Origin of the sequence: Carboxylicivirga caseinilyticus, from assembly GCF_050589785.1 — a bacterium.
In the GTDB taxonomy this organism is placed as follows: Bacteria; Bacteroidota; Bacteroidia; order Bacteroidales; family Marinilabiliaceae; genus Carboxylicivirga; species Carboxylicivirga caseinilyticus.
Window position 1 is genome coordinate 1 of sequence record NZ_JBNGOX010000039.1, and the last position, 57,252, is coordinate 57,252.

Here is a 57,252-nt window from a genome sequence, read left to right on the forward strand (position 1 = left end):
CAATTCAAATCGTCACGCTATTAAAAATCGCTACAAGTACGACTAACAAAGAATTTCAAAGATCGTTTTTTAATCTTAATCGCCCACTAGTGATTGGATATAATTATTAAGATTTTAGATAATAGAGCCATAACGTTAATAGATCGCTTATAGGAAGGATATCCTACATATTGAAAAACATTGACCAAATAAGCTTTTAGAAGATTGTATAGATATTGAAGACTAAAAGCAGAAGGTCAATCACATACAAAATGAACACGGAGTTATATGAAAAGAGTGTGGTTATCCACCATATTATTGATTCAAAACAAAAATTCTTTTGAGTATCCGTAAGCCTATCACATTTGAAATGATAAAGTGGTTTGTATAAATTATAATTTATACACTAACAACTATTTATAAATAAGTATATACATTTATATGCAACAAAGAGTTATTTGTATAAAAAATACATCGAAGTATAACAGTGTTTTATAAAATGAGAACTGTGATAAGAAAAAGGGGGATAGTAAAAATAAGATAGACAAAATTTACGAATTAATAAGACTTAATAATTAAAAAACATAAAGTATTCCAACACTTAACACCATAATTTAGATGAGTCATTTTATTTAATCACAAAATTATTAACTATTTATAATTTCATTAAAACATGTTTCATTCAGACTTTTTGCATTTTTTTACAAGTATCTTGAGCAAAAACTGATTCTGCAAAATAATGATAAACACTTAAGTCTTCCTTATTGATTTAACATTATAATTACTATATAAAGCATCCATTAGGATACTTATCTTAGCTCAAATTCCTATTTTTTTTCTGTGAAATACAGGACTGGTTGAATCCCGATTAAGTCCCGAGCTGAAATCCGGTATTGAATTTCAATAAGCATTCACAAACAAAATTTGATAATAAAACTATTTGAAACTTATCTTAAAAACAACAGCAATATTATAGGGACAATTCTCTGGTTTTCGAATAACGAGAGAATCATTCGCTTGACTCCATGAGAGTTTTTCATCGATGCCCAACATCTCAATCTTTTTTATTTTCTGTTTTACATTTTCCTTGGCTAATGAAGTAATGACTATATCTTCAGTAGGTATTCCAAGAATTGTTGCATACAGAATTTTTCCTTTCTGATTAAACCTTATATCTTTTGCAGAAAATTTAATTTTTCCTTCATTAAATCCCTGGGCATTAATTGGATTATCCTGATCGGCTACTGGTCCTTCTCCAAATTTTTTCCATGGACGTGTATCGTAAATGCTTTCTTTGTTGATATCCATCCAGTCAGCAATACCTTCAAGTATTTCAACTTCTTTTTCGTCAATGGTACCATCGCCACGAACAGGAATATTTAAAAGCAAATTTCCGTTTTTACTGACAATATCAACTAACATGTGAATAACTGTTTTTGCTGATTTGTACCAGTTATGATCGTATGTTGACCTGTTATAATGCCAATCACCAATACAGGTACATGTTTGCCAGGCATCAGCCTGTATCTTATCGGGTGCACCCCTTTCCACATCCCATATCATACATTTCTTCTGGTCATCGGTCAGTACTTTTCCAAACAAAACGGCTTCAAGATTCCCATCGTGAGTAGCCATATTGTGATTGTAATAGTGGGCCGCAATTTGAAGTCCTGCATCACTGATCGGATAAAGAGGAAGTGCTGTATCATCGAAGTATAACAAATCAGGGTTATACTGATTAATCAGGTCCATAGTACGGTTATAAAATTTGTCACAATAATCCTGAGAAGGAATAGAAGCCTCATTTCTCCATGCCCATTGACTATGAATACGACCTACGTCTTCACTGCCTTCACTTAAAGGATGATTTTGAGAATACAATTCCTGAGGATCCAATCCTTCCCACCAGGTTCCTTTCCCATCTTCTTTTGTAAGCTTACCATCATAAGATATGCCTTCCCACTTTCCTTTTTTATCCGAACGCTGAGATGTTTCCATCCACGTCCAGGCATGTGCAGCATGAACACTTAATCCCAGAGGAAGATCATATTTTTTAGCTGCTTTGGCCCATTCACTAATAATATCCTGTTTGGGACCAACACGCGTTGTATTCCATTCCTGATATTTACTATTCCACATATCCAGATTATCGTGGTGATTAGCCATTGCAAAGAAATATTGAGCACCTGCGCGTTTGTAAAGAGCCACTAATTTTTCAGGGTCCCAATTTTCGGCTTTCCAGTCGTGAATAACCTCTTTAAATCCAACTTTTGAGGGATGCCCATAGTTCTCTAAATGCCAATTATATTGTCTACTACCTTCATCATACATAAATCGGGCATACCAGTCGCCTTGCTCCGGTTGACATTGTGGTCCCCAATGTGCCCATATACCAAATTTGGCATTTCGAAACCATTCAGGCACCTCGTATTGCTGTAACGACTCCCAAGTTGGCTCAAATTTACCAGTCTTAATCGGCTCATTACCTGTATTTACAAGCACCTGATTATCCGACTGTGCCATTAGATTCAAATTAAGTAGAACAGCTATAATTATTAACCCTATATTTTTCATATTTATGACTTTAACTTTAGTTCAATAAAAGAACCTGATAACTAACAAAAAAGAAATGAGTATTTTATTGACTTATACATTTGATATTTAAATACATAAACTCAGTTCTAATGGAAGGTAAAATTATTGATATTTACTATTTAGTTGATAAATTTTGTAAAAAAATTCAACAATCCCCCAAAAGACATATTCTAATCTAAAGCTCTTCAATAAAAAGAAGAAATTAAAAGTTTAATATTAAACTAACAATGATAATTAATATCAAATTTGACCTTAAACTATAGTACTTTATAAACGCCAATTACAACATAAGGCTCTTCGTTTGGCTCTATTTGCGGGATTTCGAGCGTTCCTATAAAGACAGCATGGTTTAAATTGTCGTAAATACTTTCAGAAGGAGCTTCAATGTCAACCACAGATTTCACATAAAAACCACCTTCATCATCTTTGGCTGGCTTATGCATTAAGGCTTTGTTTGCAATGCGAATAATTATACCATCTTCAGTTTGAAGCAAATATCGCGCATTAAGTTCTGTATCACCATCAGGACGTACTAGCTGCCAGTCTTCACCATATGGTAAAACTTCGCCGTTAATATTTGGCCCTCTAAATGTACCACCGATAATGGGAATCATATGCCTTGAACCTCGTTTACTCTCTCCAACATTAATCGTTTTTCCGATCTTGACCTTAGCCTTCCACATCAGTTCCATTTTAAAATCGAGATAAATGCTATCTCCTTTTTCCGTTTCAGGACTTTGGGCAAAAGTATTCCTGGAAATGAATAAGAATAGCAGAATTACAGCTACTACTATACTATTTAGTTTAGAGGTCGAGTTCATATTATTAATCTGAATGTATTAAAATGAAAGACATTAGCCTTCGTAAATACCTAAAACATTGTAATTTCAATCAACCTGAAACATGTTCAGGTTGATTAAAATACAGCAGAAAGTCATTATTTTTTAGTTTTATCTTATTACAATTTGACGACAACTTCTTCACCTGAATAATGAACTACTTTATTCAATGTGCCAACATTTTTGTCTTTAGATGCAAGTACAATGTTGAATGTTCTTTCAGTGAGCATGCCAGGGAATTCACCCTTACGTTCACCAATGGTTAGTGTTTTCTCAGCATCATTCCACTCAAAAGGAATAGTTGAATATACACCTTTTTCGTAGTTATAATTATCGTTTTCGTCTTCATAAAAAGTAAATTCACCATCGGCATCTGCGTAAATGCGGATTTCTAAATTATCCCAATTCGTCTCGGTTGCGTATTGAACTTTCGGACCAATAGGGAGAATACTTCCGGCTTTTACATACAACGGTATTGTATTTATGGTGGTTTCTTTTGAAATTTCCTGACCTCCATCAAACTTTTCATTTGTCCAGAAATCATACCAGGTTGTTCCTTTCGGTAGATAAACAGTGGAGGATTTCGTTTTTGTAAAATCAACTACCGGATAACCCTCTTTAGTTCTTGCACCTCCTTTGTTCCAACCTGTTACTTCATCAATCTTCACCATTTTCTCAGGAGTATAATGGGCTGACAGCACCGGTGCTACAAGAAGCGACTGGCCAAACATATACTCGTTGTTCATGTCCCATACTTTCTTATCTGACGGAAAATCCATTACTAAAGCACGCATAAAACTGTTATTGGCATTGGTAACATTCCACGAAGTAGTATAAATATATGGCAACAATAAATAACGCAGGTTGATGGCACTTGCAATGGCATCGTATATTGGCTCGCCTTGTTTACCAAAATAGTAGATCTCCCGTTTCATTTCGGTTCCGTGCGAACGCATCATTGGGGTAAATACCCCATATTGCATCCAGCGTACATACAACTCCTGGAATAGTGGATTTTTCGAAGCTGTTCCGTCATTCCACGATTTATTGTAAGCACCTGCAAAAAAACCACCGATATCGGTATTGAAATTCGGATTTCCGGTCAGGGTAAAATTCAGTCCGGCCGGAACTTGATTCCGCAAGGCATCCCATGAGGAGCCAAGGTCTCCAGACCAAACATTACAACCATAGCGTTGTTGACCTGCAAAACCAGAACGTGTTAAAATAAATACCCTTTTATCAGAAGAGGCTTTGCGCTGATGATCGTAAACACCTCCAACAGTTGCAAGTGGGAATGCATTGCGCACTTTGCGGAAAGAGCCCAGATAGGTTTTATTATCATAATCTTCTGGTTTAATATCCATGTGGTCTGGTTCTGTCGAATCCATCCACCAACCATCAACTCCCAACGAGAAAAGCCCTTCACTCAAATATTTCCAATAAATATCTCGGGCCTCGGGATTATAAGGATCGTAGACCTGCACTCCGGATGGATAATTCATATCCGGAGGCCAACCTTCTTTCCCTGATTGTGGCCATGTTTGAAAATCCATTAACATGTCCTTATCTTTCAAAATTTTATATTGTGGGGTTTTGGGACCAAAAGATGACCAGATTGAAATAATCATGTGTGCATTCAAATTATGAACATCATCGACAAATTTTTGAGGATCTGGAAACCCCGGATTTTTAAAAGACATGCCATTCCAGTGGTAATTATCACCCCAATACTGCCAGTCCTGAATAATACCGTCTAACGGAACACCTAACTCACGGTATTTTTTAACTACTCCAACAGTTTCTTCCTGAGTTTTGTAACGCTCGCGACTTTGCCAAAAACCATAAGTCCAAAGAGGAAACATAGGTACTTTTCCGGTCAGGTTGCGCATTTCAGCAACCACTCCATCAGCATTTCCGCCATACATAAAATAATAATCAATACAATCGCCAACTTCTGAAGCGAATTCGGTACCCGATTCATCGTCTGTAAAATCAGTTGGTGAATAGTTATCCCAAAATAGACCGTACCCTTTTACCGATTGAAAAAATGTAGAAAAATCCCAGGTGTTATTCTGAACCATGTGTACTTGTTGGTTGCGTTGAGACATCATCCCATTTTGAAGGATTCCAAGCCCGTAGATTGCCTCGTCTGGGGCCAGGATAAACGATTGCTTAACGGAATATGTTTCATTGCCAGCATCGTTAAATGGCGTGAAAGTTGCACTTGCAGCTTTTTCCAGAAAAAGAGTATCACCATTTGATCCCAGATAGGATGTGCCCCCTGTTTGGGTATCGATCTGTACCATTAATCGTTCGCTTTCCAACAAAATATGTATACCTGATTCTTTTACCTTAAAAGTCACATTTTCTGGCTCTTTAACTACTGAAAGACTTTTCTTTTCAAAAGATTCCCCTGACAGAGATTTGGTGACCCGAACAATGTCAGCTGTATAAAAGTTTACTTCAACTACTATCGAATCAATAGTTGTCTTTATACCAGTTTCTGTCTTGATATACGATTGTGAAGTACAACCTATACCAATCAGAAGAACCAGAATCAGCATTGAGTTAATTACTTTCATATTGTATGAATTAGTATTTTTATTGTAAAGTTAAATTCTATTTTTTAATTCTCCTCTTATGTATACAAAACAATACTTACCACCCACCTTGGTATCAAATCCAATCGTTTTTTCATTGTACTTTAAAGAGCATCTATTACCAATTTTAGAAAAAACTTCCACTTCTGTAAGCTTACCATTCTTCCACTTCATTGAAATTTCAAAACCACCTCTGGCACAAAGTCCGGACACCTGACCGTCAGACCATACATCGGGTAAAGCTGGTAATAAAAGTATCTGTTCTTCATTTGATTGTAATAACATTTCTATCACACCAGCAGCACCACCAAAATTACCATCTATCTGAAAAGGTGGATGAGCATCCAATAAATTGGGATAAGTGCCACCGCCGCCACCATAGTTCACGTTTTCGGCACCATGGGGAGGCACATATGTCAGCAATTCACGGTAAAGCTTATAGGCTCTATTACCATCCCAAAGTCTGGCCCAAAGGTTAATTCGCCAGCCTTTTGACCATCCGGTAGTCTCATCTCCCTTTATTTCGAGGGATTTTCGACAAGCTTTGGCTAATTCAGGTTCAATTAGAGGAGTTATATGATTACCCGGATACAATCCAAACAAGTGGGTCTGGTGGCGGTGCTGAGGTTCAGCATCCTCCCAATCATGATACCATTCCTGCAGATTACCTTTTTTTCCAACCTGATATGGGTATAATTTGGTCAGGACATTATTCATACTATCCCTCAGGGAAGCATCCAGTTTAAGAACTTCAGAAGCTCGGATTGCCTGTTTCAAGCACTCACGAATCATAGCCAAATCACAAGTAGCCCCATAAAGTGTTGCACCTCTGAAACCATCAGGGGTAATATAAGTATTCTCAGGTGATGTGGATGGTGAAGTAATAAGGTATCCATTTTTATCTTCAACCAACCAATCAAGACAGAATTCAGCTGCTCCCTTCATTAGCGGATAGGCATAACTACTTAGAAATTTTTTATCACCCGTATATAAATAATGATCCCAAAGGTGAGTAACTACCCAAGTTCCACTCATATTCCAGCAAGCCCACATGGGATCTCCATAACCAAAGTCTCCAACCGGATTACTCATTGCCCAAATATCAGAATTATGACATGCAGCCCAACCCTTATCAACCCCGTAAAATGTTTTAGCCGTAACTTTACCTGTTTCGGCAAGATTTCCAATAAATTGCAAAAATGGCTGATGCATTTCAGAAAGATTGGCAGCTTCCGCTAACCAATAGTTTTCTTCTACATTAATATTCATTGTATAGTTACTACTCCAGGGCGGACGAATATACGGATTCCAGATACCTTGCAGGTTAGCTGGAACCTGATCAGTACGAGAGCTGGAAATAAGCAAGTACCGTCCATACTGAAAATACAATATTTCCAAACCTTTATCTTCATCTCCCTCAGTATACTTAATTAAGCGCTGATCTGTTGGCAAATCAGGACTATTATAATCACCAAGTTGAAGTTTAACTCTGTTAAAAAACGACTGATAATCCTTTATATGATCTGTCTTTATGGTTTCATACTTTCTTATTGCAGACTGCCTAAGCAATTGCCTAGCAATAGACTGGTTATCTAATCCATGACTAGCTGGATTCTTATCAAAACCATTAAAGCTTGTAGCAGTACAAATGTACAAGATAACCTCATTGGCCTCATTTACCCGAATACCACTATCACTTACAATAACCTCACCACCTTCATTCAAAACGTTGAAATGAGCAGAAAATCTTGTACCACGTTTTTCATCAAAACGAACCGGATTATCGCTGCCCCAATAACTTGGTACAGTATGATACGGAGCATATCCTGATATTTCTAATCCGTTTTGGTTGGCTACAGTCTTATATTTTAACTGGCTATCAAATTTCAGATTGAAATTTAGTGCATTTTTCTTATCTGCTGATAGTTTGATCACCATTACCTTATCGGGATTAGATACCAGATATTCGCGATAATAAGTCACCCCGTCGCACTTATAATTTACTTTAGCAACAGCATTGCTAATATCAAGTTCCCGATAATAGTCTTCAATATCTTTTGGCTTATTAAATTCGAGATACATTGTGCCAAGCGGAGCGTATGATTGTGAAAACTTACCCTGTATTTTTTTATTAAGCTGCTCTGCTAACTTATAATCTTCATTTTCCAAGGCTTTTCTGACAGCAGGAATGTTTTTATAAGCTTCAGGGTTCATATATCTATCCACGGGCTCCCCACTCCACAAAGTAGCATCGTTAAGATGAATCTTATCAGTATGAACCCCACCAAATACTGTTGCTCCTGTTTTGCCATTACCTATAACTAAAGCCTCTTCGAAGTGAACAGCTGGCTTATCGTACCATAGTTTTAAATCGTTATCAATGTTTGAACTATTGCAACCAATCAATAGTATAGTGACTAAGATATTGAGTAAGATCCTTTTCATACATTATATTTTTTGAAGCCATTGAATTCCAATCAAATAATTCAGAGCACCCAGTTAAAACTGTCGCTCTGAATTATACGTTCATTCAATCGTTACTTGATGAAAACTACAATTAAAAATATGACTTGAGGTACTTCATAGCTTTATTAATTAATTTAAGGGGATAATCCTGGCAGCAAAACCACCCCTTCGAAGCATATTTACATTAAGAACCGAATTACTGTCAATTACTAGATGCTTTATAGAAAAAGCTTGATCGTGCTCTCCATCTGAGATTAGTGTTAGTTTGTATGTTTTACCAATTGTTAGGAAATCAAATTGAACAGTTTGATTTTTTTCCTTCGAATCAGAATTAATACTCCCCACATACCAATCATTACCTTTGCGGCGTGCTAAAACGGAAAATTGTCCCGGATAGCCATCCTGCAATTTAGTATCGTCCCAACTACAAGGTACAGTTCTCAGAAAATTTTTAACAGCATAAGGTAATCGGTAATACCCTTCAGGACGATCAGCCAAGTGCTGAATACTGGATTCAAATATCACACTTAAAGCTAATTCATGTCCATAAGAAGTGATATGAGGATATTGTGAATTGGTGAAAGTTACCGGAGTATAATCCATTGAACCGACAACATTTCGCGTAAATGGCAAAGTAGTATTATGTTCAGGTGCTGTTGTAGTAAACTCCGGACCATTATTATACCATTCGGCACCGCGAACTCCCTCATAAGTCATCAGGTGTGGATAAGTTCGCTGCCATCCACGTGGCACAAGACATCCATGAAAATACACCATTATTTCAAAACGGGCTGCATCTTCGAGTATATCCAGGTAATAGTTAATCATATTTTGCTTTTCACTTTCAAAAAAATCAACTTTTACACCTGCAATTCCCATCTCTTTCAGTTTCCTAAACTCAGCCATTCGGTTCTCGTGAGTAAGCATCCTATCCTTAGGAGTTGCACCAACCCATGTATGATCGCCACCAGAATTATACCAAATCAGAGGTTTCAAACCAAGAGAGTGAATATAAGTCAATGCATCATTCAGATCACCTCCATTACTCATTGCATCCCATTCCCAATCGAGTAATGTATAAGGCCATCCCATATCAGCAGCCAAATCAGCAAATTTACATATAACCTGATAGTCTTTGGTGCCATGATTATCCGACCAATAATTCCAGGAAGACAAACCCGGTTTAATCCAGCTTGTATCCTTTATGACTGAAGGAGATGATATGTCATCAATCAGGGTTGATTCAACAATATCGGCCAAACTACCAACAATAATACTTCTCCAGGGGGATTTCCAGGGTAACGTTATTGACGGAGATATGTGGCCTGTACCTCTGCCATTCCAATCATCAGGAAAAGTGAGTTTATAAACATTTCCATCTCCAAAATTTGTTAATTTGGTTCCGCAGTAGTTTCGATCAAGATCTGCTTCATGAATCAGAAACCAACAATCGCTGTCCTGACACTGAAAAAGTGCCGGATAGCACCAATCCTGTTGTATACTGCCATCCATCTGGCAGGAATAAAGCCCTTCGTTTGCCGGATTAAATTTCTCTAACCACCTTTTGGTACTATCTGAAACAGAATAAGCTGTTAATTCATCATTTATAATATAGCTACCTTCTTTATCCGGAAATTCATACCGAAAAGCAACCCCATCATTATAAACTCTTAAAAACAGATTCATTTTCGATTTTTGTGGAGTTACAAAAGTCACAAGTACCTCATTACCTTCATTTGTTCTATTAGAACGCTTTCCGTGCATCGAATGATAGTCTTCATACAAGGTATGTATCTTACTCGTTTTAACCAGTTTTAATTCTTTTGCAAATACCTGATCATTTCGAACCAAACCCAAATCAATGCGGGGAATTATTTCACTATAATTCTCTCCAACAAGATATCCAACTTTTAAATACCATTTACAACAGTCACTTTTTCGGTCATTTATTAATTGAACTTGAATTTTTTTGTCGGGAGAATTAATAACAAATGCACTAGCAGAAGTATTAACAACACCCAGAAGTAGGAAAATAATCAAGGTATTTAAAAGTCTCATCCCTTTACTTAAAAACAGTTAAGTTAATCTGATAACTTATAAAACGGAAATTCTAATTTTCTTTAGATCTTCCTCTTTTGAACTATTTCCATAATAAACTTCGTACTCACCTTTGGTAACTGTCATTTTTCTCTGTGACCAATCGTAGAACTCAAATGATGATGGAGGTAATACTATTTTAGCCTTGATCGTTTGGCCTTTTGCCAGTTCAACCCGTTCATAAGCTCTCAGGCTTTTAAGGGGTCCATCCATATCGTTAACTTTGCGTATATAAACCTGTAAAATCTCAGTTCCACTGCGTTGCCCCACATTGGATACAGGAATTGACAGTTCAACCAATTCATTGGGCTGAATAATGTTTTTGTCGGCTTTAGCCTCTCCAATATTGAATTGAGTATAACTTAAACCAAACCCAAACGGAAACAGAGCTTCAGTTGTATAACGATAGGTTTTTCCTTTCATTGAATAATCCTCGAAATCACCCAGCTTTTCAGAGTCTTCATAGAAAGTTACAGGTAACTTTCCTGAAGGGTTATAATCGCCAAACAACACGTCAGCAACCGCCAGACCACCCGATTCGCCCGGATACCAGGCCTGTAAAATGGCATCGCAACTCTCTGTTTCAGGAGCCAATGCAATAGCCGATCCTGAGCAATTCACGAAAATCACTTTTTTGCCTGCTTCTTTCAAAGCCTTCAGACAATTACGCTGTACTGATGGTAGTTCGATATTTGTTCGGTCTCCACCTTTAAAACCTGGATAATTAACCGGCATTTCTTCTCCTTCAAGGTTACCGGATAATCCTCCAACAAAAATCACATCATCAACTCCTTTTAACTTATTGATCAGGTTTGTATAATCAACATCTATTTCTTTACCAAAGTCAAATTCAATATTAGCCTGCCAGTTATTTGACTGATTATAGAGAATTTGAATTTTATATTTCTGTCCGGCCTCAACCTTAAAAGGTATTCGTGATGCCAACGTTCTCCAGTTGTTATACTTTTTGATTGTTTCTCCATTAACCAATAATTCAAAATAACCTGTTGCGCCACCCTTAAAAACAATTTCTTCACTGACCTTTGGAACGAAATCGGTTTCGTAAATGGCCGAAAAGCCCTCCAACTTTACACCGGATGCAAATTCGTGCTGACCCGCAGTGGTCATTTTAATCGGATTTACAATTTGCTGGGTTGTTACAATATCACCTTCCCGGTTTGGATTATTCCAATAAATTGCTTTAAATCCGGGTTTACCATCAACCGAACACTGACCAAAGTAACTAACGGTTACCTTGTCTTCAACCAGGTCACAAGCTTTATCATATAATATTTTGTCTGCTGCAATTTTTGTTTGTATTCCATCGAGAATAGAAATGGTACGCACAGGAGTACCATTATAATTTCCCCATAACATAGGTTTGTCATTCGCATTAGGACCAATAACAGCTATCTTTTTATGTTTCTTTGACAGAGGTAAAACATTGTTTTTATTCTGCAGAAGAGTCATGCTTTGCCTTGCCATGTCAAGGGCTAGCTGACGATGTTTCTCATTGTTAAGAACTGATGCAGGAATTTGCGCCCAAGGTACAATCGAATCATTATCGAAATCACCAAGATCAAAACGACCAACCAAAACACGCATCAGACTTTTGTCAATATCTTCCTCTTTTATCAAATCACGTTCAACAGCTTCGGGAAGGTTCTTAAATGGGTAATTCTCCCATACGCATTCAACATCGGTACCCGAGAGAACTGCTTTAGAAGCAGCATGAACAGCATCGGAAGATACATTATGAGTCGTAAAGAAGTCGGTTATTGCACCACAATCTGATACAACCAAATATTTGAATCCCCATTCATCACGCAGTATTCTTTGCAACAAACGCGTATTTCCACAGCAAGGTTCATCATCTATTCGTTGATAGGCACACATCACCTGTCTGACATCAGCCTCCTGAACCAAAGCTTTAAAAGCGGGCATATATGTTTCATACAACTCGCGCGGATTAACATTATTCAAATTCAACTCATGACGACTCCATTCGGGACCTGAATGGACAGCATAATGTTTTGCACAAGCCAGCAATTTGCGATATTTTGCATCTTCAGGTCCCTGTAATCCTTTTATTACTGCAACCCCCATGCGTGAAGTAAGGTATGGGTCTTCCCCATAAGTTTCTTGTCCACGCCCCCAGCGAGGGTCACGAAAAATATTAACATTAGGCGTCCAAACCGATAGACTTAAGAAACGTTTATTTTCATTACCGGCTCGTATCCATTGATGATACTTTGCCCTCGCTTCATCCGAAACTGCATCATATATATGGTACAATAATTTATCGTTGAAAGAGGCTGCCATTCCAATGGGCTCCGGAAAAACCGTAACACTATCATTATTCGCATAACCATGCAGAGCTTCGCTCCACCAGTTGAACCGTTTTACTCCGAATTCAGGAATCGGATCTGACTGGTCGCACATCAGGGTTGCCTTTTCTTCAAGTGTCAGTCTGGAAATCAAATCTTTTGCCCGTTCTTCAGAACTCAGGTTGGGATTTTGATATGGAAACTGGGCTTTCACTGACAAAGCAGAGAAAACCATAGCCGCCACTAAAATTCGCCTAATGTAATTCATTGATAATTATTTAAGTACACCTTTCTTTCTCAAACAAACATTAATCAACAATGGCATCATTAGCCGATGTTGCATACAAGCCTAACAAACAACCGGTAAACCCACCGGCTACATCTGTTGATAGAATATCTCCCGATACAACTCCACCTAAGTTTGTTAAATCACTATCGTTGGTTGAATACGAAAAATCATAATTATCACCCTTTGCCGAAACTTGTAAACCGATCGGTTTTGATATGTCAATTTTTGTTGAAGCAAGTACTTCAGAATTTACTTCTTTTGCAAAACGTTGTTTACTATTTCTTTGCAAAAGCAGATAGTAATCATTGCCTTTCTTTGTGACACCAAAAACATAATTGGAATGTTCGTTTTGCAAACAAACAATACCAGCCAAATCCTTTTCATTATTAGGCTTATAACTCATGGTAACACTATATGAAAAATTCTTATGCATTTGACGATAGAACAATGTGGAAGTAGGTTTCACTTCTTTAATGTTGTTTTCAAATGGTTTAATTCGAATTCCACTAGCTGCCTTTTCTAAGAAATTCTCGCGAGGTCCTCTTAATCCAATCCACCTGTAATCTAATTGTTCGCCTGAGAAATCCTCTTTATAAGTAAAGTTACCATTTGGGAAGAATTCACCTTGTCCGGTTTTATTCTCAACTCCCTCTGGTAGTTGTAATTTAGGCTCCATTGGAATCAATCCGTTTTCAAAAACAGGCCATTCACCCGACCAGTCAACGGGTAAGATAAAGGTTTCACGACCAGTATTTACACGCTGCTTTTCATTAGGGCGGATTGCTAAAAACACCCCATAATGCTTTCCATCCGGACCTTCAATAATATCGGCATGACCAGCCCAATCCACTTTATTTGCACGAACTCTATTAAAATACCTTTGTGTAAGAATTGGATTATTAGGAGCCGGGATGTAGGGACCTTTGGGATTATCTGCTTTGAATATAACTTCGCTATGCCAACCTCCGGTTCCACCTTCGGCACACATCAAATAATATTTGCCATCTTTTTTATAAATATGCGGTGCTTCAATCCAAATTGGTTTTTTAGCCAAATCAACACCTCCATCTACAATAATCTTATCAGTTCCTTCAATTATTTGATCATTTTCGATATCGTACTCCCAAATTTTGATCACACGATGACCAACATATAATTCTTTACCCTGGTCAGGGGCATCATTGTGCACAACATAAGCCTTACCGTCATCATCAAAGAAGATCGATGGGTCAATACCATCAAATTTTAATTTGATAGGATCACTCCAATTCTTTTTCAAAGGATCCTTGGTTTTTACAATAAAGTTACCCAAACCACCGGTAAATCCGGTGGTAATCATGTAAAAAGTATCATTATAGCTGTTGTAGGTAATACCAGGGGCATATATTCCGGCACTAATACCACAGTCGGATACATCAAGTTGTGATTCACGGTTTAACACTCCACCAAGGTCTGTCCAGTTGACCAGATCTTTAGAATGAAAAATCGGAACCCCCGGAAACATGGCAAATGATGAACAAACCATAAAATAATCGTCACCTTTTTTAGCTATGGCCGGGTCGGGGTAACAGCCTTGCAGGATTGGATTATAAAACTCATTCTCTTTTAAGGGGTTGTTACTATACACTTCGTCTGTACCCTCATAAGTAAAGGCTGAAAAGACTGGGGCATTCGTCACTTTATCTTTCTTCACCGGTTGTTTCGCATATACATTCAAAGTTATTAGTAATGCAATTAGTGTCCATATTGTCTGCCGGGTATTCTTCATTGTCTACAATATTTTTTTATTACAAATTATTATTCAGAAAGCCACATTTGCCGAAGCTATTAATGGAAGTATTGAATATCTATCTTACCAAATACACAAACCTCATTTGGAGTAAAACTAATTGATAGAAAGAGGTTACTATTTAAATCCTAGATATTCCATCTATAATTTCGGATATTTCGTTTGAAGTTCGCTTTAAAACATTGACCACGTACAATTATTGCTAAAGAATCATTAAGGAGAATATATATCAGAAAGAGTATAATAAAGTTATGATGCCAATTAAACCTTATGATAAAAAAACCTTCTAATCCACGACCATTAAAGTCGCTTAGATTAGAAGGTTTCTGCTTTACTCCTTTATTAATTTCATTGCATAGATAAAACTAGATCATTCCATTGATAGTTTCAATCTGACCACCTTTGTCGTACTGCAGTTCAATTACTTTTAAGCTTCGTAACCAGGTTTTGCCACCAGATGGAACACAATCGTGATAAAACAAGTACCATTTCTCTTTAAACTCAACAATACAATGATGTGTGGTCCAACCAACTACTGGCGTTAAAATAACCCCTTGATAGGTAAATGGCCCATACGGATTATCACCGATGGCATAGCACAGTTTGTGAGTATCTCCGGTTGAGTAGGAGAAATAGTACTTACCCTGGTACTTGTGCATCCACGATGCCTCAAAAAAACGGCGATCGTGGTCACCTGCAGAAATTACATCACCTTTTTCATCCAGAATAATCACTTCCTTGGGTTCTTCGCCAAACTCGAGCATATCATCACTCAACTTCACAACCCTCGATGGCAATGCCGGTTCATCATCATTAGGCTCATGTCCGCATTCAATGGCTTTATTGTTTCTGTATCGCTGCAATTGTCCACCCCACAAACCACCAAAATACATGTAATGCACACCATCTTCATCTTCGAATACACAAGGGTCAATTGAATAACTTCCTTTCATTGGGGCTTCCTGGGCAATAAAAGGACCTTCAGGTTTATCACTAACTGCCACTCCAATGCGGAAAATGTCGGTTTTATCCTTTACCGGAAAATATAGATAATATCTTCCGTTTTTATAGGCTGCATCACAATCCCACAACTGGCGGCCTGCCCATGGAATGTCTTTTACATCCAGACCAACCCCATGATCAGTCACTACTCCTTCAATATCATCCATCGAAAAGATATGATAATCGCGCATATCAAAGTGATCACCATTATCGTTTTCGGGTATGCCCGACTCAACGTCGTGTGAAGGATAAATATATAACTTGCCATTAAACACATGTACAGCCGGATCGGCAGTGTATAAATGAGGTACAAGGTATCTTGGTTCTTTCATTCTGAATAATTTTAAATTTTTTCTTATACTTACTTCGTCTGCTTAGCCAAATCAATCAGTTTTCCTACTATGGATTTTGGTTGATTTTCCCGGTCAAATAACAAAGGATAATCTGTACGTCCTCTAACTGGAAAATTGTTTTTCCACGATATTCTGTCATTGACACCCCAAAGCGTTACCCTTGTTATATCATCAGAATGTTTTAAAAACAGATTAAAAAATTCAACCATGCGCGAATCCCACTCATTTTGCTTTTCCAGTGGAACTATTCCATCTTCATATGGATTTATTTCTTTGCGATATTCGAAATTTGTGGATATATCAGCACCTAAATCGCCAAAACTCGGATTGGGTAGAATAGACATATCCAATTCTGTCACCATTACTTTCATGCCCTCATTGGCATAGGCCATTATGGCTTCTTCATATTCCTCGATAGATGGACCACTCATTCCAATGTGTCCCTGCATGCCTATTCCGTCAATACGTATTCCATCAGCCTTAAACTTTTTAATCATTGCCACTATTGCATCGCGCCTTCCCGGGTACCATTCGTTGTAATCGTTGTAATACAACTCTGCATCAGGGTCGGCTTCGTGGGCAAACTGAAAGGCCAACTTGATGAAATCCTCTCCGACAATCTGATAAAATTTGCTTTTACGAAATGAGCCATCTTCAACAATCGCCTCATTTACTACATCCCAACCTTTAATTCTACCTTTATAACGCCCCACTACTGTTTCAATATGTGTTTTCATGCGGCCGATTAAAACCTCACGTGAAACATCATTTCCCAAACTATCGGTAAAAAACCATTTAGGAGCCTGCGAATGCCATATCAAGCAATGACCGGTGATGAACATGTTGTGTTGCTCACCAAAATCAACAAACTTATCGGCCAGTGAAAAATCAAATACTCCTTCTTCCGGTTGTATTTCTCCACTTTTCATACAATTCTCGGCAACGATGGCATTAAAATGTTCTTTTGTCACATTTAAGGAAGCGGTATCACGACCCGTAATTTGCCATTCATTAAGAGCTGTACCAATATAGAATTTACCAGTAAAGGCATCTTTCAGCATTTCCTTATTTGCTTGCTGTGGTCCGTTACAGGCAATCAATTGCAACACTGCAAGAACAAGTAATAACGGTTTATATTTCACTTTTTTCATTTTGTCTGTGTTTTATTGAATTACTGTTATTTTATTGTTTTTATTCTTCATTTCGCCTTGCCATCAAATCTTTTTCGAGCTGCACTTCCAATTTTTTATTAATTGCATAGAAAAAAAGCAAACCAGTGGCCACTAAGAAAGGAATAGATGGAAAAACACTAACCAGCATCTTTGCTCCAACACTAACCGATTCAGGCTGTATAATTTCCTGTCCTGCATCCAACAATTCTTTATGCACATATCCATACAAACCAAGAATCCAGGCAACCAATGCACCACCAATTGCCAGTCCGGCTTTTAAACCAACCATCATGGCAGAAAATATAATAGCTGTAGCACGGCGGTTATTTCTCCATTCGGAATAATCAGCTACATCGGCAATCATTGCCCAAAGAATTGGAATGGTAATACCGTAAAAGAAACCGTGAAAAATCTGAGATGTAAACATTAGTACCACACTTTGTGCGGGGAAAACATAGAAAGCAAGGATAAACAAGGTTGAAACTAACAGTCCACTCATATACACATCCCTTTTACCATATTTGTCAGCCAGTTTTTTCGAAAAAGATATACCAACAATCATAAAGATAATACCACCCGCATTAAATAGACCGAAACCCGCAGAAGTTGGATCAGAGCCAAAGAAGTTGAGTCCGATAGCAGATAAAGCCTTCAGGATGGGCTGAATGAATTTTTCTAACGCAATGGCATCAACGTAGTTGTTAAAATAATAAACATACGCTCCTCCCTTCATTGCCAGGGTGATAAAAATAAGAATGGTCACCGTGAGCATAATGATCCAAGGTCTGTTTTTTATAAGATCTGAGATATCTTCTTTTAGAGTTGATTTTTGTTCAGCTTTGGGAACAATGCGTTCCTTGGTTGTTAAAAAAGTAATAATCAACATAATGGTTCCGGTAATAGCCAACCAGGTCATTACTACCTCCATTCCTGCTGCTTTATCGCCACCACCTGCATATTCGATAATTGGCAACATAAAAACCTGCACGAAAAACTGAGCAAACATCACCGCCACAAAACGAGAGGAAGAGATACTGTTACGCTCACCCATATCACCTGTAATTACACCACTCAAAGCTGAATAGGGTAAATTGCTCCCCGCATACAACAACAATAATAAAGTATAGGTTGCTGCAGCATAAATCAGTTTACCCTGGTATGAGAAGTCGGGCGTTGTAAAGGCTAATAATGCCACTACTCCCATTGGAACCGATGTATATAAAATCCATGGTCGAAACTTTCCCCATCTAGAATTTGTTCGGTCAGCTAATGCACCAATGATCGGGTTAAACATAAAGGCTGCAACCAAACCAACAACAAGCATTATTACTGAGGCATCGTTGTTTTCAAGACCGTAAATATCGGTATAGAAATAAGCTAAATAGGTAATCAAGGTTTGAAAAACCAGATTGGCTGCCAGATCACCGAGACTATACCCGATTTTTTCGACAACAGAGAGCTTATGAGAACTTGTATTCATCATTTAATTGATTAATTGTTTTTAATTTCAGTTGAAAAAGGTGAAGCCGGGAGCTCTTCCTTATTTTTAAGGTTTGCACCTGCAGGATTATCCTCCCAGGCATATCGTACTATTTTTGGATCAGAAATTTTTGGACTCCATACCTTTACAGTATTTCGGTTCATCACCACTGCATTAGCCCATACGAAGCGACCATCTTCTCCGGCAATCTGAAATCCTTCTAAGAGGTTATTGGCATATAGGCCCTGCCCGACTGATTTGAATGTAAGAATGATGCTTCCGTCTTCGGTTTTCATTGATTCATACAAAGGCCCGGAACTAATAATCGAACTATTGTTATAAGCAACACGCTGAGCCTCGAGAAACAAACGTAGTGCTACTTCTTTTTTGTTTAATGGATGAATGTCGTTCCACTCTCCAATATCGAAAGTAACAGCCATACCGGTATTTGACAGTTCTAATGTGCGACGCTGTGCATCACGAACTTCAGCCCAACCACTATTAACTGTTTGTTTTTGAGGAACACCCAGATTGGCCAACTGAGCATACAAGAATGGTAGTTCAGGATGATCGAATTGTGACCGCCAATCCTGAATCATACTTTTAAACAATTGTTCGTATTCATTTCCACGTCCGGTGTTCGATTCTCCCTGAAACCATATCACTCCTTTGATTTTGTAATTATGTGCAGGACTGATTAAACTATTGAATAAACCACCAGGCATGAAGGATAGTCCCGGAGGACCAAACGGGGGATTTAGTTTTGCACCAATATGATATTTCCAGTCACCTGTAAGGTCAATAACCTGCGAGCCAACTCGAACTTCGTAAGGTTTCTCTTCTACAAAACCGCCACGTCCACCTTGACAAAATACGCGTACCATCAACTTGTTTCTTCCAGGTTTAAGCACACCTTTGGGCAAGTTGTAAATACGCGGTGGATAACGGTATGTTATGTTTCCAACAAAAATGCCGTTTACAAATGTAGAGTCGCTGTCGATAATGCATCCCAAACGCAAAATAGCTTCTTTTACAGCCAAGGAATCTGCCACATTGAATTCCTTGCAGAACCAAATAGATCCGTTTCTCAATTCAACTCCTTTGTCTGTCCAGAATCCGGGCAAGGAAATTTGGTTCCAATCCGTAACATCAACATCATCCTTTGACCATCTACCGGTACCGGGATCATTTTTATTCACTTCGACACTCCAGTTATAAGCCAGTTTTTCAGGCTCTTCTTCCTTCATCTTTGCCCGAACAGAATCGCTGTGCGCTTTCTTTTCAGTCCAGTCATTAAGGTACTTCTCAACTTTATTTTTACTTAACCACGATTCGGCTGGTGAACCACCGATTGCGGTACTAATAATACCGATTGGAACCTGGTATTTTTGATGCAGGTTATTGGCATAAAACCAAGAAACAGCAGAGAAGTCACCAATATTTTTTGGTGTTGCAGGCAACCATGATCCATCCGGATAGTCAGTTTGTGCCGTTATTTCATCTTTTCGGGTTGAAGACCGAAACAATCGGATATTGGTATTATTTACCTTATTGATTTCTTGGGCATACAAATCCATTACCCTTCGAACAGGCAATTCCATATTTGATTGTCCTGATGATAACCACACATCACCAACCAAAATATCGCTTAATTCGATTTCGTTTATTTCCATTGTATACGGTCCACCTGCTAAAGCCGGAGCCAACTCCAATTGCCAATTGCCGGCTTTATCAGCTTTAGTTTTATAAATTTTATCCAAAAACTTAACGGTAACTTTCTCCGAGGGATCGGCCCATCCCCATATTTTTAAAGGTTCATCCCGCTGGAGAATCATGCCATTACTCACGAGGCGCGGTAATTTTACTGCCGCCAGCGAAGGAAGTGAAACTAACGCAAGCAAAAGCATATATACTAATCGTAACCCCATTTTATATCGATTCATTTTTTATTTTTTTTTGTTTGCTCTGAGGTGCACCCAAATAAGCAGGCTTTAAACCTCCGGTATCAATCATTATTTTCTGGAATACAATACCTGGTTCCAGAACCCGTATGCGAAGCAGATGCACACCGGCATCGCTTATTGACTGTTGTACGGTCGATTTAATCATCCTCTCTGCCTGCCATTTTCCAAGTTCACCCCGATATGCACCATTAAAATTGACCACTTTCTCTTTACCGCCATCAACCGAAACTGCATAACGCAATCCTTTATTTGCATTGAAATTCAATGTTGGTGAAACCCAAATATGTATATCAAATGTTCCGGTCGATTTAAAATCAATGGCATATTCCAGGTAAACCGAATCTCCTTTGGATGGATAAAAATTCTGCGGGAACGTTGTAATGCCTGAATCAGTTTTGCCCAATTCGGGAATAACCTTCCATCGAATTTTATTGGTTCCATTTGCATGTTGATAATTAGCTGCTTCAATTGAAACATATCCATCAGCTTCAACAAAAACGAGTTCTGAGTTAGATTTCAAAGGCACTTCAATCCGAACAACTTCCGGCATTGTACTTTGGCGGGGCTCTGCCCATGTTTTATAACCAATACGTATCTGATCCATTTGATGAATCCATTTGCCATTGGCTATTTGCTTGTTGTAATGTACAGTAAACAGCGAATCGCGCTCAAAACACTCTTCTACAACATCAGCCCAATCATTGGCAGACGGATCATTTTCGGCAGCCAGATTATGGTTCATTGCCACAGCAAAGTACATTTCGTAAAGGTTGCAACTGGCATTGGTTGGAAAAAGAACCAACTGATCAAAAGCATCCTTGTACTCGTTAGGTAAAAAATTATAAATGCGCAATGCATCCAGTGTTAAATCACGATAATCATTACGTACCCGTTCGAACTCATTGTAGTTTTTGAGACTAAATGTTTTATGATCGAGCAATTCGGGCGTAACCCGATGGTTATATTTGGTATACAAATTAAGAATACGTGCTGCGTCTTCAGCATATTTATCACCGAACTGCTCCGTACACCAATTAACAGTATAACGGTATAGGTTATCAGCATTAAAGACAGTTGGATCCCATGCCATATCAAGGAAAAAACTTATCGGAAACTCCATTGGTTTTAAATCGCCAACATTTAACACCCAAATACGATCCACGCCATGACTATAGGTCAGGCTCATTTGCTCCCAAATCCGATGAATCTGGCTCACATTAATCCATCTGTAACTTCTCGGCCCTCCAACATAATCTACATGATAGTACATTCCATAGCCGCCTTTACGAACCGGAGCATTCACATCGGGTAATTTTCTAACATTTCCCCAATTATCGTCGCAAAGTAGCAGAGTAATATCATCAGGAACACGCATGCCTTTATCGTAGTAATCCTGCACCTCCTTATACAAAGCCCATACCTGAGGTGTTTCTTCCGCTTTTTTACCGGTCACTTTGCTGATGGTTTTGCGCTGATCTTTCACAATTTTTTCTAACAACGAAATGTTAGTACCCTCTTCCATGGCCTCATCACCATCGCCACGCATACCAACTGTTACAATGGTTTCCCAGTTCTTATTGCGTTCCATTCCTTTTTTCCAGAAATCAGAAAGAACTTCTTTATTTTTATTGTAATCCCATGAACCGGAACCATAACGATGCCACTCCTCCTGTGCACGCCCCATTGGTTCGTGATGCGAGGTGCTCATTACAATTCCAAGCTTATCGGCCAGAACACCATTTTCCGGATCATCATCAAAAAATGCTTTTCCCCACATAGCGGGCCACAGGAAGTTACCACGCAAACGCAAGGTTAATTCAAAAACATGACTGTAAAACTGTGCATTAAATCCACCAAAGGTTGCACGTACCCAACCACCCAAAGCCGGTTCTTCATCATTCAGAAAAATTCCGCGATATTTCACTTTCGGACTTTCAGTAACATAACGGCCTGCCTTTACATAAACCGCTTCGTGTTTATCAACCGGCACATCAGCCCACCAGTACCATGGTGAAACTCCCATTGCCCGTGACAAGTTAAGCATAGCGTAAATTGTTCCGCGTTTGTCGCTTCCTGCCAGGATCAATGCCTGTTCTATGCCCGGAAACGGATTTTCAACAACCTGGGTAAGACTTCGCTCCCACTGGCCTTTTATTTCCGAAACATCAATTTTACCTTCTTTTATTAATTGATCAATCCACTGGTTTTTACCAATGGTTCCGACTAAAACCATTTGTTTAGACTGAGGTAATTCCGATTGATGAATTTCTGCCACCTGTCCTGAGACCATTTTCAGGTCATTCGCAAACCAACCGACAACAGTAGTTATTCCCGGATAATCGGTTTCATCGACTACTATTGAGGTTTGCTGTTTATCGGCAGCAAGCGTAAAGCTACCTGTCTGTTTTGTAAATCCGACATAAGCCTCCGGACTCCCGGCCCAAACAGGTTGCGAAAGCTGTAATAGCAACAGCAAAGTGCAACACCAAATTAGTTTTGTATTGTTCGATTCTAGTCTCATTGTTCAGTTCTCTTTCTATTGTATATTATGTATTCATGGTTTCGACTGTATTGCTATACTTGCAGACTGAATGTTATCGGACTCTGCTTTTAGTACTATTGTTCCAGACTTACCTTCAACTCCCTTTACAATCACCAGACACAAGCCGCTAAAAGCATTTCGTTCTGTTGAAGGGAAAGCAACCATATTGGTTGGGTCACCGTTGTCGGTTGCAACAATTTCGCCAGGACCTTCAATGCTAAAACGAATTAAATTCGAAGCATCCGGTACAGTCAATCCGTCTTTATCAGCAACTTTCACCGTGATAAACGAAAGATCGGTACCATCAGCTTTTATTTCGTTGCGATCGGCTTCGGCCTTTAATTGAGCTATTTCCCCAGTTGTTTGAACCAGTTCTTCAGCCCACTTTTGTCCGTTTTTATACGCGACAGCTTTTAGTTCGCCCGGTTTGTAAAGTACATCATCCCAACGCAGGCGATATTCGAATTCGCCCTTTTGTTTTTTACCCAATGATTTTCCATTCAGGAACAATTCCACTTCATCGCCCGAAGTAAATACATGTACCGGGGTAACTTCTCCAACACGATCAGGCCAGTTCCAGTGCGGTAGAATATGCACCATCGGGTAATCGGGACACCAACGTGACTGATAAAGGTAAAAACGGTCCTTTTTGAAGCCGGCCAAATCGATAATACCGGTATACGAACTTCGAGCCTGGTAATACGGGGTTGGCTCTCCCAGGTAATCCCAGCCGGTCCACACAAATTCGCCGGCAACAAACGGATGGGCATCCTGAGCAGCAAAAACTTTGTCGGCGCTTGATCCAAAATCAACTGCATAGAGCTCGTACGAACTCACTTGTCCAGCTTTAGAATCGCCGCCCATACCATCGCGAACCGGAGAACTAACAGCATTAGAGACAGGGAAATAATAGACACCACGACTACTAAAAGCTGATGCTGTTTCGGTACTGATGATAACTTTCTGCGGAAATTTTTCGTGAAATGCATCGTATTGCGGTGCTGTACGAATACGGTCGGTTCCTTCGAATATTGCTTCCTGACGGATTCCTTCGCCCTGATAGTTTAAACCAATAATATCGGGAACTTTAGGAAGTTCCATGAATGGTTTGGCAAAATTCATAGCTGTAATGGTAGGCCGGGTCGGATCTTCTTCCTTCACGAAATTAGATAATCGTTGTCCAACTGCGGCACCTTCTACACCGGTATATTGTTCTCCTACTTCGTTACCAAAACTCCATGCAATGACCGATGGATGGTTACGATCGCGACGGATAAAAGCCCGAGTATCGGCTTCTGACCAATCCGGAAAAATAAGATGAAAATCGTAAGGTGTTTTTTTCTGTTCCCACGAATCAAAAATTTCGTCCATTACCAAGAAGCCCATTTTATCGGTGAGTTCAAGTAATTCGGGGGCAGGAAGATTATGAGCCATACGAATGGCATTACAGCCCATATCGCGTAACATTTCCAACTGGCGTTCGGCTGCACGGGTATTAAATGCAGCACCCAAAGCGCCCAAATCATGATGTTGGTTGACTCCCTGAAGTCTGATTTTTTCGCCATTAACGATAATTCCCTCATTCGGGTCGAATTTCACATCGCGAACACCAAATCGTGTTTCGTATTGATCGATTAATTTTTCATTTTCGTAAAGTTCAGTGACGGCAACATATCTGTTCGGTTGTTGTGTTGGAAGAGGTCCCCAAAGTTTTGGATTTTTCAGCACTGTGCCCGTTTCAACTTTAACTTGACTTCCTGCAGCCACACTCAATTCCTGAGTGGCGAATTTTCCAACAACAGCTTCTTTTCGATATCCGTTTTCGTCCAGTTCAAAAATCTTCGTAATCAGTTTCACTTCAATGTATTTTTCGGAACTGTTTTCAATTTTCACTTCCAAATCAAGTCGGGCAGATTCGGTGCTAACAGCGCTGGTTTTTACAAATGTGCCCCAATGAGCCACATGAACCGGATTTGTTTTAACAAGCCACACATTACGGTAAATTCCACCTCCGGGATACCATCGGGCCGAATAGTTTGGATTATCCAAACGAATAGCCAATTGGTTCGCACTGCCGGGAACCAGGTAAGGAGTTAAATCGAGTCGGAACGATGCATAACCGTATGGCCATCCTCCAACCAACTGTCCGTTGCACCAAACCATGGCATACGACATGGCTCCGTCTATATCAAGAAAAATTGACTTTCCGGCATCAGAAGCCGGTATGTCCAGTTTTTTGCGGTACCAGGCCACACCATTGCTGGGCAGGCGTCCCATTCCTCCGCCAACTTCCGAATCCCAGCCTTCCTGAAAAGGGCCTTTTATTGCCCAGTCGTGCGGCAAATTAATGCATTCCCAGTCAGCATCGTTAAATTCAGCCTGAACAAAGGGAAAATCTCCTCCAGGATTACCTTCCGGACAGCTATGTCTTTGAGTTGAATCGCTGATAAAAGGATTAGCTGTTGGTAAAATCCACGCTTTTAAAACGTTTTCTACCGATTTTATATCAACGGCTTGGGTTGGTTTCGAATCGGCATCTTTCACCACATTGCCTTCTTCTGTCTGGGGACGAATATCGTAAATCAACCTATCTGCAATAGAGTCCAATTCGTATTTAAAGAAATGCCAATCTTGATTAATGGATATTCGTTGGCGTACATCTTGTTGTTGGGTAGATTCGTTACTACAGGAATAAATACCAAGAATAAATATTACAGTAAAAATACTCATACAATTCACTGAAAATAAAAATCTGTGATTTGGTGTTGTTTGATTTTTCATTGGCTTTAGTTTTCAAATTTGTGCCTAGAATCAATTCATATTAGATTACGGCACTAATAATTACTCAAAAATAAATACGAGACTTCAATTCAACCTTTAATTATGAATATATGATTTATAATATCGCACATTCCATCCCCTCAACTCCACACACAAACAACCTCACTTACAGTTCTATAATAAGCTTATGGTTTTATACTCTAATTTATAACCAGCAATTCTATTCCAATGCAACACAAACTCATTAAAAAATGAGGGGATGTCTGGTTAAGACACCCCCTCATCTAATTCTATGAAAAAAACTATTCTAATTACCCGATAAACCATCTGCAAAAGCAGCATATGAGTGTTTGCGTGAATAATTTAATGTCCATAACCCAATTGGTTCTCCACCTCTCCAAGAAGATTCTGCCGGACTGTCCGTAGGACTCCAAACTGTTATTCCATATTGTTGTGATACTGGAATCAATTCCTTGTACTTGTTCACTACATATGCATACATTTCAGCTTGAGCCTGATAATCTTCTTCTGTTGCTTCCGATGTTTTTTTATTAATGCCAATATCCAACTCCGAAACTTTAATTAGCTTTCCAGTTGCTGCTAAAAGTTCAAACATTTGAGCAATCTTATCTTTATCCGAATCAACATTAATATGCATTTGCGTTCCAATTCCATCAACTCTGGCACCATGAGTCTCAATGTACTCAACATAGGCAATCAAACCTTTACATTTATCTAAATTATACTCTAAATTATAATCATTAATAAAATGAATATCACTTTCATTACCATATTGACGAGCCAGTTTAAAAGCCATTACTGCATAATCTTTACCCAGATAATCCTGCCAGTAAAATTCATCACTTGCGAAATCTGCAGGAGCTTTATTTAAGCCTGATTTTAATTCATACGGATTTCCATCATCCATTGGTTCATTAACAACATCCCATGCTTTAACATAGTCCTTTGAAACCTCTAACATTCCTGAAATCCATCTTTCTAATTCATAAGAAATAGTATCTCTTTTTTCTTCATCTGTTAGAGGTATTGTATTTCCTGATTCCTCAATCTCCCATACAATATCATCGAAATAATACGTATTGGCTTCTTTTAGAATAGCAAGATTAAACGCGATGGTGTTCATTCCTGCTTGACTGGCTGAAATTACTCCTGAATTAGAATATTCCTGCCATTCAGTAGTAACTGCAGGACTACCAACCATTGACCAATGTAAATAGCCTCCAGGATTATTATGTGCTTGAGATGCTATAGTTGCAGGCTTATCTGCTTTAACCTTCATACTAAAGCGATAGGCTTGACCTTCTTCCAATTGCATAGGTCCTTTCACAAAGAACTGTGTATCCCAGTCATTACTTGGATTATCTCCCGACTTAACAACAATTGCTCTACCCACTCCATCTGCTCCTGTTCCATCAGCACCAATTGTAGCAGCATCTGGACCAACGGTTATCTCAGTTGCAAAGAAGCTTGAAACATCATCAGTTTCGACATTACTGTTATTTACCAGGTTAGTCCACCAAGTAGCAGGTCCTGCTGCAGTACCTTCAATTGAAAAGGTGTATGAATGCCAACTAGGTTTTCCCCATTGACTTAGATCATCTTCATCGAAGGTTCCATTTCCTATTAAATTATCTTCCGAACCACTTGCGGTAAGCACCATATCATCAAAAAACAGATCACCTCCAAATGTTCCGAAACAAAACTGTAATCTGGTAGCATTCATAGTCGGTGTAAATGTTACAGTAACATCGCCCCATGTTTCACCCAAAGCAATGTCCGGACCATAATTGGTTGTTGCCCCATCTGTTCTCCAAAATCCAACCGTATAGACACTTGAAGCTTTTGCACGCATTGTTAATGTATATTCCACACCCTCAGTTAATGGAGTAGGCATTGTGTATTCAAGCTGCCAATCCCAGATATTAGCCTTCGCCTCTGGAGTTGTAATTTGTAAAGCATTGTTGGCATCATTCGGATCAATTTCAATTTCACGATCAGCAATCGTAGTATTCAGGTAAGACGCTTTTTGATTAGCATGCCAACATAAAGTATGACCATAAATGGTAATTCCAGCTTCCTTTGCTGTTTCAATAAATCTTTCCACTCCGGTAAAAGACATGCTTCCATTATCACCAACAATGGCCCCATGCTTCATAGCATAACCGGCAGTCATTTCATCAAAATTGGACGAAATGAAACTATTTCTGTAATCTTTTTGAATGTAATCATTTAACGAAACGCCTGCTCCAAGAATGAAATCAGGGTTTTCGGTGCGATTAACATACGCCTTTAATACATCATAGTCTTTCAGGTATTCATACATTTGAACACTTTCAGGTTTCTTGACATCAAAGTCAAGTAAACTATTTTCGGCGCAGGAAACCATTGACAAAACAGAAATGACTCCTAACCCTATTTTATTTAAATACTTCATTATAATATGAATTTAAATACTACTTAACTATATACTCCGGAGAAAAATATTCAGGTTTAATACCCCTATCTCTAACCACAAGAGTATCTTTAGTTGAATATGTTTTACCATCCACATTGATTGTATAATCCAGATACAAGGCATTGCGATCTTTATTGCCCCAGCTTTTCTTTTCTCCATCAATGACAAATTTACCTGAACCAGTCACTGCAAAACCATTATCATTTGAAGACACATTGCAATTATCCTCCTGATCAAAAGTAAGTAGTAAAGTACATGTCACATTCTCATCATTTGCATTAACAACATTAATTGGCAATTCAACTGAGCTTAATGAAGTTGTTGAACAATAACTTAACTCATCATATTCAACACTCGCTTCTCTTCGGATCACTGTTTCAACTATATTGCCAGTTTTAATCACATCCGTTCCTCTTCTTAAGTAAATTGCATGCCATTTGTTAATATACTTAACACAATACAATACATAATCCTTTGGTGTCACATCCCAATCTGCGAGATTAGTTCTGATTGGACTATCATTCTTAGCCAATCCACCCAAAATTGAATCAGCATTAGCTACATCAGTCATTACTAAAGGTATTACATAAGTGTTTTTAATGGCATTTGCATCTGCAAAGAATGCATCCGTCAATTGCACCTCTATTCCACCCTGCAATTGCTTGTTCAAGAACATCTTATCAGAGGCCAAAGAATAATATTCTGAAGGCATTGCCAAAACTTCTTCACCATTCGAATAATAAAGATTATTACATAGCTCGTTGCTTACTTCCACATCAATTTCTATATTCTTGTCATTTTGATATACACCTCCCATGGTTGCATATATCTTACATTTATGCTCATTATCCAAGGTATTATCATAAATGTCATCGCCCAAAACAATTGTCCTTACAGGATATTGATTGGCAAAATACACAGTAGTATAATCAAAGTCAGGAAAAATCACTTCATTATTCTCGCAAGATGTAATCCAGAAACTAATGAATATAATACTCAGCCTCCAAATTCCTTTATATTGTTTCATCTTATTCATAGCTTATCACTTTTATCATTATTTTACCAACCTGCATTTTGAACTAATGCACTCCACTTTTGTAATTCTCTGTAAGGAATAGGGCCATGATACATATAAGGTTTAAAGTTTCTTAATTCAACCTCAATTGAAGTATAAACCTTGGTTCCATCAATATCACCTATTTGCATTCCAAGTGCCGTTTCATTCAAATCAGATACTTTCCATCTTCTTAAATCCCAAAAACGGTGGTTTTCAAAACACAATTCCAGACGTCTCTCATTTCTAATCAATTCTCTCATCAGGTCTTTATTACCTTTAATTGACTCCAGGTAAAGATCTTGTTCATCGATACCAGCTCTTTGACGGATAGCTTTAATTACGTCATAGGCTGAATAAGTATTTCCACCAGTTCCGGTTGGTCCCCATGCCTCATTGGCTGCCTCTGCATAAATCAGGAATAATTCAGTATACCTGATTCGCGCAACATAGTGTTTTTGTTTGGTATCATATGTAGGATCTGGATTACAATCTGATCTTAACAATTTTCTCAGGTAATATCCGGTTCTTGTTGACCATCCGTTATCCTTATTGATACCATCATTATTGTCGCTATAAGTACCGGTAACAATCTCTGAATTATTAGGCCCTTGAACACTCTCATTAACTACAACATACTTCTCCAATCGAGGATCTCTGTTTTGATACGGAAACTCAGGATCATAACTAGTATGTGTAATAGGATAACCGTTACTCATTGGAAAAGCATCCACTAAATTTTGTGTAGGATTGATTCGTCCGTTTCCGTAAACAGAAGGTGGAAAATTATCCTTCTCAAGGTTATTGTTACTTTCAATTGGACTACGCCAAATGACCTCTGCCGGAACAACTCCTGCTCCTAAATCATCAATCTCCGAGGTATTTGCATACCAGGTTCCACCATCCATATCCATTCCAGCTATTCCGTTTATGCGATTTAGAACCTGAGCTGCAAACTTTGCAGCATCTTCATATGTTACATCATTACCTGAAGTATAAGCAGGACTAGCTGCCAAGAGTGCCACTTGAGCTTTTACGGCTTCAATAATTCGACCGTTAATTCGACCTTTAATATGATTTCCATTTGCTCTGTTGTAATCTCCTGCATTGGTAACACCCAAGTCCTTATATTTCTGAGGAATCTGCGCATCACTAATATCTCCATAATCCAATGGTAAAAGTTCTAATGCCTGGTCAATATCATCAAATATTTGATCAAGACATTCCTGAAAAGTATTACGAGGCTGATTAAAATCAGATTCTACGGTTTCAGGTTCTGTACGAATAGTTACTCCCAATAGTTGTCCATCAGCAGACCAACCTCCGTGAGCCATTAAAAGATAATACATATGTAAGGCTCTCAATGCATAGCTTTCTCCTTTTAGTCTGTCATTAAACATTGTATTGATAGCTTCATTCTTACTATACAATACTTCATCAGTATTGGCTAAAAAGAGATTAATGTATTGAATAGCATTTTGTCTGCTTTCCCATTGTGAGGTAGGATTATTATCCGAACTCCAGGAGCCGGTAGCCATCGACAGAAAATTGTCTGAAATTTCATTGGTTACTGCATTATCGGTAGCAACCTCACTGGTTGGATTCGATGAATACGGAAGCAGTATGTATGCATTTGCAAGAAGACCTTGCGCATAAACGGGTTCTTTATACATTACATCCAAATCACGTATGTTTTCCAATGCAGGTTCAAACATATCGTCACACGATGTAATTACAAGTAGAAGAACCAAAAATCTAAATATATTTTTCATAACTTTTCTTTTTGATTTACTGACCTTTAGAAAACGGCTTTGATACCAAAGTTATAGAAACGCGTTTGAGGAGCACTTCCAACACTCATCTCCAGAATTTCACGTTCTTTTGAAATGGTCAACAAATTTGATCCACTTACATACATTGAAATATCTTGGAAAACAAAGTTTTGCAAAATGTTTTTAGGTATGTCATAAGTAATCTGAACTTTAGCCAGGTTGAACCGATCTGTTTTATATAACCAAAAGTCAGAATTACGGAAATTATTATCACCCGATTCCGTAGTTAATCTTGGATAAGTAGCGTTATTTTTGGTAGCCTCTGTCCATCTGGCGCGTACTACTTCGGAGTATTTTCCATTACCAGATACCCAAAAATATGAACTATTTTTCATCGCATAGGCTCCAAAATTACCTGTACCTAAAGCAAAAAAGGTTAAATTCTTCCATTTTGCCACTAGATTAATTCCAGCAGTAAATGGTGCGCCTGACCATCCCCCTTTTCCCAGATATACATTATCCTGTTCATCAATTATATTGTCACCATTCTGATCAATATACTTGATATCACCAGGCTTTATTGTACCTGAAAATCGTTGCTCAGGAGAATTATTGATTTCATCCTGACTATTGAAGAAACCATCACTTTGTAATCCCCAAATACCATCTAAAGGCTGTCCCTGACGATTTTGATAATCCCATTCATTCGCTTCATCCCGTTTTGCTGCATTAGTTGTATAGTAAACACCATTTAATCCAAGTGTTAAATCAAACTCACCAACACTTTTATTGAAATTAATACTAAAATCGAATCCTTTTCTTTCATCCACATTATAATTGTAGTATGGACGGAAAGTAGATTCAGGATAATATGTTGATAAATAACTTGGAAATATAGTGGAAGGAATAATAATCCCTCCATCCATTGTATTGGTAAAAACAGAAGTATTTATCTCTAGCAATCTATTCCACAATGAAGCATAAATAGACGCAGATATTTCTTTACGTTTAATGAAATCCAATTCTTCATTGGCTCCTCTTTTAACATTGGTTGATCTTTCTGGGCGACCATCTGACCATCCCCAATACGCACCGTTAGCATGTTCGTAACTTCCACCATACATATAGTAGTTTTCAATATCAATGTCTGAATTCAAAATACTGGAAGAGGCACTTAATCTAAGATCATCAATTACAGTTGAACCCGATAAGAAATTCTCGTTACTTAATCTCCATGCTAAAGTGGCAGAAGGCGAAACCGCTGTTCGGTTACCTTCAGCTAATCGCGCTGAATGAGTAGCTGTTGCACTTAAACTGACATAATACTTATACTTCAAATTATAATCAAATTGCCAGCCTAAGTTCGCATTACTTATTGCATGATATTCAGTTGACTGCTTTTGTTGCCAACCTGATGCTATAAGCATGGTATTAATATTATGAGCTTCATTCACACTAGTTTCGTATACTAATCTTCCTGAAGCCAGAATAGTTTGCCTACTACTACTGTTCGATATATTTTGGTTCCCCGATTTTTCATCGTTTCCAATCATTGAGGGTATTTGAACATATCCAACACCATTATAATCTCTCCAAACCGGATTAAAAACTGCATATGAATTATTAAATGAAGTACTATAAGTAGTGGAGTAATCAACTGCAAATTGTGTATGAAATGACAAGCCCTTTAACAAGCTTTGTAAGTCAAAATCTATACCCGTATCAAATTGAAACTGACGGCTTGTCCACTTATTATTTCCTGCAGCATAATAGTCTGCAAAAATATTAGTTGGCTCACTTTGTGTTCCGGCTAAAAAGTACTTACCTCCAATAATGTTACTACCACTATTAATATAATTCCAGGATTGTTGGTCCATTGGATCCAAAAAGCTTATTGGAACCAAAGGAGATAAACGATTAGGTCTCATGGTTGCTGCATTGCTCCAATAGTTGCTTTCACCACTTGCATTTGCAGTCCGTGCATTATAAAATGTTGCATTTGCATTGATATATGCACTAACATTGTTATTAATATTAAGATCTACATTACCTCTGATATTTAGTCTATTGGTATTGTTTTCTTCAGCTTCACCAAAGTTAATCATATCCCCTTCAGTATAATACCCTATATTCGAGTAGAATTTAGCTCTTTTATTCCCTCCGGTAATTTCAGTAATAACATCCGTACGATTATAGGTCTTTTTGATATAATCAGAAGAATAGAAATCAACATTTGGATAACGATAAGGATTGATACCGGAACTATGATTATAAATTGTTTCTTCGCTGAAAACAATGTCTTTTCCATCATTGATCGAAGCCTCGTTAAATAGAGTCATATATTCAGCCGAACCCAAATACTTTGGAAAGCTTTTGGCAACATGCCAACCTGTATTAACCCTTACATTAACGCTAAGGTCACTATCATCACCTCTTTTCGTTGAAATATAGATAACACCTTTTGCAGCCCTGCTACCATAGATAGCAATGGCTGAAGCTCCTTTTAAAAATGTAATCTGCTCAATTTCGGTTGGTAATACATTATTTGCATCTCTGGGTATACCGTCTACTAAAACCAGGTAATCACCCATTCCCCATAGTGAATTGCCCGTATACCCTCCAATATAACCTTGCATATTGTCAAGGCTATATGTATTATAGTTCATTTTTGTTAATTCGGCCAAATCAACAACTGAAACACCCCCTAAAAGCTCACTTTTCGCGACCTTTTTATAAGCAACCTGCACTAGTGGGTCTTTTGTCAATTTTAACGTATCAGCTTCATTTTGTACATTATATTGGGCCTTTATATGTAATAACGGAACCATTATAAATAATGCCATGCAAATGAATCTTAATTGTATATGTTTCATTGCTTAATCATTTATTGTTACAAGTATGTTTTAGTTAGGTTGTATTACCAACCCGGATTCTGATTAAACTCAGGATAAAGTGAGACATCAGAAACCTTTAGAGGTAGCCAATAATGCTTGGTACCAAAATCACGTGTTAAAATAATTTCCTCTCTAAAATTAGCCACTTGGGCATCTTTACAATCGTTTTCTTTAAACCATTCTAAAGTTTCAACCCGATCAAATTCATGAGAAGTTTTAACATTATATGGATACTCTGTTAACAATAACCATCTTTGCAAATCGTTAAACCGAAATCCCTCGAATGACAGTTCAACCGCTCTTTCTCTTCTGATTTCATTCATGAATTTATCATTATCTGCAACATAACTTGCATCAACAAACCCCGCACCTACTCTTTCACGTATTCTGTTCATAGCTTGCTCCGCAGTTAAGCCATAGGTAGCAGATGTATATTGTGCACCACCAATAGCGGCACATGCTTCGGCATACATTAGGTAAACATCCCCCAATCTCATATAAGGAAGGTAAGTCTGAATACCATTACCCCAATCATAGGCCTGATCATATTTATTACATTCATGAGGAGCAAACTTTTGCATAAAATAACCTGTGCGGCTTCCATTCTGAGGATTTCTCATTGTACCACCTGTATGTAACCCGGTATACCTTAGGTGTTCATCTTCCTCAAGCATGGCTGAGTTTACATATTTAAAGCCATCAACAATTATATCATGGTAGAAACGTGGATCACGATCCTTAAAAGGATAGTTTGGATCAAATCCGGAATTAGGATCATCTAATGGCAAACCATTTGCCATACCATAAAAATTAACATAATTTGCTGTTGGATGATGGATAACATTATCATGTTCTACCAATCCATTTACCTTTGGCCCCCATGTTTTCAAAAAGTTCCAAGCCGATCCATTGGCATCATACACTCTTCCACGAAAGATAGCTTCATCAGCACCAGGCATTAAAAAGCCTTGGCCTCTTGTATAAAAAATTTCAGAAAAAGACTTTTCACTTCCCGATTTGATATGATTGTAAATATCGTCATATGCGAAACTTGCTAATACATATTGAGTTTCACCGCCTTCTACCAGCTGTAATAACTCACCGAATGCATCTGCGCCCTTTTGACAATAAGTTTTATCATAATCATAGGTCTTTGATCCTCCAACCTGAGCACCATTTTTCATTAAAGGACTTCCAGCCCATAGGTAATTTTTCCCAAGATAACCTAATGCAGCTATTTTATTAATTCGCAATTGGTTCTTTCCGCTATTTTTCTTACCTGTAGCTGTTTCATCCCAATCAATCGGCAACAAATCAGCCGCTTTCTTAAAATCAGCACCCGCTTTATCGGCACACTCCTGATAACTTAGACGAGGTAAATTCAAACTTTCAGATGGTGATAAAACTCTATCGATATATTGTAATCCTCCGAAAAACTGCATTAATTCAAAGTGCCACCATCCACGGAAAAAATACAATTGACCTTCTATTAGTCTTTTCTCTTCGTCAGTTGCTGCCACCATTCTATCCAGATTTTCGATGCCCATATTGGCCTTCCGGATACAATACCAGGCGTGAGACCATAATCTGTGATTAAACTTATCACCTGAGGTCGGATCTGCTCTTCCGGCATCTAACCAACTTTGATCGTTGTTTTGCCATGCCCAGAAATTACCAATATCCATCTGATGCCCCATCAAAAAGTTAGCAGGTACATTAAATATCTCATCATCGCCCCAGTTATACGATGTAACCCAATAATATTTTTGTTTATCCGGTATACAGTTATAAATCTCATCGATATATCCCTGAAAATTAATATAATTATTAAAGGCTGTTTCTTCCGAGACTATCGATTCCGGATCCCGATCTAAATAATCTTCACAGCTACTTAGTCCAATCGAAAAAGGTATTAGACTGTATAGAATTATTTTATATATATTTTTCATAGTTCTAAATGTTAAAGTGTAAATCTCACTCCTAAAACATAGCGCTTCATTGTTGGGTATGCACCTGATCCTCCTGAACCTGCAAAATTAGATTCCCTATCGTCAGGCATTTTTGATTTTACCCAAAGGTTATTACCGTTGACGTATATTTTCATACTTGATAATCCTATACGTTCTAACCTCATCGCACTGATGGTATAGGCCAACTCAACATTTTTAAGTCGTATGTATGAACCATCGTATAAAAACTGTGTACCCTGGTTATATGCAGAATTTGGTGTAGATAAGTAGCGTGGTACACTAATGTCGGCATTCAGATCGTCTTTTGACCACCAAGTTCCCATGTCATAAACAGTGTTTAAAGTTGATGGAAAGCTGTTCAATGGTACCAGTCGCGATACATTGTTTACTCCATACAATTGTGCAAAAGCACTAAAACCTTTCCATTCAAAACCAAAAGTAGCGTTGTATGTATTCTGCGGCACACTGGAATAACCATAAGGTATTTGGTCCTTAGCATCAATAATACCGTCCCCATTAAAATCCAGGATGTAATAATCTCCGGGAAGCCTTTCACCATTTGTAGCATCATAATTAGGGCTACCATAAAGCTGATCATAATTATTAATGTAGCCGGCATCAACATATGTTCTTGACTGACCGATACTATATCCTTGTTGCTTACGATAATCTTCAAATAAGGCTGGATCATCCCTTTTGATGATTTCGTTTTCAGCATGAGTCATATTTAAATCAGCCCATAAACGTAATCCATTGCTTAAAACTTTATTTAACCTTACTTCTACTTCATAACCTTTGGTATGAACTTCACCAAGGTTAGCGGTTGGTGCTTTACCACCAAAATACTCAGGCATAGCTCTATCTGTACCTTTCACAAGAATATCTACCCTTCTATCCTGAAAATACTCAAAATTACCTGCAACCAATCCTCCAAAAAATGCAAAATCAAGACCTGCATTTAATTTTTTAACGGTTTCCCATCTTACTTCAGGATTTCCTATGATACTCTCACGAAACCATGTATAGGGACTATCACTTCTATCCAAGCCCATTGGAGTAGTACCTCCATAAGCCCATTGAGTCATGAATAAGAAACGATCTCCATAATCATCTCCAATCTCACCATATGAAACCCTTAGCTTAAGCATATCCAGGAATGATAATCCTTTCATAAATGATTCTTCTGAAATCATCCAACCTGCTGCACCTGAGTTAAAGAATCCAAATCGATACTCTTTACTAAACTTTTCAGATCCGTTGTAAGCTCCATTATACTCAAGAAAATATTTTGAAGCAAAACTATATGTTGACCTAAAAGCCCAATCTTCGCGATAAGTAGGAATGATACTACCAATTGCTCTTTCTTTACGACTAAATAGACCCATGGCTGTAATATTGTGTTTACCAAAGGTCCTGTGCCAGTCTATTTGCAACTGATAATCAAGATTTCTTAACGTTTGATCATTACGAACCTCTCCACCTTCAGTCTTCCACATTACGGATTGGGCAAAATCAAATCCATTGTTGGAGTTAAATGCCTGTTCGTAAGTAACAACACCTGTTAGTGGATCTATGTATTTCTCCTGTGGTGAATTATATAAATCTTCTATTCCTCGTCTGTATTCAACAAAGTTATTATCCCATGAAACAGTCCCTCGGAATCCAAGTCCTTTAGTGATAAAGTCCAGTTTTTGCTCGAGTACAAAATCAGTATTTATTCTGGTGGTAGTTGTTAACATTGCACCTGATATCCCTATTATCATGGCTGAGTTACTAACATTCGAAATATCAGGATACATCCCCCATGAACCATCAGCATACTGAGGTAAGAACACATCAGGTGCTATATTATATACACCAGCCCATTGTTGTTGTACAGCCCAATCATTAGAAGCAGTTTGATCCCAAGGCGTTTTCTTATAACCTGAAGAACCGGCTAAATTCATTTTAAAAACAGTTGTTTTACTCAACTGAAAATCAAGATTACTCCTAACATTCAACCTATTAAATCCATATCCTCCATCATATCCTCTACCGTTTTCATATATTTGAAATAAATCACCTTCATGAGTAAAATCAGCAGAAGCAAAATACTTAACAAATTTTGTACCTCCTGATACATTTAAATTTGCGTTATATGCCATCGCATAATCCTTAAAAATAGCATCCTGCCAATTAACATTAGGATATCTTTCCTTTTGCTCTTGGGTTGTTTGATTACGATACATATCAATAAATGATTGTGGTCTGATATACTTCCATGAATCGGGACTTATTCCTAATTCATGCTCTACTGCCACATTTCTTGCCCTTAATGCATCGTACGAGTCCAATTTATTAGGAAGCTTAGAAGGACTCTTTAGGGTTGAGTTAACAGATACCGCAATTTTTGCGCTACCTTCCTTACCTCTCTTGGTAGTGATCAGAATAACACCATTTGCTCCCTGCACACCATAAACTGCTGTTGCTGATGCATCTTTTAAAACAGAAATTGATTCAACAGATGCCACATCAACAGAATTTAATGGACGTTGTATCCCATCGACCAACACAAGAGGTTCGCTATTATTCCATGAACTAGCTGATCGAATGATAATTTGCGGATCCTCCTCACCAGGCATACCTGAACTGGTCATAGTCGTAACACCAGGTAAATTTCCTGTAAGAGCTCCGCCCACATTAGTAATACCTGCCGCACGTTCTAAAACCGCTCCGGTAGTTTGTGTAATAGCACCTACTACACTTTCTTTCTTTTGTTGTCCATAACCAACAACAATTGTTTCGCCCAGTGTAGTTGTTGACTCCTCCAATGTTACTCTAATCGAAGTCTCCTCAATAACTTTTATTTTCTGGGTCTCCATTCCAATAAACGAAATAACCAAAGTTTGTTCTCCTGTTGGTATTTCTAAAAAAAACACACCATCAACATTGGTAATGTTTCCAATACCACTCGATCCTTCTACTATAACTGTTGCACCTATAACAGGCAGTCCTTCGCTATCTATGACCGTTCCCTGAATTTGCCTTGTGCTTTGAGCAAATACTGAAACAGAAAAAACAAGAGCTAAAAGAAGCATCGTTTTTCGTAGTATCATCAACCTTAATCTTTCAAAGAAGGTTTGCTTCTTGCAAAATAATATATTTGGATTTTTCATTTTATTCTCAAATTTTTAATGACTTAAGAGTTTTTAATTCATTCTGAATCAAATATTTCACCTAGGAAACTTTGAACTTGCCATCACTTATTTTCTCGAGAATAAGAATGAAAATTCCGCAAGACTGTAGAATTTCATTCATACATTTCTTAATCATAGATTCTTTTTTTTAGATTAATAATTTACTTTTCTGATTTTATCCCACCTTAAGAAGATGGTTACTAACTATTTAAATTCTATTTACTAGTGGCATATAACCCAATTGTGGTACCTGTAAATCCAAATGATTGTGAGGTTGATAAGTAGTATGCATCAATATCTGTAATTAACGTTTGCCACTTTGAATCACCCAAAGCATATTGAAAACTAAAATGAGTACCATCTGAAATAACCTTCAAATCAAAGCATTGATCGTTACTTCCTAATTCTCTCGATCCCAACACATCAATACCATCCCGGGTAACTTTCCTTAACTGGATATGTTTTCGATCTTTCACTTTTGTTACCACAAATTGATATTGATGCTCTTCATCTTTATACATTAATATCCCGGCTGTTTCATTGTCCGATTGTGGCTGAAAGTACATTCGCGTAGAACATTCGAATTCATGATGCTGCAAGCGTCGACATACAAAAGCAGGTTCCTTCAACTCATTGGAAGCCACATCAACTGTCTGAAGCGTTAAAAAACCCTGATTTTCTGTTAATGAATAAAGTTCTTTAGCCGGACCTCGTAATGTCATCCATTCCATTCCCAGTTGTGTCTCCTCAAATAGATCTATCTTTTCAAAGTTTCCGAAAGTCACATTTGTATCCCTAACAACTCCTTCCATTTGAATGATTCGCGGAATAACTTCATCATCCTTGGTTATATACGGAAAACCATCTTCACTCCATCTAACCGGTAATAAAAATGTTTCACGTCCAAGATTTTCGAATTTATTATTGATGGGGCTACAGGCTAGAAAAACAGACCACCATTGACCATTATCTTTCCTGACTAAGTCAGCATGACCAGCACAAGTAATTGGAGTAGGCCTATCTGAATCCAGATGCAGTTGGGTTAGAATCGGATTTCTGTCCCAAGGAATAAACTCGCCCATTGGAGAATCGGCCCTGAAAATAACTTCGCGATGATTAATCGAAGTTCCACCTTCAGCACACATCAAATAGTATTTTCTGTTTATTTTATAGATATGTGGCCCCTCAATCCAAATGGGTTTCTCGTTAAGATTTACCCCTCCATTTACAAGCATTACACTTGGACCATAGGTTTCATCTTTCTCCGTATCAAAACGAATGATTCTGATTGACCGATGACCTTCATATGTCGAACCTCCATCCGGCACATCATTATTTACGATGTAAGCATTTCCATCATCGTCAAAAAAGAAAGATGGATCAATACCTTGTACATTCGGTAACCATATTGGATCAGACCAGGAACCAAAGGGATCTTTTGTTTTTACAAAGAAATTTCCCTTTTTAATATTGGTGGTTATCATATACCACGTCTGGTTATGTGGATTATAACTGATGGCAGGTGCAAAAATACCCTCACTGGTTTTTTGTCCGCTCAAGGGTAATTGTTCTGGCCTGTCGAGTACATGACCAATCTGTTTCCAGTTTACTAAATCTGTACTATGGAATATTGGAACTCCCGGAAAAAAGGAGAAGGTTGATGTAACCATAAAAAAATCAGATCCATTTGTGCAAATACTCGGATCGGAATACCAACCAGGTAAAATGGGATTATAATAATAATCGTTTCCAGGCAGCTTATTTTCATTATAAAACCGATCATTTCCTTTATAAGTAAAATAATCAAAGTGTGCTACCTTATCGTTCGCAGTAAAATGGGGAATCTTTTCTTTCGTAAATGATTTACATGAGGTAAAAAAAGCAGTTGCACTAAAGACAACTATTAAAATATAAAAAGTAAGATTCTTCTTCATAATAATATTTGATAACCGGACTTAATTTTCACATTAAAGGATACACTGCCCCTCAAATGAGTTCATCTTTTCATTATCAAATATAGATTGTGGTTATCGTTAAGACTTGTAAAAATGGATATTTGAGTTTTAATTATAGACAATATATAAAAAACAACTATTATATATTGTTTTTCAATGCTTTACAAAATACAATTTGTATATATTAAAATATAAAAGAGTTAATTTTTATCTAATTTCAACAACACAAGTAACCATTTCAAAACATTTTTTAACAATAAAAAAGTCGATCAGGATAAAAATTGATCGACTTTTATTAAATAAACTCTTAGATTTCTAAATTACCTGTGTTGGTGATTTACCATAATGCTTTCTGAACACTGTACTAAAGTAGCCAACACTTGAGAATCCGCACATCTCGCTGACCTCAGTTATAGTATATCTTTGTGTTTTTATTAACTCTAAAGAATGATCTAAACGAATTGTTTTTATAAAATCTGTTGGAGACTGATTGGTTAAAGACTTGATTTTCTTATATAACAATGAAGAACTAACATTCATCTTCGCCGCAAACTCATCTTTTGAGAAGTTTGAATTACCAATATTTTCCCTAACAGTTTCAACCATCTTTCTTAAGAACTGATCATTCAATTCATTCTTAAACAATGATTCATTTGAATCATCCAACTTAATTATTTTTAACGCCTTATCTCTTATTAACTCTCGGTTATGGATTATGGAATCGATTCTTTGCTTTAAAATCTGTATATCAAAAGGTTTAGTTAAATAATCATCAGCTCCTAAACCTAACCCTTTCAACTCCTGTTCTTGCCCCGCCAATGCTGTAAGTAAAATAACTGCTATGTGTGAAGTTTCATAATTTGATTTTATTCTTTTACACAATTCAAATCCATCAATACCCGGCATCATTATATCAGACACTACCAAGTCGGGAGAATTTTTCAAGATCATTGCCCAGCCTGTCTCCCCATCTTCAGCACAGTAAACTTTGTAATATTCACTCAGCACCGACTCCAGAAACTGCCTTAAGTAATCGTTATCCTCCACAATTACAACTTTCATTTCAAGTACATTCTCATCTTTCGATTCTTGTACCTCCAACTTAACATCACTTACCAACATCAGATCGGGATTATTACCCCGCTCTAACCCCTTATCTAACTGCCTATATTTCATGTCTTTAATTGGAACACTCACCAGAAACAAAGAGCCTTTATTAGGTTCACTTTCACATGTAATTTTACCACCATGCAGCAATACATAGTTCTTCACCATTAAGAGTCCGATTCCAGATCCTACAATTTTAGAGTTAATGGCATTTTCACCACGATAATATTCCTTAAATAGTTGTTTTTGTGCTTTTTTACTAATACCTATTCCTTTATCCTTCACTTCAAGTGTCCATTTAGTTGGAGTACAATTAAGTGAAACATCAATTTGAGTGTTTTCAAAGGAATATTTAATTGCGTTGGATAAAAGATTATCAACAATCTTTTCAACAACAATCTGATCAATATAAACTATACACTCTTTTGAGTTTGTAAGATAATTAATGTTTAAGTTTCTTCTTTTAGCAGATGCTTCAAACATCATAACTCTTGATTCGATAAAATCAACTATATCAACCTTCGATAAAATAAGCTTTTCTTTACCTACATCAACCTTTTGAAAATCCATTAAACGGGTAACAACATCAGATAACCTGCGTGTTTGTTCCTTTACAAGCTTAAGGTATTTTTCTGCTTTACTACTTAAACCAACTTCTTCGGACAATTCAGAAATAGGACCACTAATTAAAGTAAGAGTAGTTCTGATATCATGAGCCGTATTGGCGAAAAACCGAATTTTTTCTTCTGAGTGCCTTTTCTTTAACCTATCAATATAGTAAAGAAAGAAGACTGTGCCTAAACCCACCACAAACAAGATGATCGATAATTTAAACCACCATCTTTCCCAATAGGGCGGAATAATATTAATGATTATCTCTCTTTGGCTGATAATTTCGGATATTGAATTATCGTACATTCTGATTCTAAGTGTATATTCACCACTCGGAATATTAGAATATGAAAGTACATTATTACTACCAGGTATACTCCAATCAATATCTAAGCCTTCCAGCATCCAAGAATATTTCACACCTGAGGTAGTCCCTCCAACTGGTAAAAGTTCAATTCCGATTGTATTACTCATATATGATAATCTCAAATATTTCAGACTATCTATAGGAATATTAGGTTTTAATTTCTCAATCTGTCTTATGGATCTTCCCGACACAGCAATTTCCTGAAGAAACAATCTACCTTGCTGATTAATGGGTTCTATTTGACTTGGATTAAACAATAAAACTCCATTATTAGTGCCAAACATCAGGTTGCCATTTTTCATTTTAAAATGAGCATTTTGATTAAAAGACACATTTTTTAAATTTAAATTTGATCTGAATGTTTGTACAACAAGATCTTCTTCATTTATTCTACACAGTCCTTGCTCTGTGCCAGCCCAATAGTATCCATTTGCATACCAGATACTGTTAATAAAATTTGAGGGTAAACCATTTTCTGTATTAATTAGCTTGGTATTCTTTTTAGTGAGATCATATGTAACAATACCATCTCCATTAGTAGCTAACCAAACATTATCTTTATTTACATAAATATCGTAAACAATAAATCCATCAACCAATACTTCTGATTCTCCAGATACTTTATCAAATAACAATAATCCATATGTTGTACCAATTAATAATTTTGATTCGGTCAATTCATACAGAACATTGACAGTAACGTCCTTAAAAGCAACAAATTTTTTTTCTGCCTGTTTAAAACAAATTAAATCTCCTCTTACTCCACCAATCCATATATCGCCATTAGAATCTTTTATAACATCGAAGATAAAATCAGACGCAAAATGTTCTCCATCTTTTTCTTTACAATAATGGCCTATTTCATTACCCGTTTCTGCATCAATTAAGTAAACACCTGAAGAATATGAACCCGCCCAGATTCTTCCTTGGTTGTCTTCGCATATTGATAAAAACACCTGTCCGGCCTCTTCGGTATCATGATAAAATGATTGCCACTTATTTTTGCCAGGACTATACTTACTAATCCCATTGTTTGTAGCAAACCATAAATTGCCTTTGGAATCTTCAATTAAAGAATTAACATCATTATTTATTAACGAATTTTCTTCATTTATGACGTGTACAATTTTTCTTATATCCGATTTTTCAATACTAAAATAAGATGCCCCTCCACTATAGGTACAAACCCAAACATAATTATTCGGAGCACGATATATGTCATATACACCATTTCCCTTTAATGAATTAGGATTATCCAAATTCTCTTTGAACTTATTGATAATTGATTCATCATTTTTATTTATACTCCAAACACCCTGTCCATCAACTCCAATCAATATAATTGAGTCTTTTATTGTTTCTAAGGCAAGTATCGGTTGATTCGGAACAGATAAAATACGATTTAGAACGTTTGTCGAATCAATATTATTCAGACGATAGAGTCCATTACCTAAGGTTCCTAACCATAAATCAGATGACTCATTATTATAATACATACTTGAAACAAAAGGAGTTATTTCTGTAGGGAAATGACAATACTCATTTTTGATATTGCTTTCCAGATTAAAAGTATATACAATTCCTTTTTCACAATATAAAAAAGTTGTATCATCCTTCCAATCTATATATTCTATATCAGTGTCTGATATTATACTTTTCAAGCCTTCTGCTTCATCATAAGACAATAATCCACTGGAACTGGCCACCCATAATGTATTTTCTTGATCAATTAACATTTTATAGATGATAAGATACGGATTATTAAGAATACGCGAGATGTTAACGACTATCTCAAATCGATCCATAATGGAATTATACCTGAATATCTGACCGTTATTACTATATGCATATAACTCGCCATCACTAAAACTAAGGTAAACAGTTATTATATCACCTGTTTCATAGGGCAAAGAATACATTCGAATATCATCTTGGGAATACCTTAAAATACCCATTTTTGAAGAAATCCAAATAAAGCCATTCTCATCAGAGCATACCTGGTAAGTTTCCCTAATAGAAATATTATACTCCTTATTTAAGTTAACAAACTCAATATTTGATAAAATATTGGCAAAAGAAGCATACCCCAAAAGAAGGAAAACTATTGAAATAAGTCCTTTTCTATTTATAATTACGTCAATAATAGACAGGTGTATCATTTAATTTGAATTAATTCAATTGTCATTTATTAAGTAATAAATATCAACTTTAATTTATTAAAAGAAAATAAAAATTTGTATCACTTTAAAATAACTTTCTGCCATCAACAGGCATTTCATACCTTTAACTACTAATGATCAAAAACAATATCAATAATTTATTATTATCAATATGAATTTAGTTTTATTCTCAAATAACAATTCTTGAAACAGATTTAAATATTTTCTTGACTTTATTTATTTTAGAATGTTACATTTAGTTGTGTCCACTAACAGTTCTATCAATCCTTTTAATAACAGCTACACTTCATAATCTTTTCACCTCCAACAATATAAACCCCCAAAGGCAAACCAATAATTGCATCTCTTCTACGGATTGATTTACGCAATAATACTCCTGTAATTGAGTATACATCTACGATCTCATTCTCGTCATATTGCAACAAAACATTCTCTTCAATGCCCGTTTCTACATAATCATCAGAATTGGTTACATATACTTTTTCAATTTCGATGGAACAACTGCCATACGACCAAAAACCAATAATATAAAGGTGAGAAGGATCAACCTTAACGCCATTAGCATTACTCATATTAGCAAGATCTACAACTTGCATTGTAGTGCCTGCTAATTCGTAAGTAGCTGGGGAACTCCAATAATTATTTGTATCGAATAGGCGGAAAGAAGCACCACAAGTACCAGCACTAGCCAGTTTAACCACCAGATATTTATAATCCGAAAGGTCAACCCCGGCACTATATTCCCAACCACCAAAACCATATTGACCGGTAACTAATGTTTGTGTTATTTCATTAAAAGTACCCGTCTCCCATATCGAAGGATTAAATAAACTTTCAGTTAAAGGGAAAGTACTTGAGCTAACAGTGAACTGGGTTGACAATCGATCTCCCAATTCGCCTTCATAGCTTACTGTAATAACAGCTTCTCCATTAGCATAAGCGATTATTTTTCCATTGACAATTTCTACAGCATTCGGATTGGAGTTTTCATAAATAGCTGACAATGTAACGTCTTCTGTTCGGCCACTCTGATATAAGGCTGTTACCGAAAATGATGAAATAGCTCCGGTTAGCAGATCAATATCGCCATTATCAACGATTAGGTCCGACAGGGTTAACTCATCTTCTGAATAACCTACAAAAGAATCATCAAAAAAGGCATCTTCGGTAAACAATTCTTCGGTGGTAAACCAATCAATATCCACGTATCCGCCGATAGCTTCTGTTGCATAATTGAACAAACAAAATTTATTGCCTGTAAACATTGACATATTGTACTGCATATCTAAATCACTACCAAACTGAGTATAGGTTTCGTTATCAACACTATAATAGAAACTTGCTTTACTGGAAGAATAGTTGGCAATTACTCTTAAATAAACATCACTTACATTTATAGCTTCGCCAATAGTTTCTGTTCCATTATTATGGTGCACCAATATTTTTTGACCGTTTTTAACTTTAACGCCAATATAAGCATATGGATCCTGAAAAATAGCTAAACCGGCCACATCACCTTCCTTCATATTATCAATATTCACTTTAATGGTTCCATAAGATGGAATTGGAGCGTGATGGTAACTAAAAATACGTTGTGTAAGAGAATTTTTGGCAGAAGTCAAATCATCCACCACACTAACGGTTTTCAATCGTAGATAATCAGGATTTTCAGTTAAAGACCATTTTGAGTCATCAGGGTTATGATTCCATCCCCATTGCATTCCTAATTTATAATTTCTAAAATTATCATTGGTAGGTAAAATGGTCTCAGGATACTCACTCCCCACATTGGGTTTCGTATATGTAGTAACGCCTTTTCCTTCTATACCAATTTCAGGCCAACCATCAACCCAAGTCACAGGTTGAAGGTTAGGCATTCTTCCGAATGCACCCCTGTCATAAAACAAGATTGTCCACCACTCACCCGTTTGTGTTTCAATTAAAGCTCCTTGATGGATATTATTATCATCTAAAAGCAGTTTCTCTTCGTACGGTCCATAAATATCATCTGATCGCAAAGCTACTTGATAAGCCGGCCATCCACCATATGTAGCATAAATATAGTATTTGCCGTTAATTTTGTATAAATGACTGCCCTCCAGCCCCTCTTTTATCGTATAAGTGAATACTTCTTTAACAGTCCCAGCAATGGTCTCAAAATTTTCGTCCAGCTCTGCTATATTCAGTGTATTTATTCCATATACCACATAAACTTTGCCATTTTCATCAAAAAATAGTCCAGGATCATAATAAGATCCTGATAGCTTTCTCTTTGTCCAAGGCCCTTCTGCAGACTCTGCCGTAAGCAGATAACTACCCTCATCCAATGTTGTAAATAGTAAATAAAACTGACCATTGTTATATTTTAGACTTGATGCCCACTGACCATGACCATAATTATCGCAACCATCAAGGTTATAGCAATCAGTAGATTCTATTTTATTCAAAGGATTACTGCAATATTCCCAATTTACAAGGTCGTAAGATTTTAATATGGTAGCTCCAGGAAATACATGCATAGTTGTAGATACCATATAATAAATATCATCCACCCGAATTACATCCGGATCGGGAAAGTCAGCAAAAATCAATGGATTGGTATAAGTTCCATCACCGTTATCCGCTGATGACTTATATTCAAAATCTGGCCTTGGATATTCCTTTTCTGCATAATCCTGATACCAATGATAAACTGGCCATGGACAAGCTTCCGGATCATTAAGAAACGTATAATCTTCGCCTTCTGCCGGAGGCACTCCATCAAAATCAGCCAGTAAATTGGCATCTGTAAACAACAGCCAACTAACATTACCAGACTCATCGGTAATCTTTTTAAAATTAGCTCCAAATCCATCACCACCAGCAGTACCCGTATATCCTTTTCCCCAAGATGAATTATACTTTTCATCTGCCCAATCCATTTCTGTAATAACAATTGGTGCAAAATCGGTTACTGGTTTAACGTTCTTATCCCATTCGCTTTGAAACTCTTGGTATCCGTTGGCACTACCAAACCATCCTGGATAAATATGTACAGCATAACCAATATTTTTGCCTTCAATAGGATTAATGGCATAACCCTTATATTGTGCCTGATATGCAGATCCGGGAATCCATAATACATTGTGAAATCCATTCTCTCGAATTTTATTCACAATAGGCTGAAATATTTCTTTTAGTACATCGAAATGAGCCTGTGTGTTATTGCCTATTGATCCGTCCGCCAGTTTTATTTTCACGGGTTCATTTGCCAGCTCAAACATAATTTCATCAAGCTTTTTAATTTTAGGATGACTCGAAACAATATCCCAAACCGTCATTAAATACTCTGCATAATTATAATCATCCTCAATACCAATTACTTCAGGACATACACCCGGAGGTCGCATGATGACATATAATCCTTTGGAAATGGCATATTCAGCCATCGGGATGAAAACTTCGTCGAGATACTTTCTAAAACGAGCTTCATCAAAACAATTTGGAAGCTCATGCCCGTCAGGTGTGCAACCAGATTGATTACTCCAATATGGATCCATATGCAAACGTAAGAAATTAACTTTCCATCCAGCATCCAAAACCCCGTCAATAATTCGTTTATTATATGTAAGACACCCATCTACATCGTAGTTGCTCCAGTATTTACCTCGTTCGTTAAACCATGGGCTATAAGTTTGGGCAAAACCATGTAAATTAACAATATTACCATGAGGATCTTTGAGGTATCGCCCCTCAACATGAAGACGTGGTGTTGGCATTCCAACCCAAGCAAGAATATTTTGATTGATTGTAAAAAATTGTAAGAATACTAAAAGTATAAAAGTAGATTTTTTCATATTATGGATTGTTTTCAATCGAATTTCTAAATCTTATCAGGATATCGAAAACACGTTCCTGAAATAATAAAAATTGTGGTTATGCCATTAATTAAAAGCAGCGATAACATCGACAATTAAACACAAGCGACAAGATAAGTTATAAATATTGATTCAAGTTTTTAATATTAGATATTTGACTTTAAAAAATAAATACATACTAACTAAAAGCAAAAGAAGTAACCAATAGAAAATGAATTGTAACCTAAAGTAATATTACTTTTAAGATTCATCATCCTAATCACTCAACTGTGCTAATCTTGTTCAAACTATTCAACCTACTATAAGCAAAAAATGCATATAGTTTTGAACTGTAGTGATGAATATCAAAAGCCAAAATTCTATAGCTTGCTTGTTTTTAGCATTTGATTGAGGCCAATAAAATTCACATTCAGAATTTTCGAGGTGGCTAATAAGACCATCTTCAACAATGAACTTTTCAGCCATTCAAAAATAATCAGCTCTTCCTTTAAATGACACAGCTTTATTCGCTCACTATTAAAATTCCTCCATTGCAAGGAATACTAATACTCACTTGTTTCTTACTATTTAGTTTAAATTCTGTGAAGGTTCCATTCAGGTTCTGATCATCAAAATACATGATGCCTTTTGCATTTTTTTGCAACATCGACAAGTCTAACTTTGTTTTAATCGTTTCAGAATGAGCATTAACGCCAGCAATATACCATTTTGACCCACTCCTACGTGCAATTAAAACGTACTTACCCGGGTATCCATCAATAAAACGTATCTCATCCCATGTTGAGGGCACTTCTTTCATAAAATCAATAGCCCATTGGGGTGCATCCTGAAGATTATTAGGTGCCAAAGCAAAATGCTGCACTCCGCTTTGAAACAACACAGCCGTTGCCAATGCAAATACGTCTGAGGTGATTCTCTTTGAACCTTTGTTTGGAGAATTATTCGCATTATAGAACTGATTCAGTGCACTACCGCCAAAATCCATGCTACCAACTGCATTTCGGATAAAAGGATGTAAACAGGCATTAAACGCTTCGGCATCGCAACTTCCTTGCGAAAAATGAAGATTCTCACTAGCTAAAACGGCTTCGCTGGAGGCAAAATTAGGATACATTCTCTCCCATCCTCTTGGGAGCGTACATCCATGAAAAATAACCTGTAAACCATAATCATTGGCATCAGCCAGAATTTCTTCATATAGTTGCATGGTAATCTGCTTATCGCCCCCCAAAAAATCAACCTTTATTCCCTTTATACCAACACCTTGCATCCACTCCATTTCTTTACGCCTGACGTAAGATAAGTGCATATATCCTCGTGGTCCCTGAGGCGCATCATTCCAATATCCATTAGAATTGTACCAAAGATACAAACCCACATTTTTTGATTTCCCATAGGCAGCCAGTTCTGCTATTTTATCTTTCCCTATCTGTGTGTCCCACAAAGCGTCAACCAGAATAGTTTCATAGCCCATTGCTGCACTAAAATCAATGTATTCTTTCTGAACCTGAAAGGTGGTATGACGATCCATCTTCATGATCCAACTCCACGATCCTTTGGTAAATTTATATTTTCCAGATGCTTCATATTTGGGTTTAACAACGTCAAATGGCACGGTTGTTTCAACAATGGGTTTCAATGACTCACCAACGGTAATCGTTCGCCACGGGGTTTCTCCGGGTAAAGAAACTCCAGGAGAAGCGGTACCGTTTCCATTGTTCTCTTCCGGCTGCGGAAATCCTATCGTGTATAACCCTTCTTTATGTCCAATCAATCGACTGGCACAATACCTGCTATCTACACCTGTTTCGGATATTAAAACCCAACCATCATTCACTTTAAACAAACATGGGAATGAGTATCCGTTTCCAAAGCCATTTTGCCCCATTGATTCATCTGTATTATAAGATGTTTCGTAGCTGGGTGCAGTTCGGGCATAACCAGTCATTGCCTTACTCTGTGGACATAAAAAGGTAGTGGTTCCTTCCGGTAAAACAAAACCAGTAACTTCATTCTCGACAATGCAACTTAAGTGATCACCTGACGGATACAGTTTATATTTAAATGCAACATCATTATTACTCACTCTAAAAATAACATCATACACCAACTTACCATCACGGGTAAAAGACACAACAGCCTCATTGGCTTTATAATCCACTTTACTGAATTTTATATTAGGCAGCTCATAACTCTCGCTAAGCTCGTTGGTAATCACTTCGTCCATCATTACTAATCCGCTTGTGTAATCTCCCCAGGTGGTTTTAAGTCCAAGTGGAGATGCTTTGAGATACACGTTGTGATTATAGCTGACACTATAATAAGGCTGACCTTCTTTCATTTCAATGGAAACAATCAGTTTACCATCAGGTCCCTTAACAATTTGTTCGTTTGCAGAAAGGTTTACTATTGAAAAAAACACCCAACATAGTACCAAAATATTCTTCATCATTTATTAGTATTTACTATCTAAACAGAAATTCATTCAATTTTAATATTATTCAGATTTCTGCATAAGAGAAATCATAACATCAGCATAACGCTTACCTAAAATTCTATACCCCTCAGCAGAAAAATGCAGCTGATCAGCAACTGCCGGACAGCCTGCTGACGATACCACATGAGCATTAGCAATCACTTCAGGAAGCGTTGCAATTATCGGGTTCATACTGGCACATTTACCTCCTTCTTCAGCTGATACAACTTCTCCGGCAATTAGTGGCACTTCAGCAGGATTCAGATCTAAATCTGCCATCAGCTGATCATAAACCACCTTTACCTTCTTTGTCCAAAGAGTATCACCTGTATTGGATTCGCCCTGATGCAGCAAAATTCCTTTGATAACACCATCCTTTTGTGCAAGTCTGGCCATTTCAACCAACCGTTTGTATGGATTGTCATCGTATTCCTTTACCATATTTTTCAACCAATCCGGAGATGATTCAACGTAGGACTGATAATTGTCCATATCGAACAATTCTATTTTACAACCTCCAACGGAGACGTTTACAACACCGATTTCAACATTATCGGGCACATATTCCAACATTTTTCTTCCAAAATAATCAACAGGTGTTAACCCGGTATAACATCTACATAAAGGAGGAACGGCTTTGTACCACAAGCCCTTCACCCTGTTCAAATCGGGACAATCCACAGCAGCCATCACCTTAAACCGCTCATCTACACCTACCGTATCCTGCGGCTCAAAACGTGCGTTTCCTTCCATATTTGATTGTCCAAAGCTAAGAAAAACATACATTTTCTTAGCCACCGAGATGGTGTCTGAGACATGAAAATAATCAAAATCAACAAAACCTCCAGACGATTGACTTGCATAGTTAAAAAGTCCAAACCTGTATCCCATAAAATGCGATAAGGTATATTGCATTTTTAGTTCTGATCCGATTGCGTTCCATTTCTCACCATCTAAGCTATAGTAAAAATACGCTCTATCTTTTCTATTCCTGAAATCACACTCAGCCTTTAAATACACCTTTTGTTGATTCAAAGGAATCTTTTCCATCTCAACGGGCTTATCATTCTGAGCACTAACCATCACAATCCTTTTCTCTCCATCGTCATACTTCACACCCACCAAACCATATTTTTGCTGTAATAAGGCTAAACCGGCAAAATCACCCTCTTTCATATTTGCGATTTCAATCAATGTTGATCCGGAGCATATGGGTCCAATTGTACGTTGAGTAAGGGTATTTTTAGCCAACTCAAAGTCATTCACCACCATTCCGGTTTTTAAACGAAGATAACCATTGCGCTCTCTGACTGACCATAATGAATTGTCAGGGTTATGATTCCACTGCCAAACCAAAGGTAAATCAGGATCTTTCTTTTCTCTGTCAAAATCATCAGAATTTACTATTCCCGGTATCAAACCTTTAGCCATTGGTAAATCAAGCTGATCGGGTACTTTGCCATCAACTCCCAGTACTGGCCATCCATCTTTCCATTCAACCGGCACCATATATGGAATACGACCAACCGAACCATAATCGCGAAACAAATATGAAAACCACTTTCCATCCTTTGTATCAATCAAACCTCCCTGAGCTACTCCTTTATCCTGCAATGCAACACGTCCTTCATAAGGACCGGTTATATTATCTGCCCTATGTATAATTACTGTGCGCATACCTTGCCGCGGCCAGGTTATATTAAAAAGGTAATACTTTCCATTTATTTTAAATAGTTGCGAACCTTCAGCAGGTAACATCAAATCTTTTCCGGCGGGAGCACCTGCATTTTCAATAATTACCTGTTCTGTTTCCGGTTTAATTCCATCAAGTTCGTCGGTTAACTCAACTAGTTTAATTTTACCTCCTCCATAAATCATATATGCTTTTCCATCATCATCAAAAAACAAGGAATGATCATGCAACATTGGTTGAAATACCTTTTTTTTCCATGGGCCTTTTTCGATATTTTTTGTTGAATAAATATATGTTTTACCTGTTGTACCCGAAAAAGTTGACACATAATATTTTCCTTTATAAAACCGAATACAACTCGCCCATGATCCTTTTCCATAAGCACTCTTTCCATTCGCTAAATTTAACGCGTCAACATCATCCAGTTCATCATAACAATAATTGACGATTTCCCAATTAACCAGATCCTTCGATTTCATAATGGGCACCCCCGGACTCATATGCATTGTAGTACTGCTCATGTAATAGGTGTCCCCTCTTCTGATCATAGACATATCAGGCACATCTGAGTGAATGATTGGATTTTGAGCTATATTGTTTTCAAATATTAGTAGGCCAATTATTACTAACAGGTAAGAGATTCTTACTTTCATCTTAATCATTATTTAAATAGATATTGTGAAAAATGGTACAAATTATTCCGCCATACAGGCCATGTATGGCCACCCGGATATTCATCATAAGAATATTCAATTTTCATTTCATCAAACTTTTCTAACATTCGTTGGCAGTTCTTCCAGGCAACATCTTCTTTTCCTCCCATCGACAACCAAAACATTTTCAGATTCTTATTAAGCAGATCAGCGTTTTGTTTCATAAAATTATATTCTTTTCCAGCTATATCATCTTGCATTGGATGAATCCAACCAGAACTGAAGACACCAAGATAGTTGAACAAATCAGTGTTATGCAGCCCAGCATAAAGTGTTTGTAAACCTCCCATCGACAATCCTGCCAAAGCACGTGACTGAGGACTGGTAAGCACCCTGTAATTGTTTTCAACAAAAGGAATAACTACTTCTTTCAATTCAGCTTCAAATAATTGAAGAATACCTTCTCCAAACCCCGATAATGGCATATTCCCATCAATCATTACCACCATCATTGGTGTTGCTTTACCTTCGGCAATAAGATTATCCAATATCAGATCCACTTTACCCTGCATAGCCCATCCTCGTTGGTCCTCACCACCTCCATGAAGCAGGTATAATACAGGATACTTCTTACCTGCATTTTGGTCATATCCGGGAGGAGTATACATATAAAAGTTTCGCCATGATTTAGTGATATGCGAGAAATACCTTTTTACTCTGATTTCACCATGAGGAACATCTTTTACCTGGTAATAACCATCACCCTTAAACGGAACTTCAATTCCGCTGGCCATGCGCCCCATTCCATAGAAACTTTCACTAGCCGGATCTGCTACTGCAACACCATCAACAATAAGTGAATAATAATGAAATCCTTCGCTCAACGAATCAGTGGTAATACTCCAAATACCATTCTCATCTTTAAGCATATCATACTTTTTGCCTATATCAATTTGTATTTTTTTTGCATCCGGAGCTTTTAATTTGAATATGGCACGTCCATCAGACAGTATTTTTGGATATTGAGATGAACGAATATTTGTTTCGGCTCTTTTCTCCTCTATTAAACTTGCTTCACTAACTGAATGGCTATTAGTTTTAAACAACAATTGCGAAAAATGATAAAAATTATCTTTCCAGACTTTAAAATCATGATAACCATCCGGTAAAACTTCATAAACATGAGGAACCTGCCTGCTTTGAAGATAATCATGAGTTCGTTTACTGAAAGAAATAAGATTGTCTTTATCACCACAAGAGATCCATAATAATTTCAATTGCTTTTTTGTCTCTTCAGGTTTGGGTACCAATATCTCAGGGGCTTTGGTATTAGGAGCTGATGAAAAGCCACCAACCCAGGCAAACTGATTTAGGTTACCCAGTCCTATGTTTAATGATTGTCCGCCACCCATTGATAGGCCTGCTATAGCCCTACGTTCACGATTTGTGAGAACAGGATAGTTGTTTTCAATATACGGAATAAGATCGTTTAGCAGATCTTCCTCAAAGTTAGAGAAAGCAGCCACTTTAATACTATCAAAAATATTACCAATTGCTCTGTCATCAGTAATTGCACGTCCATTGGGCAACACAACTATCATCGGTTCTACCTTGTTTTGAGCATACAAATTATCAAGTATAGTGTGTGGTTGTCCATGAGTAAACCATTCCTTTTCATCTCCACCAATACCATGCAATAAATAAAGCACTGGATATTTCTTATCCTTTGAATAATAAGGAGGTGTGTAAATTAATGCCTTCCGATTCGAACCTACCGTTTTAGAATGATAAGTGATCGTATCAATTTTACCGTGATTAATATTAGAATTGAAGGTATCAAAGTCAAGGGGTGCTCGATAAAAATTAACTTGCGCATACAAACCGATGACGATAAAATAAAATGTACCAAGAAAGAATAATTTCATAGATGATGGATCTTAGTTAAAATTGCAATTAACTAATTCAAGCCAAATTTGAGTTAATATTTTGAATATTGTAGTTGTAAATTGGGATAATTTAAAAATACACCAAATCACACAAAAAAGGGTTATCTCTCTATTTTTATGATACATACACATATCAAATAACATCTATAGTGCAAATAATACTTAACGACTTTCTATATTCATTATGTAGACATATAAAGTAGATTAAATACTTCCTATTCTATAAAATTGCAATACTCTATCAACATTAGACAATTCAGATCTCTTAAACAACTTAAGACTTTAAGCTTTAATATTTTATTCATAAAAGATCTACTTTATTTAAAAGCAAGACTGATTTTCTAATTTTACTATAATTAAAATCTATTAAGTTTGAAATCTAGTTAAGAAAAGATTAATTCAAGATTCCAATATCTTGATTGAAAAAATAATAATACTGTCCATATTGAAGAAATTGTAATATCTAAAAAAGTCGTATTTTGTTTTGAGTATTTTTTTGTAAATTTCAACACACAAAATATTGGAAGAGACTTTAAAGAGACCTTAATTTTGTAGCGCTCACTAGCTGTTTGATTATCAATGATATAACAATATATTCCGAATCCCGTCGGAATCACGAAAAAAGAGATTATCGTAAGATAGTCTCTTTTTTTTGTTTCAATCAAAGTACTTTTTCTCAATAAACAGCATAAAAAAGAGGGTGTCCAAAAAGTGATTGTGCAAATAAGGAATCTTTCAAATTGTAACTTTACTTTCATTATACCCCACCAAACCTCCCCTAAAAGGGAG

Annotated in this window: 25 protein-coding genes; all 25 read right to left on the minus strand. The window is 37.2% G+C overall.

Features of this window, described 5'->3' with window-relative positions:
- Positions 1–915 precede the first annotated feature (915 nt).
- Positions 916–2,553: an alpha-L-fucosidase gene (locus ACRD62_RS17310; RefSeq protein WP_430821364.1), complete on the minus strand. Its 1,638-nt coding sequence runs from the start codon at positions 2,551–2,553 to the stop codon at positions 916–918.
- A gap of 278 nt (positions 2,554–2,831) precedes the next feature.
- A complete protein-coding gene (locus ACRD62_RS17315) occupies positions 2,832–3,395 on the minus strand; it encodes a DUF3237 domain-containing protein (protein ID WP_212216914.1) in 564 nt (187 codons plus the stop codon).
- A gap of 137 nt (positions 3,396–3,532) precedes the next feature.
- The gene (locus ACRD62_RS17320) at positions 3,533–5,995 is read right to left on the minus strand and encodes a glycoside hydrolase family 31 protein (protein WP_430821365.1); all 2,463 of its coding nucleotides are present in this window, start codon (positions 5,993–5,995) and stop codon (positions 3,533–3,535) included.
- Positions 5,996–6,025: 30 nt separating this feature from the next.
- A complete protein-coding gene (locus tag ACRD62_RS17325) occupies positions 6,026–8,458 on the minus strand; it encodes a glycoside hydrolase family 95 protein (RefSeq protein ID WP_430821366.1) in 2,433 nt (810 codons plus the stop codon).
- Between the two features lie 150 nt (positions 8,459–8,608).
- Entirely contained in the window at positions 8,609–10,537 is a 1,929-nt protein-coding gene (locus tag ACRD62_RS17330; RefSeq protein ID WP_430821367.1) for a glycoside hydrolase family 97 protein, read from the minus strand.
- 36 nt (positions 10,538–10,573) lie between these two features.
- Positions 10,574–13,171, minus strand: a complete 2,598-nt coding sequence (gene xyl3A / locus ACRD62_RS17335) for a xylan 1,4-beta-xylosidase (RefSeq protein ID WP_430821368.1) — start codon at positions 13,169–13,171, stop codon at positions 10,574–10,576.
- 40 nt (positions 13,172–13,211) lie between these two features.
- Complete coding sequence (locus tag ACRD62_RS17340) at positions 13,212–14,960, minus strand: glycoside hydrolase family 43 protein (protein WP_430821369.1); 1,749 nt, start codon at positions 14,958–14,960, stop codon at positions 13,212–13,214.
- A gap of 386 nt (positions 14,961–15,346) precedes the next feature.
- Entirely contained in the window at positions 15,347–16,315 is a 969-nt protein-coding gene (locus tag ACRD62_RS17345; protein ID WP_430821370.1) for a glycoside hydrolase family 43 protein, read from the minus strand.
- Positions 16,316–16,344: 29 nt separating this feature from the next.
- On the minus strand, positions 16,345–17,487 hold the full coding sequence (locus ACRD62_RS17350; protein ID WP_430821371.1) for an endo-1,4-beta-xylanase: 1,143 nt from the start codon (positions 17,485–17,487) through the stop codon (positions 16,345–16,347).
- Positions 17,488–17,527: 40 nt separating this feature from the next.
- Positions 17,528–18,991, minus strand: a complete 1,464-nt coding sequence (locus tag ACRD62_RS17355; protein ID WP_430821372.1) for an MFS transporter — start codon at positions 18,989–18,991, stop codon at positions 17,528–17,530.
- 8 nt (positions 18,992–18,999) lie between these two features.
- A complete protein-coding gene (locus ACRD62_RS17360) occupies positions 19,000–20,931 on the minus strand; it encodes a sialate O-acetylesterase (protein ID WP_430821373.1) in 1,932 nt (643 codons plus the stop codon).
- Positions 20,918–23,473 (minus strand): glycosyl hydrolase 115 family protein, encoded by a 2,556-nt coding sequence (locus ACRD62_RS17365; RefSeq protein WP_430821374.1) that lies wholly within the window; start codon positions 23,471–23,473, stop codon positions 20,918–20,920. Before ACRD62_RS17365 ends, ACRD62_RS17360 begins: the two co-directional genes overlap by 14 nt.
- A 33-nt stretch (positions 23,474–23,506) precedes the next feature.
- The gene (galB, locus tag ACRD62_RS17370) at positions 23,507–26,275 is read right to left on the minus strand and encodes a beta-galactosidase GalB (RefSeq protein WP_430821375.1); all 2,769 of its coding nucleotides are present in this window, start codon (positions 26,273–26,275) and stop codon (positions 23,507–23,509) included.
- 307 nt (positions 26,276–26,582) lie between these two features.
- Positions 26,583–28,730: an endo-1,4-beta-xylanase gene (locus ACRD62_RS17375; protein WP_430821376.1), complete on the minus strand. Its 2,148-nt coding sequence runs from the start codon at positions 28,728–28,730 to the stop codon at positions 26,583–26,585.
- A gap of 19 nt (positions 28,731–28,749) precedes the next feature.
- A complete protein-coding gene (locus ACRD62_RS17380) occupies positions 28,750–29,787 on the minus strand; it encodes a DUF5627 domain-containing protein (RefSeq protein WP_430821377.1) in 1,038 nt (345 codons plus the stop codon).
- A gap of 23 nt (positions 29,788–29,810) precedes the next feature.
- Entirely contained in the window at positions 29,811–31,577 is a 1,767-nt protein-coding gene (locus tag ACRD62_RS17385) for a RagB/SusD family nutrient uptake outer membrane protein (RefSeq protein WP_430821378.1), read from the minus strand.
- 26 nt (positions 31,578–31,603) lie between these two features.
- Positions 31,604–34,420, minus strand: a complete 2,817-nt coding sequence (locus tag ACRD62_RS17390) for a SusC/RagA family TonB-linked outer membrane protein (protein ID WP_430821379.1) — start codon at positions 34,418–34,420, stop codon at positions 31,604–31,606.
- Between the two features lie 74 nt (positions 34,421–34,494).
- A complete protein-coding gene (locus ACRD62_RS17395; RefSeq protein ID WP_430821380.1) occupies positions 34,495–36,420 on the minus strand; it encodes a RagB/SusD family nutrient uptake outer membrane protein in 1,926 nt (641 codons plus the stop codon).
- A gap of 11 nt (positions 36,421–36,431) precedes the next feature.
- Positions 36,432–39,536, minus strand: a complete 3,105-nt coding sequence (locus ACRD62_RS17400) for a SusC/RagA family TonB-linked outer membrane protein (RefSeq protein ID WP_430821381.1) — start codon at positions 39,534–39,536, stop codon at positions 36,432–36,434.
- Between the two features lie 296 nt (positions 39,537–39,832).
- Positions 39,833–41,551 carry a glycoside hydrolase family 43 protein gene (locus ACRD62_RS17405; RefSeq protein WP_430821382.1) on the minus strand — a complete coding sequence of 573 codons (1,719 nt, stop codon included), beginning with the start codon at positions 41,549–41,551 and terminating at the stop codon, positions 39,833–39,835.
- A 336-nt stretch (positions 41,552–41,887) separates the two neighbouring features.
- Entirely contained in the window at positions 41,888–45,817 is a 3,930-nt protein-coding gene (locus tag ACRD62_RS17410) for a hybrid sensor histidine kinase/response regulator transcription factor (protein WP_430821383.1), read from the minus strand.
- Positions 45,818–46,107: 290 nt separating this feature from the next.
- Complete coding sequence (locus ACRD62_RS17415; protein WP_430821384.1) at positions 46,108–49,674, minus strand: family 43 glycosylhydrolase; 3,567 nt, start codon at positions 49,672–49,674, stop codon at positions 46,108–46,110.
- Positions 49,675–50,197: 523 nt separating this feature from the next.
- Entirely contained in the window at positions 50,198–52,147 is a 1,950-nt protein-coding gene (locus tag ACRD62_RS17420) for a glycoside hydrolase family 97 protein (RefSeq protein ID WP_430821385.1), read from the minus strand.
- Positions 52,148–52,192: 45 nt separating this feature from the next.
- Positions 52,193–54,517 (minus strand): beta-xylosidase family glycoside hydrolase, encoded by a 2,325-nt coding sequence (locus ACRD62_RS17425; RefSeq protein ID WP_430821386.1) that lies wholly within the window; start codon positions 54,515–54,517, stop codon positions 52,193–52,195.
- An 8-nt stretch (positions 54,518–54,525) separates the two neighbouring features.
- Entirely contained in the window at positions 54,526–56,442 is a 1,917-nt protein-coding gene (locus ACRD62_RS17430; RefSeq protein WP_430821387.1) for an alpha/beta hydrolase-fold protein, read from the minus strand.
- Positions 56,443–57,252: the final 810 nt, after the last annotated feature.

Bases quoted from the DNA above. Each gene is read 5' to 3' on its own strand.
- ACRD62_RS17330 (WP_430821367.1), bottom strand. From the start codon at position 10,537: ATGAGACTTTTAAATACCTTGATTATTTTCCTACTTCTGGGTGTTGTT.
- ACRD62_RS17430 (WP_430821387.1), bottom strand. From the start codon at position 56,442: ATGAAATTATTCTTTCTTGGTACATTTTATTTTATCGTCATCGGTTTG.
- ACRD62_RS17385 (WP_430821378.1), bottom strand. From the start codon at position 31,577: ATGAAAAATATATTTAGATTTTTGGTTCTTCTACTTGTAATTACATCG.
- ACRD62_RS17415 (WP_430821384.1), bottom strand. From the start codon at position 49,674: ATGAAAAAATCTACTTTTATACTTTTAGTATTCTTACAATTTTTTACA.
- ACRD62_RS17395 (WP_430821380.1), bottom strand. From the start codon at position 36,420: ATGAAAAATATATATAAAATAATTCTATACAGTCTAATACCTTTTTCG.
- ACRD62_RS17410 (WP_430821383.1), bottom strand. From the start codon at position 45,817: ATGATACACCTGTCTATTATTGACGTAATTATAAATAGAAAAGGACTT.
- ACRD62_RS17315 (WP_212216914.1), bottom strand. From the start codon at position 3,395: ATGAACTCGACCTCTAAACTAAATAGTATAGTAGTAGCTGTAATTCTG.
- ACRD62_RS17420 (WP_430821385.1), bottom strand. From the start codon at position 52,147: ATGATGAAGAATATTTTGGTACTATGTTGGGTGTTTTTTTCAATAGTA.
- ACRD62_RS17345 (WP_430821370.1), bottom strand. From the start codon at position 16,315: ATGAAAGAACCAAGATACCTTGTACCTCATTTATACACTGCCGATCCG.
- ACRD62_RS17425 (WP_430821386.1), bottom strand. From the start codon at position 54,517: ATGAAAGTAAGAATCTCTTACCTGTTAGTAATAATTGGCCTACTAATA.
- ACRD62_RS17365 (WP_430821374.1), bottom strand. From the start codon at position 23,473: ATGAGACTAGAATCGAACAATACAAAACTAATTTGGTGTTGCACTTTG.
- ACRD62_RS17350 (WP_430821371.1), bottom strand. From the start codon at position 17,487: ATGAAAAAAGTGAAATATAAACCGTTATTACTTGTTCTTGCAGTGTTG.
- ACRD62_RS17380 (WP_430821377.1), bottom strand. From the start codon at position 29,787: ATGAATAAGATGAAACAATATAAAGGAATTTGGAGGCTGAGTATTATA.
- ACRD62_RS17360 (WP_430821373.1), bottom strand. From the start codon at position 20,931: ATGAATCGATATAAAATGGGGTTACGATTAGTATATATGCTTTTGCTT.
- ACRD62_RS17355 (WP_430821372.1), bottom strand. From the start codon at position 18,991: ATGATGAATACAAGTTCTCATAAGCTCTCTGTTGTCGAAAAAATCGGG.
- ACRD62_RS17340 (WP_430821369.1), bottom strand. From the start codon at position 14,960: ATGAAGAATACCCGGCAGACAATATGGACACTAATTGCATTACTAATA.
- ACRD62_RS17320 (WP_430821365.1), bottom strand. From the start codon at position 5,995: ATGAAAGTAATTAACTCAATGCTGATTCTGGTTCTTCTGATTGGTATA.
- galB (WP_430821375.1), bottom strand. From the start codon at position 26,275: ATGAAAAATCAAACAACACCAAATCACAGATTTTTATTTTCAGTGAAT.
- ACRD62_RS17405 (WP_430821382.1), bottom strand. From the start codon at position 41,551: ATGAAGAAGAATCTTACTTTTTATATTTTAATAGTTGTCTTTAGTGCA.
- ACRD62_RS17325 (WP_430821366.1), bottom strand. From the start codon at position 8,458: ATGAAAAGGATCTTACTCAATATCTTAGTCACTATACTATTGATTGGT.
- ACRD62_RS17375 (WP_430821376.1), bottom strand. From the start codon at position 28,730: ATGAAGTATTTAAATAAAATAGGGTTAGGAGTCATTTCTGTTTTGTCA.
- ACRD62_RS17310 (WP_430821364.1), bottom strand. From the start codon at position 2,553: ATGAAAAATATAGGGTTAATAATTATAGCTGTTCTACTTAATTTGAAT.
- xyl3A (WP_430821368.1), bottom strand. From the start codon at position 13,171: ATGAATTACATTAGGCGAATTTTAGTGGCGGCTATGGTTTTCTCTGCT.
- ACRD62_RS17390 (WP_430821379.1), bottom strand. From the start codon at position 34,420: ATGGCATTATTTATAATGGTTCCGTTATTACATATAAAGGCCCAATAT.
- ACRD62_RS17400 (WP_430821381.1), bottom strand. From the start codon at position 39,536: ATGATACTACGAAAAACGATGCTTCTTTTAGCTCTTGTTTTTTCTGTT.